The sequence below is a fragment of the Armatimonadota bacterium genome (assembly GCA_036504095.1).
Classification (GTDB): domain Bacteria; phylum Armatimonadota; class DTGP01; order JAKQQT01; family JAKQQT01; genus DASXUL01.
In genome coordinates, this window is sequence record DASXVS010000049.1 from 1 (window position 1) to 47,442 (window position 47,442).

At 62.3% G+C, this 47,442-nt stretch carries 30 protein-coding genes; 12 read left to right on the forward strand and 18 right to left on the reverse strand.

What is annotated here, in order from left to right:
* On the forward strand, positions 1-303 hold a 303-nt coding region (locus VGM51_12470; protein HEY3413848.1), incomplete at its 5' end, for a transposase.
* Positions 304-620: 317 nt separating this feature from the next.
* Positions 621-2,105 carry a hypothetical protein gene (locus VGM51_12475; GenBank protein HEY3413849.1) on the forward strand — a complete coding sequence of 495 codons (1,485 nt, stop codon included), beginning with the start codon at positions 621-623 and terminating at the stop codon, positions 2,103-2,105.
* Between the two features lie 50 nt (positions 2,106-2,155).
* On the opposite strand, the gene VGM51_12480 is transcribed toward VGM51_12475, so the two are convergent.
* The 4 genes from VGM51_12480 to VGM51_12495 all read right to left on the reverse strand — a co-directional run bounded on the left by VGM51_12480 (position 2,156) and on the right by VGM51_12495 (position 7,771).
* Positions 2,156-3,865 carry a beta-xylosidase gene (locus VGM51_12480; GenBank protein ID HEY3413850.1) on the reverse strand — a complete coding sequence of 570 codons (1,710 nt, stop codon included), beginning with the start codon at positions 3,863-3,865 and terminating at the stop codon, positions 2,156-2,158.
* Positions 3,866-4,033: 168 nt separating this feature from the next.
* Complete coding sequence (locus tag VGM51_12485) at positions 4,034-5,038, reverse strand: response regulator (protein HEY3413851.1); 1,005 nt, start codon at positions 5,036-5,038, stop codon at positions 4,034-4,036.
* The gene (locus VGM51_12490) at positions 5,035-5,412 is read right to left on the reverse strand and encodes a response regulator (GenBank protein ID HEY3413852.1); all 378 of its coding nucleotides are present in this window, start codon (positions 5,410-5,412) and stop codon (positions 5,035-5,037) included. Before VGM51_12490 ends, VGM51_12485 begins: the two co-directional genes overlap by 4 nt.
* Before the next feature lie 34 nt (positions 5,413-5,446).
* Positions 5,447-7,771 (reverse strand): response regulator, encoded by a 2,325-nt coding sequence (locus VGM51_12495; protein ID HEY3413853.1) that lies wholly within the window; start codon positions 7,769-7,771, stop codon positions 5,447-5,449.
* A 398-nt stretch (positions 7,772-8,169) separates the two neighbouring features.
* On the opposite strand from VGM51_12495, the gene VGM51_12500 reads away from it, so the two are divergent.
* Positions 8,170-10,455, forward strand: a complete 2,286-nt coding sequence (locus VGM51_12500) for a hypothetical protein (GenBank protein ID HEY3413854.1) — start codon at positions 8,170-8,172, stop codon at positions 10,453-10,455.
* Positions 10,456-10,653: 198 nt separating this feature from the next.
* Here VGM51_12500 and VGM51_12505 read toward each other — a convergent pair whose 3' ends face one another.
* The gene (locus VGM51_12505; GenBank protein HEY3413855.1) at positions 10,654-13,710 is read right to left on the reverse strand and encodes a hypothetical protein; all 3,057 of its coding nucleotides are present in this window, start codon (positions 13,708-13,710) and stop codon (positions 10,654-10,656) included.
* 457 nt (positions 13,711-14,167) lie between these two features.
* On the opposite strand from VGM51_12505, the gene VGM51_12510 reads away from it, so the two are divergent.
* Positions 14,168-16,348, forward strand: coding sequence for a hypothetical protein (locus tag VGM51_12510; protein HEY3413856.1), 2,181 nt, complete (start codon positions 14,168-14,170; stop codon positions 16,346-16,348).
* A gap of 46 nt (positions 16,349-16,394) precedes the next feature.
* Here VGM51_12510 and ispG read toward each other — a convergent pair whose 3' ends face one another.
* From ispG to VGM51_12575, 13 genes are all read right to left on the reverse strand, one after another.
* The gene (gene ispG / locus VGM51_12515) at positions 16,395-17,519 is read right to left on the reverse strand and encodes a flavodoxin-dependent (E)-4-hydroxy-3-methylbut-2-enyl-diphosphate synthase (protein ID HEY3413857.1); all 1,125 of its coding nucleotides are present in this window, start codon (positions 17,517-17,519) and stop codon (positions 16,395-16,397) included.
* A 197-nt stretch (positions 17,520-17,716) separates the two neighbouring features.
* Positions 17,717-18,715, reverse strand: a complete 999-nt coding sequence (locus VGM51_12520; protein HEY3413858.1) for an aminoglycoside phosphotransferase family protein — start codon at positions 18,713-18,715, stop codon at positions 17,717-17,719.
* 48 nt (positions 18,716-18,763) lie between these two features.
* Positions 18,764-20,215, reverse strand: coding sequence for a TldD/PmbA family protein (locus tag VGM51_12525; protein ID HEY3413859.1), 1,452 nt, complete (start codon positions 20,213-20,215; stop codon positions 18,764-18,766).
* Positions 20,216-20,270: 55 nt separating this feature from the next.
* Entirely contained in the window at positions 20,271-21,818 is a 1,548-nt protein-coding gene (locus VGM51_12530) for a HEAT repeat domain-containing protein (protein ID HEY3413860.1), read from the reverse strand.
* Positions 21,819-21,920: 102 nt separating this feature from the next.
* The gene (locus VGM51_12535; GenBank protein ID HEY3413861.1) at positions 21,921-22,937 is read right to left on the reverse strand and encodes a PEP-CTERM sorting domain-containing protein; all 1,017 of its coding nucleotides are present in this window, start codon (positions 22,935-22,937) and stop codon (positions 21,921-21,923) included.
* A 111-nt stretch (positions 22,938-23,048) separates the two neighbouring features.
* The gene (locus VGM51_12540; GenBank protein ID HEY3413862.1) at positions 23,049-23,927 is read right to left on the reverse strand and encodes a hypothetical protein; all 879 of its coding nucleotides are present in this window, start codon (positions 23,925-23,927) and stop codon (positions 23,049-23,051) included.
* A 77-nt stretch (positions 23,928-24,004) separates the two neighbouring features.
* Positions 24,005-25,840 carry a capsule assembly Wzi family protein gene (locus VGM51_12545; GenBank protein ID HEY3413863.1) on the reverse strand — a complete coding sequence of 612 codons (1,836 nt, stop codon included), beginning with the start codon at positions 25,838-25,840 and terminating at the stop codon, positions 24,005-24,007.
* Positions 25,840-26,580, reverse strand: a complete 741-nt coding sequence (locus VGM51_12550) for a sugar transferase (protein ID HEY3413864.1) — start codon at positions 26,578-26,580, stop codon at positions 25,840-25,842. Before VGM51_12550 ends, VGM51_12545 begins: the two co-directional genes overlap by 1 nt.
* Positions 26,547-27,107 (reverse strand): D-glycero-beta-D-manno-heptose 1,7-bisphosphate 7-phosphatase, encoded by a 561-nt coding sequence (gene gmhB / locus VGM51_12555; GenBank protein HEY3413865.1) that lies wholly within the window; start codon positions 27,105-27,107, stop codon positions 26,547-26,549. The genes VGM51_12550 and gmhB overlap by 34 nt, the downstream gene beginning before the upstream one ends.
* On the reverse strand, positions 27,108-28,124 hold the full coding sequence (gene rfbB, locus VGM51_12560) for a dTDP-glucose 4,6-dehydratase (GenBank protein ID HEY3413866.1): 1,017 nt from the start codon (positions 28,122-28,124) through the stop codon (positions 27,108-27,110).
* 70 nt (positions 28,125-28,194) lie between these two features.
* The gene (locus VGM51_12565) at positions 28,195-28,650 is read right to left on the reverse strand and encodes a dTDP-4-dehydrorhamnose 3,5-epimerase family protein (GenBank protein HEY3413867.1); all 456 of its coding nucleotides are present in this window, start codon (positions 28,648-28,650) and stop codon (positions 28,195-28,197) included.
* On the reverse strand, positions 28,647-29,714 hold the full coding sequence (locus VGM51_12570) for a glucose-1-phosphate thymidylyltransferase (protein ID HEY3413868.1): 1,068 nt from the start codon (positions 29,712-29,714) through the stop codon (positions 28,647-28,649). The genes VGM51_12565 and VGM51_12570 overlap by 4 nt, the downstream gene beginning before the upstream one ends.
* A 57-nt stretch (positions 29,715-29,771) precedes the next feature.
* A complete protein-coding gene (locus VGM51_12575) occupies positions 29,772-32,570 on the reverse strand; it encodes a polysaccharide biosynthesis tyrosine autokinase (GenBank protein HEY3413869.1) in 2,799 nt (932 codons plus the stop codon).
* A gap of 525 nt (positions 32,571-33,095) precedes the next feature.
* Here VGM51_12575 and rpsA point away from each other — a divergent pair.
* From rpsA to mscL, 8 genes are all read left to right on the forward strand, one after another.
* Positions 33,096-34,727, forward strand: a complete 1,632-nt coding sequence (gene rpsA, locus VGM51_12580; GenBank protein ID HEY3413870.1) for a 30S ribosomal protein S1 — start codon at positions 33,096-33,098, stop codon at positions 34,725-34,727.
* A gap of 152 nt (positions 34,728-34,879) precedes the next feature.
* The gene (coaE, locus tag VGM51_12585) at positions 34,880-35,497 is read left to right on the forward strand and encodes a dephospho-CoA kinase (protein ID HEY3413871.1); all 618 of its coding nucleotides are present in this window, start codon (positions 34,880-34,882) and stop codon (positions 35,495-35,497) included.
* Between the two features lie 266 nt (positions 35,498-35,763).
* Positions 35,764-41,700: a carboxypeptidase-like regulatory domain-containing protein gene (locus tag VGM51_12590; protein ID HEY3413872.1), complete on the forward strand. Its 5,937-nt coding sequence runs from the start codon at positions 35,764-35,766 to the stop codon at positions 41,698-41,700.
* A gap of 138 nt (positions 41,701-41,838) precedes the next feature.
* Positions 41,839-43,821: a hypothetical protein gene (locus VGM51_12595; protein ID HEY3413873.1), complete on the forward strand. Its 1,983-nt coding sequence runs from the start codon at positions 41,839-41,841 to the stop codon at positions 43,819-43,821.
* A gap of 52 nt (positions 43,822-43,873) precedes the next feature.
* Positions 43,874-44,662: a hypothetical protein gene (locus VGM51_12600; GenBank protein ID HEY3413874.1), complete on the forward strand. Its 789-nt coding sequence runs from the start codon at positions 43,874-43,876 to the stop codon at positions 44,660-44,662.
* 131 nt (positions 44,663-44,793) lie between these two features.
* Positions 44,794-46,224, forward strand: coding sequence for a cysteine--tRNA ligase (cysS, locus tag VGM51_12605; protein HEY3413875.1), 1,431 nt, complete (start codon positions 44,794-44,796; stop codon positions 46,222-46,224).
* Between the two features lie 95 nt (positions 46,225-46,319).
* Positions 46,320-46,616 carry an FmdB family zinc ribbon protein gene (locus VGM51_12610; protein HEY3413876.1) on the forward strand — a complete coding sequence of 99 codons (297 nt, stop codon included), beginning with the start codon at positions 46,320-46,322 and terminating at the stop codon, positions 46,614-46,616.
* Between the two features lie 375 nt (positions 46,617-46,991).
* Positions 46,992-47,378, forward strand: a complete 387-nt coding sequence (mscL, locus tag VGM51_12615; protein HEY3413877.1) for a large conductance mechanosensitive channel protein MscL — start codon at positions 46,992-46,994, stop codon at positions 47,376-47,378.
* The last annotated feature ends 64 nt before the right edge of the window (positions 47,379-47,442 follow it).

A 47,442-nucleotide genomic window follows, 5' to 3' on the forward strand; every position in this document is an offset into this window, starting at 1 on the left:
CAGCGCATGGACGCCCTCTACGAACAGGTGCGCCTCCTGGTCAACTTCTTCTTACCCTCCATGAAGCTTCTCGAGAAGACCCGAGAGGGCGCCAGGGTCAGGAAGACCTATGATACACCCCGGACTCCCTATCAGCGAGTGTTGGCTTCGCCGGATGTCTCCCAAGAGGATAAGGATCGGCTCACCGCTGTCTACGACACCCTCAACCCGGCCGAGATCACCAGGAACATCAAGAAACTACAGGCCGAATTGCGATCACGTAAAGTAAGATTCCTAAATGAGGCAACCAAGACCCCAAAGTAAGATTCTTAGATGATGCAATACGGCCCGGTTCGAATCCTCGCGACCTGCGCCCACTCCGACCCAGCATTCCGGCGCCCGTTTCAGAGAGCGTGCCTGAGGATGACCCACACGGCGACGGTGACGCTTGGAGCAGGCCCGCCGGGAAACGGGACCAAACCCGGCACGTGGGAAGTAGTTGGTTCGAGGGTCGGTCGGCTATCATCCTCGCTATAGCGGGCAGGAGACGTCGAAGTCTCGATGGAATGGTCCGCCGTCGACCGTTGAAAGCTGCCCGCCGTCTCGGCGCGGGTCGCCACTGTGCCGGAAAGGACACTCTGATGCGTACTCGTCCGGTCCGCGTTTTCAGCGTGTTCACGCTCCTCACCCTGGCCCTCCTCGCGTCCGTGCCGGCGTACGGGGAGATGACCACCGTGCTGGTCACCGCAAAGACGGACGGCTCGGCTCCGCCTTACGGTGGTGACTACCCGGCCGTCAGCTCGGACGGCCGATGTGTGGCCTTCATGTCCGGGTCCGACGAGCTTCCGCCCGGAGCGGGCAATGGATACGCGCAGTTCTACCGCCGCGACGTGCTCACCGGCACGACAGTCCGCGTGAGCGTGTCCAGTTCGGGCGCCATGGCGAACTACAACCCCTACAACTGGTACCAGCCGGAGATCAGCGCGGACGGCTCGCGGGTGGAATTTAGCACAATGGCCACAAACGTCGTGCCGGACGCGGCAAACTGGACCGATGTCTTCATGCGAGACGTGAATGCCGGGACGACTTCGTGGGTCAGCGTGAACAGCAGCGGGGTTCAGGGTAACCGGAACAGCGATTTTCCGGCCATCAGCGCCAACGGACGCTACGTGGCCTTCTCGTCCACGTCGTTCAACCTGGCGCCCGGCACCGAGGATAACATCGAGAACGTGTTTCTTCGCGACACGACGGGCGGCACGACCGTGAGGGCAAGCATCGCCGAGTCCGGCGCGCAGCCGAAGGCGGACTGCTCATATCCAAGCGTGAATAACAATGGCGATGTGGTGGCGTTCGTATCGCGGGCCAACAATCTCGTGGCCAACGATGCGAATACCTGTGACGACGTGTTCGTCCGCTACCTCTCCACCAACCACACCATCTGCGTGAGCGTTGACACCATCGGCACCCCCGCTAACTCCACAAGCAGTATGCCGGTCCTTACCCCCAACGGCCGATACGTAGCGTTTGTTTCCGCCGCCTCGAATATCCTGCCGGGAGCGACCGCCGGATTCTTCCAGGTCTACGTTCGCGATCTTCAGAACGGTACCGTCACACGGGCCAGCGTAGCCACGGACGGTACCATCGGCGCGCGTGGGGGTACCAGCCCCTCCATTTGCGACGATGGGCGATACGTGGCGTTCACATCGCAGTCGGCTAACCTTGTCGCTGGGGACACCGATGGCGCCAACGATTACTTCGTCCGGGATATGGTGGCGCAGACGACCACCCGGGTGAGCGTGGCATACGATGGTGCGCAGTCCAACGGCGACGTTTGGCGGGCCGCCATGAGTGGGGAGGGACAGTGCTTCGCGTTCGCGTCCGAGGCGACGAATCTCATCCCGGGCGGATCCAGCGGGCGCCAGATCTTCCTTCGGAAGGCTGCGTCGAATCCCCCGTATGTTCCATCAGATGTGGCCAGCGCCGCGAAGGCGATCGCGGGCCTCACCGTGCTGTCGGCGTCGGACAGCGCTCGCCTGAACGTGGTGGACCCGGCAACGAGCGGCGTCGATCTTCGCGACGCCGTGCGCATCATGCGCAAGGCAGCGGGACTTGACGCGAACCCGTAGCATCCTGAACCCGACGCTCAGCGGCGAGACACTGGGCAGCGCCGAGGCGATCACCAGCTTAGTTGCAGAAGGGTGACGCTCTGGCGGGGCAGCGTCACGTCCACGTCCACCTGTCCGTCCTGAACGGAGAGCCATTCCGGCGAGCCTTCCGCCGTCAGTTGGCCGGCGGCGCGGAGGGTCTCCACCTGTGCTGGAGTGGGCGTCTGGGGCGATCCCATGTCCTTCCAGACGGTGAAGGCGTTGCTGTGCTGTTCATCGATGGCGTACTTCCGGACCAGAACCCGCTTCGGGGACGACGTTATCTCGTTGACCGCCAGGCGAACACTCGCGGCAGGCCCTGCCACGTCATCGTCGTGGTAGTGCCAGAGCAGGACGGAGATATCGCGATCGGTTCCCGATGCCAGGCCGGATATGTCCGGTCTCTCTCTCGCTCCGGTTTTCAGCAGGGATTCCGCGCCAATGGCGCCGGTGCTGTCCAGTTGGAGTCGCTGACCGCGCATCAGGCCGAGCATCCGGAAGAGGTTGAGGATCGGCTTGTCGATGCCGTTCGTCGCCAGTGTACGGTATCCTTCGAAGTACGGCTGCCCTTCGAACTCGAAGGCCCAGGTCACGCTTCCCATGAGGTTCGCGTGGGTGCGCCGCGCGAGGTCGTACGTGCCGGCCAGCACGGCCGCGGTGTACGCCGGGTACTGGCTGCCGTTGCGGTAGCCGTTCTGGGGGAACCGCTTGGCCGAGTAGGCCGCCCCGCCCTCCGGATCGGACTCGCCCAAGATGATCGGCGTCTTCCGGTACTCCGGGAAGGAGGTCACAATCTCGAAACCACGGGCGATCGACTCCAGTTGGTGAGCGATGCCCATTCGCACGTGGCCGTCCACCATCGCCGTGTCGCCTTTCGGGTGGAATCCGACGTAATCCAGCGGGGAGCCGGTCTTTCCGGTGGCGTAGTTGGTACCGTGGGCGCAGTGATCGAGGAAGCGCCGGAGGAAATCGGCCGCGTGGGGGTAACGCGGCCCAGTTGAGTGCGGCCCCCCGATGCGCGCTGCGGGGAGCGCCCGCTTCACTGCGTCCGCCGAGTAATCGTAGAGCTTGAAGTATTCCTCCGGGGTGCCCTGCCAGTACGCGATGTCCGGCTCGTTCCAAACCTCCCAGAGCCACGTAGCGACGGCCTTCTCCCCGTATCGGTCCACGCAATGGCGCACCCAGTGGTAGACAAGGTCCGCCCATTTGCCGTAGTCCTTCGGCGGGTAGCCCCAGCCGGCCCATATCTCGCCGTCCGGGAAATGGTGCCGATAGGGTTCGGGCTTGACCGAGAGAGCCTCTGGCATGAAGCCGATCTCGACAAGGGGAACAACGCCGGTTTCCCGGAAGGTGTCGAAAATGCGGTCCAAAATCGTCCAGTCGTATACCGGCCGACCCGCGAGATCCTCAGTATAGGCGTTGGTGGAGCCCCACTTGAGAGAAGCGGTTCCGTCTCCCGACGTCAGAAGGTTGTGGGTCCGGATGTAAACCGGCACCGGACTGAGAGCGGACAGCTCCTTCAGCAGCGCGCGGCCGTGTTCCATCGTCGTGTAGTTCGGCTCGTCATACCCGAAATAGGCCCACGCGGGCTCCAGCGGGCCGAGCGACTTAGAGGCATCGACCTTCATCGTCACCGCGAGGTTCCCCTCCTTCACATCCGGCTCCTTCCCCCATGCCGACGCCGACATCAGCGTCACGGCCGCTGTCAGCAGTCGTGGCAGTGCGTTCGTTCGATGCTTCATGGCACTTTCGTTCCTTCGGAAACACGCGTCCGGGATTCGTTGGATATGGTGTGTCGGCAGGGCGCCAAGAGGCAAAGCCCGGGTCTTGGGCCGGGCGACAATGATGCGGGCACGGCTCTCATTAGCGCCGCGCCGGGCCCTGTATTGGATCGCCGGGGCCGCACCCGCTTACACGAGGTTGCTCACCATGGCGACAAGCTGTTCGCCGCTTGTCGCCGCCAGCTCAATGCATTCCTTCTGATCGTCGTTGAGCGGACCCATGTCCGGCACGGACCGGATGCCCGCCATGAATGCCGTCAGCGGTTGCTGGATGTCTTCCACGATCAGCTTCGTGAGGTCGTCTCGAACCTGCTGAAGTTCCTTAAGGAGGGAGTGGTTTCTCTGGAGCTCCTTATACAGGCGCAGTTCCGAATCGCGAAGGCGCTTCTTTTCCAGGGACGCGCCGACGCGGGCCTCCAGCAGGACGGTATTGAACGGCTTTGGAAGATAGTCGTCTGCGCCAAGCTGGATGCAACGGACCACGCTCTCGAGGTCATCCAGGGCGGACACCATGATGACGGGGATATGCCGGAGCGATTCCTCGGCCTTCATCCTGGACAGAACGTCAAAGCCGTTCATGTCCGGCATGATGATGTCGAGAAGCACGAGGTCAAAGGGGGTTTCGGCAAGTTCCCGCAGGGCTTCCTCGCCGCTTTCCGCAGCGACGACCAAATGGCCTTGCCGCTCCAGGCGCCGTCCCAGAATCTCGCGGTTGCTGGCTTCGTCGTCCACTACCAGCACACAGGCGGACTGTCCAATCGTTTCCGCCTCTCCCGTTCGGTCGTGTTCGGTCGTTCTGGGAAGCGCGGATCGGAGCGAAATCTCCTGCGCTGTTGGGCTTCCGGGGGTCGCGAGGTCGAGGGTCTCGCCGACAAGTTTCTGCAGGCGCTTGCCCGCCGCGTTGACCTTCCTGAGATCGCGGGCGAGATCGGCGTTGGCGGCGGCTTCGGCGTCTTCGATGAGGAGGTCCGTGAACCCGATGATCTGGTTCAGGGGCGTCCTCATCTCGTGGCGGAGCTGGGTGAAGGTGAGGCTCGGTGACGGCGAGGCAAGCGGATTAGCGCGGTGCAAGGACGAATTCCCAGCCGCTTCCGTTGTGGCGGATCCGCCGGATTCCGCATTGATCGTTTTCATTGTTTGGCTCCTGTACTCAGCAGGCACTCTATCTTCTGAAGCAGGCGGGGCAGCTCGATCGGCTTGATGTCGTAGTCATCGCATCCTGCCTCAAGCGCCCGCTCGCGATCGCCGGTCATCGCGTGTGCGGTGAGCGCGATGATGGGGAGGCGCCGCGTCTCGGTGTCCGCCTTGATTCGGCGAGTGGCCTCCAGGCCGTCGACGTCGGGCAGGCTGATATCCATCAGAACGACGTCCGGCGATGCCGTCCTCGCCATGGCAATCGCCTGTTCACCATCCTCCGCCTCGGCGACCTCATAGCCGCGCCTGGCCAGTCGACGGGACAGCATCTCACGATTGTCTTCGTTATCTTCCACTAACAGGATTTTGGGCATTTGTATCCCCTCCCGCTTCACAAGCGGCAACGCTCTAGGCGGCTGTTGCGCTCTCTGCTGCGATGGCGCCTGCGCAGGTGATCAGGCGCCGTACCTCAGCCAGCAGCTGCTCGCGGCCGTAGGCGTCCTTTCGCAGAATGCGCTCCACCGATTCGCTGAGGCGCTTCCTCTCGTCGGGCGTGATATCCCTGGCTGTCACAACGATGACAGGAATACTCCGCCACTCCGGGCTGGCATGCAGGTGCGAAGCCAGTTCGAACCCGTCCATGACCGGCATGATCAGATCGAGCAGGATCACCGACGGGCGATTTCCGGCGAGCCAATGGAGAGCGGTATTTCCGTTGTCCGCTTCCTCCACCCGGTATCCGTCGCTCACGAGCCACTGCTCCATTTGTCTTCGGGCGAGCGGATCGTCGTCGACGACCAGCACTGGCTGCTCCGTCCGGTGCAGGCCGAGCCGCCGCAGCGCCGCTGACAGGCGGTCGCGGTCGAGCGGTTTGGTGAGGAAGTCCGACGCGCCGAGGGCATATCCGAGATCGGTGTTGTCCAGCATGGTCAGCATGATGACCGGGATGTGCGCGAGATCGGGGTCGGCCTTGAGTGCGGTAAGGACGGCCCAGCCGTCCATATTGGGCATGAGGACGTCGAGCGTGATCACCGAGGGATGAAGCCGGCGGGCTGCTTCGAGCCCTCTTACGCCATCCGGCGCGGCTTCGCCGCGGTACCCTTCGCGGTCGAGGAACCGCACGAGCAGGTCGCGGATGGCGGGGTCGTCGTCAATCACCAGAGCGACAGGACGTGGTGGCCCGGAAATCGAATCCGCGGCGCTTTCGTTTCCGCGTTCCGCGGTGGGCTCCGCAACGGGCGGCGTGCTGTCGGGGGGCACATCGTGGGGGATGCTCGCCGGGAGGCGGATGGTGAATGTTGACCCTTCCCCGGGGCGGCTCTCAACCGAGATGTCGCCGCCCATCATCTCGCAGAAACTTCGTGTGATGGCCAGCCCGAGGCCGGTGCCACCGTATTTGCGTGTAGTGGAAGCGTCGGCCTGCGCAAACGGCTGAAAAAGACGCTCGATCTGATCGGGCCGGATGCCGATGCCGGTATCGGCGACCGCGAACACCAGAAGATCGCCGGTGGACGCCATCTGCCGGCTTGCCTCGAGCGTGATCTTGCCTTCCTTTGTGAACTTGGCGGCATTGCTGAGAAGGTTGAGAAGCGACTGTCGAAGCCTCGTCACATCCGCGTGCATCTGTCCCAGGTCGGCGGGTGCGACCACATCGAGGCTGTTTCCGTTGTTCTGGACCAGCGGATCGACCGTGGTGACGATCTCTTCGATAAGCGGCGCCACATCGAACGTCTCCGGGCAAAGCGTGATTTTTCGCGCTTCGATCTTTGATAGGTCGAGGACGTCGTTGATGAGCGTCATGAGGTGTCTGCCTGCGGCCGTGATCTTTTTCAGGTCCGGCAAGATGCCGTTGTCACCGGCATCGGCGGCCTCCTCCTGCAGCATCTCGCTGTAGCCGATAATTGCGTTCAGCGGTGTCCGCAGTTCGTGGCTCATGTTGGCGAGGAATTCGCTCTTGGCCTGGCTCGCGGACAAGACGGTCTGCCGCGACTCGCTCAGCTCCTCGTTCAGGCGCTTCAGCTCTGCTTCACGCGCCTGGATATGGTCCAGCATTTCATTGAAGCACACGAACAGGTCGCTGATCTCATCGCTGCCGTGGCCGCGCGCCCGGATGGTGAAATCCTGTGTGGCGGAGACCTGCTTCGCCGTCCTGGCCAGCGACAGTATACGCCGCGAGATCATCCGCTGAAGCCTCGCCGCCATAGGCATCACCGCGAAAAACGAGATGACGATGACGGCCGCGATAGCCCCGCCATACCTTGCGAGCGTGACCGACACGTCCTTCTCGTTGCGCACGATCTCTATATAACCGATTGGGGTGGGGTCAACGTTGCTGCGAGTGATTGCGAGGCGCATGTGGAAGTGCCCCGCTTTCCAGGAGCCCCCTTCCACGGGCAGGGCAGGCGGGGGAATCCGCTTCTCGCGTTTGGCGTAGAACGAAGCGAAGAGGTTGCCCTGGGTATCGTAAACCCCGATGAACTCGACGGACTCACGTCGGCGGATCGCGTACAAGTAAGACGAGACCGCTTCGCGGTCATTGCGGATGAAGGGATCCCGGCACAGCTCGGCCAGAATGGCTCCGAGCGCGTTGATGTCGCGGGTGGCATATTGGCGGACGCTGAAGTAGGTGACGACGACGAAGAGTATCGAGGCGATCAGCAAGGCGGGCGTGCTGGTCAACATGGCGATCAGTACGAGTTTCCTCTGAATCGACGTGCCCCGGAAGCCAATCACCGCTCACCACCTTCAGAACAGGGCGGACAACAGGATTGCATATCTCGCGCAACGCCGGCGCCTTCCGGAGGACTCGGCCCCGCGGATGCCGGAGCATCTGGCGATGCGACCCGACCGGAAGCAAGCCAATCTTACACCGTCCAACCAGAACGGTCAAGCGGACAGACATGCCTTGGGTCTTAACTGATATGAGGCGAGGGCTTCAGGTGATGGATACGGAATGATTAGGCTCGCGAAGGCGCGGGTAGACATAGTCCTGTCCATATCTGGCGGCGTCTGCCAACGCGATGGCGCCCCTCATCATCGCTCGCGTGCCATCAGGATCGCGGGTCGCCTGCCAGAAGGATTCATCAGGGCTGCCCCTCGTCGGGGTGGCCTATTTGGATAAGGAGAGCAGAATGGTTAGTTCGATTTGCCGGCTGGTCCGCGGACCGGCGCTCCTCCTCGCCGCATTAACGTTGGGTGCTTCATCCGGGTTCGCGGGAAACCTATCGTATCACGGCGGGCGCGTACTGCATCACCCGCGCGTGCACATGCTCTACTGGCATGATAACTGGGATGGAATACACACCGATCCGCTGTTCAAACGCGCCAACATAGACGCCTGGGTCCAGTCTTTTATGTCCGGCAATTTTTGGGACACTGCCGGTCAGTACAACGTTCATAGCGGCAGCCTTCAGACTTCCAACGGCCCCAGCATCCTCACCCTCGTGACAGACCCGGGTTCGACAACGAACTCGTTATTTATCCACCTCTGGCTGACCGCCGAAGTCGAGATTCCCGGCACCGGCGTGCCGTACCCGTGCGATGACGACGACGTCTACGTCGTGCTGATTCCAAAGGGCACCCAGATCGACAACATTTTCAACCATACCTGCGACAGCTTCGGGGCGTATCATCTCTTCGCCCCCATCGTGATTCCTCCGTTCGCCTGCGACCTGGACCCATTGCCCAAAGGACAGACCGCGCCCTATGTGGTCATCCCCGTGGACTGCGCGACCAAGGCGCCGGGCCCGAACGGCTTCTATAACGATTTCGACGGTCTGACGGCCCTGCTGAGCCACGAGATCGTTGAGGCGGCAACCGACCCCCTGGACACGTTTATCACGAGCATCCCCGTGATAGGTGATATCTTCCAGTTCATTGCCAGCATCACCGGGGGAGGCCCCGGATGGTATGACGACTCCTTGCCCATCGGTGATCTGTTTACCAAGGCCGAAGCCGCCGACAAGTGCGAGTTTTCGCCATTCAAGCCGGATGTGTGGCTCAACGATTCCATCGTTTCCGCCTATTGGTCCAATACGGACGGGACGGCGGCGGCAGGGCCGGGGATCGTGACGACGTTCGGCCTCGCGCAGACCGGCGTCCCAGGCGGGATCGCCGTGCCCGTGAGTTTCGACAACCGCGCCCCCGAGGTCGGAATCGGCGGACCGTTCAGCATTCAGGTGGCGACCAACACACAGCACTCGTACACATTCCCGACTCCGGTAAACGGAGCCACCGGGGTGCGTTACGTGACGAGTGAGCCACCGGCCACGGTGACCGTCACAGGGCCGTTTTCAAAGACGGCGACCTACACGGCGCAGTACAACCTTACGGTTTCCACCAATCCGGCGGCCGCAGCGGTGGGCAATTCCACGCTTACGCCTTCGGGATTCTACGATGCCGGTCCATTCACGATCCACGCGGACAAGGATGTCAGCGCCGGATCGGGATCCAGGTTTGACTTCAGTTCGTGGTCAGGCGGCATTTCGTCGATCACCCCTGACTATTCGTTCAACCTGAGCGCGCCAATGAACGCTGTGGCGAACTACGCGCTGCAGCGCCTGATCGACTTCCAGCAGGCGGGCATCCCGGCCGCCGTGCCCTGGCAGATCACCGTCGGCGCTACGCCTCACGCAGGCCCATACTCCGAATGGTTCAACGACGGCTCCGCGGTCAACTACTCCTACCAGACTCCTGTCCCGGACCTTGCGCCGGGAACCCGGTACGTCCTTACGGGCAGCGCGCCGCCCAGCGGGTTCGCCGCCAATGCGCCGACAACCGTGATCGGCACGTACAAGACGCAGCACCTGCTGACCATCAATACGACCGGACTTGGCGCCAACCTGACCAATCTGTTCAATAACGGAACCCATATCGGGACCGCGAGTGACGTTGCTCCGTACTCCGACTGGTACGACCATGGGACTCCGCTGGGTTTGACCGCCGACCTGCTGGTAAACGGGGCCGGCGGCATCGAGTACTTCTTCCAGAACCTGTCTCCCGTGCCGCCGGCGACGCTGCTTGCGCCATTCGCCACGACGGCCAAATACGAGACGATGGACCAACTCATCCAGGACGCCCTCAACAGCGGGGGCATTTCGGGCCCAGGTTCAAACGGCATCGGCAACGCTCTGAGCCAGAAGTGGGCGGCGGTCACACACGATCTGGCCGCGCCGAACTACAATGCGGCGCTGGGCAGCATTAAGGGGTTCATCGCGCTACTGCAGGCTCAGTCGGGCAGCAAAATCACTCCGGCCCTGGCGAAAACCCTGGAACTCGACGCTCTGATGGTGTTCCACTCCGCGCTCTGCAAAGGGGTTGCTTCCGGTGACATCAACACCACGAAGGCCGCTATGGAGTACGCGTGGTACAGCAGTCTCGTAACCAGTCTGGGAGGGGTTGTCCTTCCGGCGTGCTGATTTGCTGGCTTGAACCCGGCCTCCGGGTTCAGTTGTGAGCAGGGCCTCCGGGTGAGGTGCACATGGGCGTGCGCTGCATCTGGAGGCCCTGCCGCGAGTAAAGCGTTCTGCACGGGCCGCAAACAACACGGCGTCAAGCCCGGATTGGGCTCGACGCCGTGCAGGCGCCTTACGATGGAGCCGCTCTCCATCAGGAGGTTATTTGAGCACCGTAGTGATGGTGATGCTGTGCTGCGCGTTCGGCGCCATATCGCCAAGTGGCAGGGTAAAGTAGCCCGAACCGACCGTGATGGTGGCAGGCTTGCCGTCCAGCATAGCGCTTGCTGCGTTGAGGGTGACTTGCGCGGGGATGGCCTGCTTGAGAACCACGCCCGTCATGGGGCGGGAGGTGGGGTTAATGACGACGACCGTGTACACGATGGGCTCTCCGGGTTTGGCATTCTGCCTGGAGGGCGTCATGGAAATGGTGAGGCTGCCGCCGGGCAGTTGGGCCGGGTTCACCGGGATGTCGATCTGCGCCACGGTTGTGGCGCCCTTGTCGTCCTGGGCGATGGCCGCGACGCGCCAGGTGCCAACGGAAGGGGGTGTGAACGTGATCTTGGCGGAGCCCGCACCGTTGTTCTCCCACGTGGAGGGGAGCACACTACCGGCCGAGTCTGAAACGGCCGCTGAAATGCTGGTAACGGTGTCATCCGGATCGCTGTAGCTGATGGAAACGGGGATGGCGGTTCCGGGGCTTCCTGTCAGGTTCTGCGGAAGTGTGATGACGGGAGGCATATTGGGCACCGATGCTCCACCCGTTCCCGGGACGGCGCCCGCTGTCGGGCGTCCCGCCTCTTCATAGGCTGTCCATCCGGGGCCGCAATCCACGGTGATGTTGGCCAGCGGCACTCCCAAACCGACGGCGTCGCTGCCGTTCACCGGCTTGAAGTTGCCATTGAGTGGATCGGTGAGGGTGTGGGTGCCTTCGCTGAACTTGCTGTCCGGATCGTGTGTCCACGGCAGGAGTACGCTGTGGGTGGAATGGAGGTATGCGGCCAAGTCGGTTGGATTGGCCTGATACGCCGGCCAATTGTATCCGGACCGAACATCCTTCCCCATCTGCCAGTCATTCCAGGTGTGGCTGACACGCATGTATCCAATTTCGCCCTGTTTCGGGGAGACTCGGCCCAGAGCCACGCAGTTGGAGGTGCCGTACCCTGGGAAGACGTCGGCCATCCGTTTGGCATAGTACCGGTTGCCGTTGAAGATGTGCGGGTATCCCAGGGTGCCGTCGCCCCATTCCACGGGGTAGGCGTCACAGGCGATGTAGTTGTTGTAGATGTACGTGTTATAGCTGGCGCCGCTGGCGCTGATGCCGGTGAGAACCGTTCCTGTTGGATTGTCGTTCACGCTGAAGTCGGTGTTGTTGGCGCAGAGCTTGTAGCCGGTGTCGCCGGGATCGTCATTGCCGAACTTGGTCATGTGCTGCTTGTACCCGGAGAACTGGTACTCCCCACGGCCAACCCAGGTATTACGCAGAAAGTACTGCGGTCCGCCGGTAAGCGGTGCGACGGACCAGCCGTCATAACAAATGGACATTCTGTTTCGCGTGGCGGCCACGCACACAGCCCAGGTTTCCATTTCGAGACAATCGTCGGTGATCTGCTGGAACGCGTTGTTGTCTATTTCCCACGCCTCTGAGTGCGCGGACTGGGTTGCGTCATACACCGGAGCCTGACCGGCATTGGTCTGGGGAGTAGTGCCCGAAGTAACGCCGTTGTTCATGCCAATGAAAGTGTTGTCTAGAACGGAAATCCCGAAGCCCCGCAGCATGATGGCATAGCCTTCCTCCTGCGACGTCTTCATGTGGTTCCAGAGCGTCCCGCGCCATTCGCCGGTAGTTGTGTTCCTCTCGGGGCAGAGGCCGCGTTCCAGGAAGCGATTGCCCTTGATGACGATGTTTTGCTTGACAGAGCTAAAAGCTGTCCGGTTTCCCAGGCAGGTGCCGAGGCCCTTGAACTCGCAGCCCTCGATGATGACGTTGGTTGCGTTGTCCATATGCAGCCCGCCGAACAGCGCCCAGCCATCGCCGGGGCCCCGGAAGTACTGAATCTTCAGTCCTTCTACACGCACGTACTGGGTGGAGGAGAGGTCCAGCGGAGATTTCAGCACGGGAATCTTCATATACACGGTGTTGGGGTCAATACCGTTCTGAAGATGCACATACAGGAAGCCATCTTGGGCGCTGAACGCCCCCTCATTTGGCGTGCCTGTGGCTCGTTCGTTGAGGGTGGCGATGCCATTGGTCGGGATTGGATTGAACTGCTCGTCCGCCGATGTGCGGCCGGGCGACACGTCCGAGAGGCGAAACCCGTCCGTGCCGGGCGACTTCTCAAAGAAGACCATCATCGGCTTCGGGCGCAGGGCTGTTCCGGCGGCGAAATTCACATTAGGATTGGCGGGATCGTAGTATTGAACCACAGTGCGGTAGATGTTCTGGGATGCGGGGACGGTTGAGCTCGTATACCGGACCCATTTGCCCGCGTTGACGACATCATAATCAGCGTCCGACCCGTCGAAAACCACATCGTGACCGGCCTTGGTCTGAAGGGTCAGCCAACCGTCCGATGTGCCCTTGTAAGTGAAGGGTAAGCTACCCGTTTCATAGTACGAGGCGATCGGTTTTCGGATGACGGTGCGAACCCCCATGGCGGTACCGGCGATCTCGATGACCTTGTTGGTCTGTGGCGTCGTGTCCGAGCCAAGGGCTGCTTTGATAGCGGCAGAAATGTTCGGAGTGTCCTTCGTTATCGTCACCGTCGCAGTGGTGCCATGCGGAACCGTGGTCGTCAGCGTTGTGAACGTCCCTGTGAAGACGGTAGATGGATACCCGGCGCCCTCGAACCGGACACGGTACTCGTATGTCTTGCCTTCTTCAAGGCCGAAGAGCATCGTGGCCATTCGTGGGTCAACGACCTCCGCCGGAACGCGGAAGCGGTCTGACTGGACGCGGACGAAGTCCTGGGCGCGTTTCCACGCGGTTGTGCCGGGGACCCGCCACTCCAGGATCGCCCATCGTCCGACCTCCATCCATGGTGCGGGGGCCGTACCGGAGTAGAGATTCGGGGCGACTTCGTCCAGGCGGAACCAGAATGCCGCGGATCGCGCCAGCGGCGTCACCAGTACCTTCGACGTGTCGGCCAGTGCCGGTGCGGCGATAACCGCGATGGACAGCCATATGGCGCGCAACGCGCCTGCATTTATGCGAAACATGTTCCGGAGTCCTACCTCTCGCTGAATCACGCCGCGGCTACGGGGCGTGAAAGTCTGCACTCCGGCCTTCGCTGCATTGAAGATGTCGTTCGGGTCCCGGAGCGCTCACATAGTCCTTCCACATCCGGGATTGCCGTTTACGGTCGGAAACGTCTTGCACCTAACTGTGAGATCCGCAATGCCGTGGTGTTGCCGGGTCGGCGTACCGGCATTTCACCCAGCACGGGCCGAGCGTCCCTCTCGTGTGTGAGACTCGCCTTGGTCAGCGCGAGTTCCGCACGTGCGCGGGCCACCGGTGGGGAAAGAGCAATCGCCATGCCCGCTGGCACGAACCTTGCTAAGTCATTTGGTAAAGTCGGCGGCCGCCCGGTGATTTTACCTAAATTGTCATGGGCGACGTGCGCGATGGATATGTTCTGTTGCTGTCCGCTCTGTTTGCCCGCTAAGATCGAAGTCAATGAAGACTACCGGCTCATCCCATGTTCGTGCGTCGCTCAAAGCGTTGCTGCGGCGTTGCGCGCGGCCAATTTCGGTTATCTGTCTCACCACGCTCTGTGTTACCCCGCCTGCCCGGTGCAATATCCGCGGGCTTCGTATCCGGGCGGGCGGAGCCATTTCCACCGCTCCGGCGGCCAGTTTTCCAGTGAACGGCGATATGACGCTGCGCATTCTGGTTAAGCGCAATCCGTGGGACCTTGTGGCGCACGATATCCTGACGTTGCAGGACGCGGACGGCAGCAGGCGGTTCTCCCTGGGAGTGAATACTTCGCCGTGGATCACGGCGTACTTCTCCGATAACGGCTGGTCTTCGGGAACTCACCGGTACGGCGGGGACGGGGCTGTTCCGCACGGTTGCCCGTCGGGAACCACCTACGAAGACTGGTGGATGGTGTTCAAGGCGCCGACGGCCGTGGCTGATGGCTTTTTCCGACTCTATCGGGGCGGCGTTGTCGCGTACCTCGACAACGGTACCACACTTTACGAGTTCATCATACCCGCTGGAACGGACGTGAACTGGAAGGGGAAGCCCCTGACCCTCAGAATCGGGGATTCGAACCCGAATACGATGGCGGACTACCAGGTGCTGGACGTATGCTGGTGGAAGTCAGCGTTGACCGACGCGGACATCGCAGCCATCAACAATCGGCAGATCGCCAGCATAACGGACGACAGCGTGCGACACCTGTCGGACATCTATTGGTACGTTCGGCCGAGCAATACCTATTCCGATCATCTGACCTGCGAGCTGGGCGAATGCACCGGGAATACCGCGCGCGATGCCACGTTCTCCGGGGACGTGTCCTATACCGTCGATACGCCGCGCGTTGCGGGATGGGAGCTTCCGGACGATCTCATTCCGCCCGATCCCGGGCCGACACCCATCGACGTGAGCGCGACCGACAGCACCCTGACAGCCATGGTTCAGCCCGGCAGTGCGAAGACGGCCTCCCGCACGCTGGTTGTGAGCTCCGGCGTGCTGTGGCCATATTCCAGCGTTGCGGAACAGGCGCTTGGCGCGGGCGCAGTGGCTGACGCCAGTGTGACGGGCCTGAAGCCGGGGACCACGTATTACGTGACCGGAGAGTGGGCAGACGCTTCCGGCAACGTGGCGACGCGCCAGGTGCCGGTCAGAACGTCCGGGTCCAGTGAGCCGATTGCCGGACCGACGCATTCGCTGCATTTCACCCGGGGCGCGGAGGCCGTGACGTCTCTCGATGCCGCCGGCTTACAGCCGCTGTTTCTCCGTATGCCATACGAATCGGACGCAACGATCCGCGTGCTCCTGCGATGCGCGCCGACGATGCACGGCCCCTGCTGGTTCATCTGCCAGAGGGCGGATGCCGCGGGCGCTTTCGGCTATGCGAGGTTCGCCATCGGACTCGACCAGTACAGCGATCTGTCCGCGCGGGTGAGCGACGGGCAGCAGACATTCGAAGCGAACTCCGGCGAAACGGTGAGCAGCACGAGTTTCGACGAGGTCTGGATGGTCTATCGTGGGCCGACTCAGACGTCAGACGGCTTTGTCCAGCTCTACAAAGGGACGGTTCTGAAAGCCAATACCGCCATTCCGGCCGGAACGGACATGACGTGGAAGAAATGGGACGCCCAGTTCGTGCTGGGAGGATACGCGGACTGGAGCTACAACACGTCGATCGATTACGAAATGCTGGAACCGGCATGGTGGACAAAAGCGATTTCGCCGCAAGATATGGCGGCTATTTCCGGAAAGCCGTTGTTCTCCCTGCCCGATTCGGTACGGCAGACGGGTGACCTTTACTGGTACGCCCGGCCTCACTCCGCAAACGGCCTTGTGGAGCCGGACCTCGGCGCCTCGATTGGCACCACGCCGACCCGCCAGAAGGGCGCCCTGACCCTGAACCCCGGCACCATCGCACCCCTGTTTGCCAGCGGAACAGACGGGACCATCACCTACAGCGATGTGGTGCCCGCGGGATTCGGTGGGTCCGGGTACACTCACTCGGACGTCGTAGACGCACTGCTGGCCGCCGCCGGACTCACGCGCGCCGGCGACTCGTTCCCAAGACTGAACCTGCAATCCACCGGCGATTCCGCCACGGTGATCGACATCGCGGATGCACTGGCGGTGGCGCGATCGGCGACCGGGCTGGCTTCGTAAGGTGAGCGCGACGGGTATCCGGTTGCAGGCGTCAGCAGCCTGAGTACTACCCTGTCGCGATCTTCAGCAGCCCCGTTTCTTCGGTCCCCCCGCCGATGCCGGCCTCGAACTGGCGGGCCTTCTCCTCGATGCGCGCCATCAAGGCGTCCACCATCTCGTCTTCCTTGTACTTGCGGACGATTTCGCCGTCCTCAATGAGGAGTCCCACGCCTACGCCGCCCGCCAACCCGACGTCGGCGTGGCGCGCTTCGCCGGGGCCGTTGACCTCGCACCCCATGACGGCCACGCGCATCGGGATCTTCATCAGGTCGGGTCGCTCGCGGAGGCGTTTATCGACCTCGTTGGCCATGGCAACGATGTCCACGTCGGCGCGCCCGCAGGAGGGGCATGAGATCAGCGTGATGCCGCTGGCGCGAAGGTTCAGCGCACGAAGGATCTCGTGGCCGGCCTTGGCCTCCTCGCAGGAGTCGCCGGTGAGCGAGACGCGGATCGTGTCGCCGATGCCCTGGCTCAGCAGGGCGCCGATGCCGACAGCGCTTCGGATATTGCCCTGCCACGGCAGGCCGGCCTCAGTAACGCCAAGGTGGAGCGGGTAGTCGAACTCTTCGCTGGCCATCTGGTAGGCCTTGATCATGGTGGGCACGTCCGTGCTCTTGAGGCTGATGATGATGTCGTGGAAATCGTTGTCTTCGAGCACGTGAACGTGCTCCTTCGCGCTGTCCACCAGGGCCTCCGGAGTGGCGTCCGGGTATTTCTTGATGTTGACGCTGCCGGCGTTTACTCCAATGCGGATGGGTATCCCCCGTTCTTTCGCGGCGTTGCATACCAGCGCCACCTTTTCCGGGTCGCGGATGTTGCCCGGGTTGAGGCGTAGCTTGTCCACACCCTGCTCAATGGCCTCCAGCGCGAGTTGGTACTGGAAGTGGATGTCGGCGACGAGCGGGATATTGATCTGCCGCCTGATCTCGCCGAGGCATTTGGCTGCCGCCATGTCCGGTACGGCCACGCGGATGATCTCACACCCGGCGGGGATCAGTTCCCAGATCTGCTGAACGGTGGCGTCTATATTGGTTGTCTGCGTGGTGGTCATCGACTGTACGCTGATGGGCGCGTCTCCGCCGATTTCCACGTTTCCCACGCGGACCTTATTGGTTTTCTTGCGGTGAATCATGCATTCCTTCCCCAGTGCGGCGAATTGCCGCCGCCTCCATTATAGGGGAACGCGGCGAGAGGGAAGGAAGTTGCACTCTGAGGGCTGAGGGCTGAGGGCTGAGGGCTGAGGGCTGAGGGCTGAGGGCTGAGGGCTGAGGGCTGAGGGCTGAGGGCTGAGGGCTGAGGGCTGAGGGCTGAGGGCTGAGGCTGAGGGCGCTATGATTTGTGAACTGTCGTCGCGAGGAAGTCCAGCCGTTCCATGAACGACCGAAGCGTTTGAGGCGATGCATAGTCCATGTAGTGCGGCCATTGCAGCAGACGAACGGACCATTCGGACGCGTCCGCGGCTGACCGAACGGCCTCCATCGGGACGTCCAACCCGGAACCTCGGAGGCCGGCGTGGTAGGCTTCCACCATCGCGTTACACGGTACCGTTCCACCCGCGAATTCAGCGCGTTGGTACAGGAAAGAGACGTCTTCCGGCCCACGCCCAACCGAGGCGCAGGTCCAGTTTGTCCAGACGAGGTCGCCGCATTCGCCAATGAGGATGTTGCCAACGTGGCAGTCGCCGTGAATGAGCGTTGGTGGAAGCGCGGCCAGCGGACCGATCCGGCTCTGAACGGTCTGAATCTGTGCTTCCAGCCAACGCAGACGGTCCTGCCCCAGGATGGGCTCGAACCGGGGCACCGTGGACAGGTAGGTCCAGCATTCGCGAGCGTGGTTTGTATCCGCGTCCGACACGTCAAGGGTACGATGCCCGAGGAATCCGCATGCAGCGAGGTCATCCGCCCCGTCCCAGAATGTTGCATGCAGTCGCGCGAGATCGCCCGCGGCCTGCAAATAGAGCGCCTCCGTCCAATGCTCAACCGGAGGCGACGGACTGTACGATCCGATCAGCAGAGTAATGCCAACGCTTTCATCCGTGCAGATGCCGTGGACCTTGGGCGGGGAGATCGGAAGACGCGGTGCGAGGTGCCGATAGAAGAGCGCTTCACGCTTAAGGGCGGCGATGTGGTCCGGTGGCCCGCCGGGGAGCTGCGCTTTAAGGACGAATCGCGATTCATCCGACATTGTCAGCGCGTATGCATCGCAAGCTCCGATGCCCCCCGGCAGCACCGAGACCTCGGCGATGCTTGCGGGGTCCATGCCGATCACGGCGAGGGCTGCGCGCGCGATCTCGGTCGGGGAGCCCGGTGAACTTGTCTGTTTATCCATCCGATCACGCCGCTTCTCATACCGTCGCATATGTGCTGGACGTAGACTCTACCTTGCCGCGCCGACCTTGATCTGGCGGAAGCGGGCATACGGGGCGCCGTGGGTCATCTGGGCCACCTGGCCGGGGTCGCCCTTGCCGCAGTTCTGGATGCCGGTCATCCGCCAGAATCGTTCGTCGCTCAGGCCGTCGCAGGAGTTCCAGAAGTCGGGCGTGATGCTCTGGTAGGTCACGTTTTTCATCATGCCGGCCTTCTTGCCGTTCACAATGCGCCAGAACGCGTCGCCGCCGAACTGGAAATTGTACCGCATCTGGTCGATGCTGAATGATCCGCGCCCTTCGATGTAGATGCCATCGTCCACGCCGGCTATGAGATCGTCCGGCGTGCATGCCTGGCTTCCAGGCATCAGCGAGAGGTTCGGGATCCGGACGATCGGCGTGTGCGACCAGTGGTCGGCCCTGCTGGCGCCGGTGGAGCGATTCAGCTCGATCGCGCCGGCGACCTCGCGGCTGGTACCGTAATTAACAAACACCCCGTCCTTGATGATGTGCCAGCGCTGTGCGGCGACGCCGTCATCGTCGAAGCCCTGGGTCGCCAATCCGTGCTGAAGGGTGTTGTCCGCGACGAAGTTGATAAGCGGCGAACCGTACTGGAACGTCCCCAGCTTGTCCGGCGTGGCGAACGAACGCCCGGCGAGCGATTCCTCCATGCCCAACGCGCGGTCGAGTTCGGTTGGGTGGCCGACCGACTCGTGGATGGTGAGCGCGATGTGGCCCGGGTCCAGAACGAGGTCGAAGAAGCCCTGCGGGCACTCCGGCGCCTTCAAGTGTTCAATGGCCTGCTCGGCCACGCGTTCCGTATTGGCGAGAAGGTCCGCCCGGTCCACGTTTTCCCAACCGGCGGTGAGCGGTGTGGGGATGTACGAGCGCGAGCGAGCGTCGCCGTCCCCCACGGCGGTCGCGGTATAACCGCACGATGAGGTGGTCACATCACTGGTGAGCCACGAGCCCTCCGAAGTGGCCAGGGCGCGTTCCTCGCCTTTCAGCAGAATCCATGCGTTCGCCTTTTTGATGCCCTCGCGGGCCAGAAGCGCGCGGTTGATCTCCAGGAGCAGGCCGGTCTTCTCGGTAACGCCAATGGTGAACGGATCGACCAGGGTGGGAGTGCGGAAATCGGTAGTCCATGCCGGCTCGGGCACGAGTACAACCGGATCACCCATCACGGAGGCGCCCGCTCGCGCGATTTCAACCGCGTCGGCGGCTACCGCATCGACGCAGTCAGCCGATACGCTGCCACTGGACGCAAAACCCCACGCACCGTTAACGAGTACCCTGATTCCGAAGCCGAAGTCGTTGGTGTCCGCCAGGTTGCTGACGCGCGTGTCCTCGGTAGAGATCACCTGCCGGCGAATCCGCAAGAACCGGACGTCAGCGTATGACGCCCCGAGGCGGGTTGCCGTATCCACGCCCCGAAGGGCTAATTGCCTGATTGAGTCGTTCATATTCAGTAGTACCTGTTTTCTCAACGCGGAGGTCGCGGGGACGCAGCGCGATATGTCACCGAAGGGGTTTCTTGAGGCCTCCGGCTTCGAGCATGCCGTTGATAACGGTCATTGTGCGCGGATCGGACATCCGTTGAATGGCGGCCTGCGTCTGGTCGCGCACGTCCTTGTCCGGATCGTTGAGTGCGGCGATGAGTGGTTTGAGGGCCCGCGTGTCCACGATTTTTCCGATGGCCACGGTGACGGCGGCGCGCACGAACTGATTGCTGTCCTGAAATGCATCCAGGAGCGGTTCAACGGCGCGAAAATCGTTGCATTCTCCGAGCGCCTCGGCCGCCTGGATGCGCACCTGCGAGTGCTGGTCTTTGAGCGCCGGGAGCAGAAGGTCCACGACCGCCGGCGTCCCGATGCGCCCGAGGCTGTGCAGCGCCTTGAGGCGAACCTCCTGCTCGACGTCCTGCAAGGCGCTTGAGAGCAGGGGAACGGCGCGCTCGTCACCGGTATCGCCCAGCACGTCCATCATCCAGCCGCGATGGGCGGGGTCGGCGTTCGGCAATTCCGCTTCGATGCGCCCGAACAGCGTTTCCAGAACGGTGCGGCGGACCTTTTCATACGTGCCGACCGGCATCTCACGCGGCGGCGTGGGCCGCGTGGGATCCGCGTGCGTCACGTTGTCCAGGACCTGCAACTCCCGCCACCAGGGAACATCGCGCAGGAGGTCGTGCCAGAAGCCGATAGCCTCATCCCCAGTGAAGGACTCGGCTGCGCTGATGGCCTTCAAGCGGACGAGCCAATCGGGGTCACGTTTGACCACCTGCCCGAGGGCGTGCAGCGTCGTGATGTCCGCCTTGCGGCCGAGCGATGCGACGGCCGCGACGCGAACGGCGGGATCCGGATCTTTCAGCAGGTTCAGCAGCGCCCCCACGGCGTCCGGGTCGTCCAGTGCGCCCAGAGCCTCGGCGGCCCAGGCCCGCGGGCCGGCGTCCATGCTGCGAAGGCGACTCTGGAGATCCGCCAGCGTGAGCGGTCCAATGCGAAGCGCGTTGAACAGCCTGATTACGTTCTCGGGGCCCCACTGGCGCTGCGTCTGAACCGCCGCGAGCACCCATTCGTGGGCCCGCCCGCGGTTGATGACGAGCAGGTTGTCGAGGGCGAGGCGCTGGGCCTCCGTCACCTGGGCGAGCGCGGCAAGGTCCGGAGCGAACTCCTGCGTCGAAAGCGGGCCGGCAGTCAGAGTCGCGGAAGCGTCAGTGATGGCGCCTGTGTGTCTGGCGCACGCTATGAGCTGGGTGTCGGCATCGTGCCATATCTGAAGCGCCTCCGCAGCGCGGTCCCGCGCTGCGGGGCTCAGCTCGCCGAGGAGTTCCACGGCCTCGGCGCCGGCCCACGCGCGCACGGCGCGGAGCGACGAAGTGGGCTGCTCCGGTGCGGACCGAGCGGGATCGGCGATCGGCGGCGTCGGGCCGAGGTCTACCGGAGGCGTTGGCGGCGGCGTGGGTTGAAGGGCCTGAGCCGCCGCCGCGACGGCGAGGGTCTCGTCCTCGCCCTCATCGAACTCCTCGTCCTCTCCGTGGAATAATCTGTCCCACAAACTGCGTTTCATTGCGTGGCCTCTCCCGAAGGCGGGGCGGCGCCCCTACATCCAGATTTATGGTACGCCGTGCGCGGGAGGCAAAGCAAGGGAGAAGGGCCTGGGGGTTGGAGGTCAGGGTTTGGGGCGGCGGCGTAAAGCTGCAAGCAACGGAAGGATTGAGACGCACAAGAGCGCCAGTGAGCCCGGCTCAGGAATGGAGTTCGTGGGCGCGAGGCGGAAGGCGTGGCGCTGGCCGTTCAGGAACCCGGTGCCGCCGATCTGCCCGGCATTGTTGATGCTTCTAGCGTACGCGAGGTTCCAACCGAGAGCGGGATCGATGAGCGTATTGAGAATGACCATTCCGTTCTTCGTGCCCAACCATGCCTCGGTCGCATCTTCGTCGAGGTACTGGTTGCCTACCCAGGCTCCGGCATCGTTTATGTCCCGGCCAAAGGCAGAACCACCCAACTGGGTCACGGTTCCGTTGGCCCATCGAATCGCGGGTCCTTGGTCGGTGGTACCGATGACACCACCCAGATTGTTCAGCGCCGAAGCAGACAGGAGCGGGGTGAGCCGACGATAGTCATCTGGTGGCGCGAATGAATAGGCACCTCCGCCGCCGGATACCGGGTAGACGTAGCTGCTCAAGACGGTACCGCTGTCGTTCATATCGTAAACGGCGGGACGTATCCCCGGGAGCCATGGAGTGGCAAAGCACTGGACCCCCGTGATACCAATGTAGTACCCGCCGGTGGTGTCGGCATACGCGATATCACCCAAGTTGTTCGGGCGCGTCAGGGTGAGCAGAGCGTCTGCTTTGGCCAGCGACTCAAGACCAACGCCGTCTGAATAGCGCTGAATGTCGAGTACGCCATCGCCAGAGGTCGCCATCGACACTTGCCCCCGGTCGTTTATCCCGCCAATTAAGAGGAAGTAAGGATTCGATGCCAGGAATTCCAAGCCAACGTTGTCCGTATACCGGAATGCCTTCCCGTCAGCCGAGAAAGCGACCTGGCCGCGTTCGTTGAGGAAGACATCGCGCTGGGACGTGGATCCAAGGTCGAGGATGGTATAGGCGGACGGCGCCGCGCTGAGCGTGGCCGGCGCAAAGATCGAGACGCAGATCAAAGCGAGAGAAAGAAAGCGCATCGTGGTTCTCCAAGCGTGCACATCGGGTGCCGCGAAGTGGCTCGCGTGGCGTGATGTGCCATTACGTGAGACGGCGGAGAGTTTACGCTCGTTCCCTCAAATGGCCGGCGGCTACTCCCTTGAGATGGTGAGGCCCTGGAAGTCGAGTTTGCAGGGGATGATGCGAACGCCAGTGGCGCTGAGCGCATCGGTGAGCTCCGTGGACCGGCCCTTCTCGGCGAAGAACACCAGGCACCCGCCACCGCCCGCGCCGCCGGCCTTGCCGCCGATGGCGCCATTGCCGCGCGCAAGTTCAAAGAGCGTTTCGATACGCTCGTTCGTCACGGACGCGTCCAGGCATTTCTGGTTCTCCCAGTTTTCCTGCAGGAGGCCGCCGAAGCGCTCCCACTCGGAGTGGCGCAGCGCATCCGTCATCAGCACCGCAATCTCGCGAATCCGGTAGAGGGCCCGCACGGTCTCGTTCTTGCCGGCGCGGAAGGCTCCCCAGACGTTGTCGTGGATGTTGCCGCTAAGGCGTGACTGGCCGGTGTAACACAGGACGAGACGGGTTTCCAGTTCGGTGACCGCCTGGTCATCCAGTTCCACGGATTCGACGGTGACCTTGTCCGTGAAGCGCATCAGGTTTATCCCGCCGAGCGCCGCGGCATACTGGTCCTGCTTTCCGCCGAGGATGCCCAGCACGGATTCGAGATTGTAAGCCAGTTCTGCGATGCGCTCTTTGTCCTCACGGGATGAGATGCGCGATTGCACGAGGCTGAGCCACACGACGTTGAGGGCGGAGGATGTGCCGAGGCCGGAGCCGGCCGGGAGGTCGCTGTTGTAGGACACCCGGATGCCGTTGCCATCCTGGCCGGTTTCCATCTCGCCGTACACGTACTGGGCGACGGCCGCATTGAGAACCGCGCCTCCGGCGGATTCGGCGAAAATGGGAACGTCTGTCCAGCCGCCCGCAAAGTCGATGCGCACTGGCGCCCTGCTGGTCAGTTTCATAATGCTCCTTCGAGTTGCGCAGAAATGAACACAGCCGCCAGCCCGATACGGGCTGGCGGCTGATGAGAGCGCCGGACTCAGTAGGCGTACGTGCCCATGAGTTCGAATGCGTTGGGCCGCTGCGTGTAACCCTGACCGCGGAAGCGTTGCGGGATGATCTGAACGCTGATCGATTCGGCGGGAGTGATGTCATGGGCGAGGGTGACGGCGAATTCGAAGCGGTCACCCATGTCCGGCAAACCGTTGTGATATTGCACGGCGTCACGAAGTTGGAGCGACCCCTTGGTTTTGTCCGTGAACCGGTAGTCCAGGCGGCCGAAGAACGCCTGAGTATTAGGCCCAAACGGGTTGCCGATCAGCAGGTCCTTGTTTGTCCACCCGACTTGCGGCACGATGCCCATGTAAGTTTCGCGGTCGGCGCTGTAGATTTCGAAACGGCCGTCGCCCCGTTTGCCGAACAGTTCCGGGAAGCGCATGCCGAAAACGTATGCCAATTTGCGCGGAACATTTCCCACACCGAGCCCGGACGGAGCAGAGATGTCGTCCAGGATCAATTCGCCGTACGCATCCGCTTTGCGATTCAGGTGGGCCACCAGGTCGACCTGGGCCATGTAGTTGAACGTGTCGTTGCCGGCCGAGCTTGTGGAATGGCCGCCAAGCCTGGAGCGGTTGATGACGAGGCGCTGATATGCGTAGAACGGCATGACGAGACTCAACGGGTTCGGCGCGTGGGTGGAAATATAGGCTTCGCCGAGGCCGAGCTCCAGACGTTTGTTGATGCGGGATTCCATCCGGCGGAAGCCGAAATACTTAGGCCCGTCCAGATCGCGGAAGCCGCCGTATACCTGCGTGCCGATGAACCGCCCGAGCGGGCCCCATTTGAAGGCACCGCGCGCCTTGACCATCACCATTCCGGGGGAGTTATCGCTCAGCAGGCCATCGCCGGACGCCAGTGGGCCGGAGGACAGGTAGGTTTTGCCGACTTCCCAATCCATGCCGAGGCCGCGGAAGTTCGCGGTGGCGACATCGATGGCCGGGAACGCTTTGGGGAGCGAACTCGTGAGTTGGTGGAGGTTGTTCACGGACAGGGCCAGGAAGACGTTGTCGTTGACATCGTAGATGCCGCCGACACGGCCGGTGACGTTTACCTTGCTCTCACCGCGGAATCGCCAGTAACGAAGGCCGCCATAAGCGGAAAGGCCAGGCGCCTCCGGCACCAGCGTGGGTTTCGCCGGATGGTCGAGCGTAATCTCCAGCGCCGCTTCAACCGCCTGTTGAACGGCGGGGTCATAGCGGAATGAGCCGGCCAGGCGGCGCAGGAGCGCCGGGTCACGGTCTGTGCCCATTCCGGACGTATAAAGGAGAAGGGCTTGGGCGGTCAGGCCGCCCAGTTCGCCGCGGGTGAACTGGCGTGTGGCCTGAAAATCCCGGGCGGCATATCCGGGCAGCAACCCGTCTACCGCCAATGACGACAGCGCCATATACTCCCACCGCTCCCAGGGGATAATATCCATCAGATGCTCGTTGTACGAGCCGTGTGTGGCGGCGGGCGCGCGGGGAGCCTCACGGGGCGGGTTTGTCTTCGGGGCGGAAACGGGAAGCTGGTCCGCGGACGGAAGCTGGACGTCGTCGAGAACCTGTACCGTCGCTCCCTCCACGGTGGACACGCGTCCCGTGGCGGACTCGTTTTCCACCTTCGTCAGCACGATGCTGCCGACCTTCACACCGGAGTGGAGCACGGGGAGTTCCTGCCCCACGGTCAGGCCGGCATTGGCCCCGGCGCCGATCACGGCTGTGTCCGCGGCGGGCATGGATGTGATGGACGCGTTGCTGCCCTCAGTGTGTCCGGGCGCGGCGAAAAACGGGTACAGAATCGCGATCGCCAGGATACGCAGGATGCCATGATGGCGCATTAATATGCTCCTCTACCAAAAAGAACGGCTGGAATAGTACGGAGGAGAATGGATAGGTCCTGCTTAATGGAGCACTTGTTGATGTACTCGAGGTCCATCCTCATCCATTGCTCAAAGGATATGTTGCTGCGTCCGCTGATTTGCCAGATGCAGGTGATCCCGGGGGTGACGCTGAGGCGGGGAAGCATCCAGTCCTCGTATTTTTCAACCTCCGAGGGAATCGGCGGCCGCGGCCCCACCAGGGTCATCTCGCCTTTGAGTACGTTGATGAGTTGGGGCAGTTCGTCAATGCTGCCCTTGCGTATCCATGAGCCAACGCGGGTAACGCGTGGGTCATTCCGGATCTTGAACACCGGACCGTCCACTTCGTTCAGGTGCGCTATCTCATCACGCCTCTTTTCGGCATCGGCGGTCATCGAACGGAATTTGAGACAGTAGAACGGACGATGGTTCCTGCCCACGCGGACCTGCCTGAAGAAAATGGGGCCGCGGGAGTCGATCTTGATAGCGATAGCCACCAGAAGGAGGAGCGGGGAAAGAACGACGAGCCCGACGGAGCAGAGGACAACGTCTATGACACGCTTCGCGAGGAGATAACCGCGCGCAAGCGGGACGGGAGGGCCGGGCGGCTTCGCCCGACTGAGGTTTGGGGATTCCGGGACGGCGTCGCTCCTCGGGGCATCGTACCGTTTGCGGAACGGCATCTTCAGGAGGGGTCCGATCCGCATCTGTTTATCCATTCCGCGGCTTCCATCAATGAATTGAATATGTGGTCGGGAGGAGACGGCCAACGTTTCACCTCTTCCGCGGGCGTGAGGCCCGTGGCGACCGTGATGACGGCGCATCCGGCGGCTCTTCCGGCGCGGGCGTCGATTTCGGTGTCTCCAATGAAGAAACTATGAGCCAGGTCCAGGTCATAATCCCGGGCGGCCTGGGAGAGCATACCGGGCAAGGGTTTGCGGCATGCACAACGGTCTTCGTCGCGGTGCGGGCATACGTAGAAGGCAGTGATGTCGCCGCCCGCCTGCTGAATAACCGACCGTATGCGTTGGTGTATCTCGCTCACGTCGGTCATCGTGTAAAGGCCACGAGCGATTCCACTCTGGTTTGTGATTACCACGATGGGCCAGCCGGCATTCGAGAGGGCGGCGACTGCCTGGGGGACGCCGGGCAGCCAGCGAAGCTGTGAAACGTTTCGGATGTAGTCTCCCTTGACACCAACATTGATGACGCCGTCTCGGTCCAGAAATATGGCTGGCCTGGGCATTCAGGGTTTCACCTTGTTCAGCCGCTCCGCGTACATGGACTGATAATACGCCCGGTACTCGCCGGATTTCAAGGGTTCCCACCAGTCACGACGCTCGACATACCAGGCGATGGTGGACGCAAGGCCTTCGGTGAATTCGATGGCTGGCGACCACCCAAGTTCGCGGATTGCGTCCGAGCAGATTGAGTAGCGACGATCGTGGCCCGGCCGGTCGCTTACCCGGCGAATCAGCGTCTCATCCTTACCCAGATGAGTGAGTATCTGCTGGGTAATCTCCCGGTTCGAACGCTCGTTTCCCCCGTCGATATTGTAAACTGCTCCCGCCAGTCCCTTTCTAAGCGCCAGGTCGATACCGCGGCAATGGTCGTCCACGTGGATCCAGTCGCGGACGTTCGCTCCGTCCCCGTAAAGCGGTAGAGATTGGTCGTCCAAAGCGTTGGTTATGAAGAGGGGAATCAGTTTCTCCGGGTACTGGAAGGGGCCGTAGTTATTCGAGCCGCGCGTGATGACCGTGTCCAAGCCATAGGTCGTTCCGAAGGCCATCACCATCATCTCGCCGCCCGCCTTTCCGGCGGAGTATGGCGAAGAGGGCGCCAGGCGATCGGTTTCGCGGAACGAGCCGCTCTCGATACTGCCGTAGACCTCGTCGGTCGAGACTTGCAGGAAGCGTTGAACGCCCGCCGATCGGGCCGCTTCCAACAGGACGAACGTCCCCTTGACGTCGGTTTCGATGAAGGACGCCGGGTCCATGAGCGAGCGGTCTACATGGGTTTCCGCCGCGAAGTTCAGTACGGCGTCTATTCCGGACATCGCCCCTTCGACGGCTTCGGCGTCGCAGATGTCGGCGTGAAGAAACCGGTATCGCGGGTTGTCCGCTACCGCTTCGAGGTTGCGGAGGTTGCCCGCATAGGTGAGTTTGTCCAGCACCAGCACCGAATCATCCGGGTGGGTGGCAAGCGCCATTTTCACGTAGTGGGAACCGATAAAACCGGCCCCGCCTGTTACGAGGAGTTTCAAACAGCATCTCCAGCGGCCCCCGTTGGCGCCGCGACGGTCGATTTCAGGCCACAGTACAGCGGGAACAGCGTCAGGTGATCTTGACGTCCCAGTTGTAGGGAATGCCCGGGTCGTCCCACGGACGGCGGAACTCATCGGGTTGCTGGCGGTCGTATAGGTTGTCCGTGAAGTTCAGCAGCAGGCATGGCCCATCACCGAGGCATTTGTAACCGTGAAGGATACCGATGGGGATGACAAGGGTGACATGGTTGTCATCACCCATAAACACTTCCTGCACCTCGCCGAACGTGGGGCTGTCTTCGCGGGCGTCGTAAAGGACCGCCTTGATCATCCCGCTGATGACGCACCAGATATCGTTCTGGCGGGCGTGGTAGTGCCACGCCCGGATGATGCCGGGGTAGGACTTGCTCACGTAGACCTGTGCGAAATGCTGGAAATGGGGGTCGGATTCGCGCAGGATCTCCATGAGGAAACCGCGTTCGTCCGCGTTGGGCTTCAGTGGGGCAATTGTGACGCCGTCGATCATATGAGCTCTATCCTGGAATCGTCGCCGAGTGTGAAACGGTAGACGCGCGGCCGGCTGTCCACGCGTGTGAGGTGTACGTCCCTGGCAATCAGAGAATCCGCCATCCGGCCGTCAAGGTTCCGGACGGTTGTGTTGTCGAGGATGATGGAATGCTCCATCTCCACGTTTTCCAGCGTCACGTTGTTCGCGATGCTGCTGTACGGGCCGATGAACGCATTCGAGATGCGGCAGTTCCGGCCGATGACGACCGGTCCGCGAACGGTGGTGTTCGTCAGGACCGTTCCCTCGCCGATCTGCACCCGGCCAACGGCTTGCGACGCGGCATCCATCGTACCGCCAATCAGCCTCGGCACGGTGTCCAGCACCGTCCGGTTGGCCTCCAGGATGTCATCCTTCTTCCCGGTGTCCAGCCACCAACCAGAGAGCTCGTGGCTCAGAACCCGTTCGCCCCGGTCGATGAGGTCTTGAATTGCATCGGTGATCTCGAGTTCGCCGCGCGCGGAGGGTTTGATGCGCGCGATGGACGCGTGGATCTCGGGAGTGAAAAGGTAGACACCCACGAGGGCCAGATTGGACTTTGGCTCGGCGGGCTTCTCTTCCAGCGCCGCGATTGTACCGTCCGGGTTCAAAAGCGCAACGCCGAAGTCACGCGGGTTTGAGACTTGCTTCAGCAGTATCTCCGCCGCGGGCTTCTCTCTCTTGAACTCCTCGACGAACCCGGCGACGCCACCCTCAATCAGGTTGTCCCCGAGATACATCACAAAGGAGCTGTCACCGAGGAAATCGCCGGCGATCGCCACTGCGTGGGCGAGCCCGAGCGGGGCATCCTGGTGAATGTAAGTAATCTGAACACCCCAGCGCGATCCGTCGCCCGTGGCCGCCATCACCTCCTCGCGGGTATCACCGACGATGATCCCTATGTTGGTGATCCCGGCGTCCCGGATGGCCTCGATGCCGTAGAACAGGATGGGCTTGTTGGCTACGGGCAGGAGTTGCTTTGCAGATGTGTATGTGATGGGGCGGAGGCGCTTCGCTTTTCCGCCGGATAGAATGAGTGCTTTCACGGCAAACTCCAGCGGTTGGGGAGGCGGCGAGCCTCCCCAACCGGAACCGCAGTTACATCAGGCTCCGGACTTCCGGGTTTTTCCGGCCGGCGCGCCGGATTCGGATGAGGCGGAATAGTGGCGATAGTCGGCGGACCTTGGGGCGTCGCCGCCGACGAGCACGACACCAATCAGTTGAGCGCGGCCCGAGGTGGTCAGCTTGGCCACCGCGCTGCGCGCTTCGTCCGGCGTAATGGTTCCCGCCTCGATAACAAGGATGGTTGAGGCCGCCAGGGAGGCGATGATGGCGGCATCGGAGACAACGCCGATGGGCGCGGTATCTATCACGACCAGATCGCCGACTTCGGCGAGGTCATCCAGAGCGGCGCCGAACCGACCGTTCTCGAGCAATTCGCTCGCGCCGGAGGACACGGTTCCGGCCGGCAGGACGTAAAGGCCCGGAATCCGGGTCGCCTGCCTGGCGTCGCGGGCCGGTGCGCCGGCGGACAGGACGTCCGCGAGCCCGGACGATGCATTTGAGCCGAAATAGGATGCCAGGCGCGGGCGCCGAAGGTCGGCGTCCATGGCCGTGATAGTGAGTCCGGCCTGCGCGAGCGATGCGGCGAGGTTGGCAACGACAGCGGATTTTGCGTCGCCGGCTCGTACCGCGGTCGCGGCGATCGATCTGGGTGGTGTATCTCCGCCGGCGAATCGAACCGATGAACGCAGAGACCGGAATCCCTCGGTGATCTCGGACGCCGGCTCGGACTCTACAATCAATACATTGCCGGCCGGGATTGCCGGGAGGTGGGCCAGAACCGGGAGTTTGAGTTCGCGCTGAACGTCCTCTGCGGTGCGCAGGTGTACGTCAATCGCGGAAAGGGCAAAGGCGCACAGGCAGCCAAGGAAGGCGCCAAGAAGGAACAGGGCAATTACATTGCGCATCCTGGGCGCGGATTTTTCGCCAGGCGCGGTGGCAACGGCGATGACGCGGGCATTTCCCTGACGGATAACGCGGTTGCTCTTGGCGTCGATGAGACGCTCATTAAGGTATTGGTATTCTCTTTCCGCGAGACTCTCCGCGCGCATCAGCCGGAGCATTCGCGCTTCTTTCCCGGGCAGTGCGGAAAAACGGTTGTCCATCTCGCCGATCAGCCGTCCCAACGCGGTCTGGCGAGCCTCCAGGCCGACAATTGTGGCCGCGAGATCAGCGGCTTTGCCCGCAAGCGCGAAATGGACCGGCTCGGGAGTGAACTGCTGCTCGATGGAATCCTTGAATTGAGCGTTCAGCCTGCGCTGAAGATTGGCTAACTGCGCTTTCGCGCTCATCACGGCGGGCCATTCGTCGGTAAAGCCCTGAGCGCGGAGGCCGGCCAATTCCGTTTCCGCTTTGATCAAGTCGGATCGGAGGCCCTCCTTAACGGCGTTCAGTTTGATGTTTGGCGCGATGACAAATCTCTGTTTCTGCGGGCCTCCAAGTTGCTGGAGCACGTTGCCTAGGCTGGCCCGAGCATCGGCGATCTCAACCCGCGCTTTGCCACGATCTGCATCAAGAGAGGCGGCTTCTTCGGCGGCGGATTTCAACTGGGTGGCAGAGTCCACCAGGCGGTTGGTCCGCTGGTACTCGGCCAACTGGTCTTCCCTGATGCGCAGTGTTCTTGAGGCGCCGGAGTTATCGTCGCCGATCTGGGCCTTGAGGAAACGCACGCTGCGTTCGTCATTGGCGACCTTGGTCATGCGGTCTTGCCAGACCATCACGGCAGCCATGGCGTTGGCGGCGAGGCGCGCCTGGTCCGCGGTCGGAGCGGTCTGCGTAATTGTAACGATGTCAGTGCCGGTCTCACCCTCTTTTGCGCTGACGTCCCACACGAGTTCCGACTTGCTCATGTGCTTGCCGTGCCACACATTCAGTCCGTCGCCGGCTTTCAGGATCGCATCCTGCTTTTCTTTTGGAGAGAGATTCAGCCAATCCACGTGGCCAGGACCGAATTCGAGGCCCTCCACGAACTTGGACGTCATGATGGTGCCGGCGTTTGTCAGTACTTCTGATGATGATTTCGACTGAGTGATGTTGCTGCCGCGCTTCTTGGCTGTGCCCGAAACCTCGTCCAGGTCACTCAGGATGCCGATGAGCTTGGCGGCGAGGGCGACCTTCGCATACTCGGAGAGTTTCGTCGAAGCCGGCGCGTCTGTTGCGCTGACCATAGAGGCGCCTGCTTCACCGGTGACGCCCAAAGACCCCAGCGCCTTCAACATCGCAGAATCAGCGAGTTGGCGCATATTCTCACGGACTGCGTGGTCGCTACGGCCAGGCCGCCCGTGAGACCAGCCGGAACTGAGGGCTGATGTATTCGCAATCCGCGCCAAAGTGTCCAGGTTCTTCCGAAGGGCGGGCGCCATCTTGATGACCTTGGTCTGCTGGAACGACTCGAGGCTGGCTGAGGGCTGATCATAGAGCGCGATACGAACCGGAGTTACATACTCCGAATCGAGAACGTCCGTCTGAATCACCGTGCTGATGTCGTCCAGGGTGGCGGAATCCGTCAGGTCGAGCGGAATACGAGGCGCGAGGTCGGTAAGCGCCCTGGCGATTTGCTGATAGCTGTTGGTTTCCACGAAGTGCGACGCCTGCTTGGTGGAAAGGGCAGACCCTGTGTTGAGGCCGCTGCCGAGGATACCGGCACCCATCCCGCTGATCGAATATCCAGACGGGCGTTCAACGAGGACTTCGCTGGTCGCCTTGAACGCTTTGGCCGATGTGTAGTAAGTGAAAGCTCCGGCGGCGAGACCCAGGATGGCGAAGGCGGCGACGACCTTCCAGCGCTTTGATATGACGCGTCCGTAGTCTCGAAGGGACAGATGCTGTTGTGGTTCCAAGGTTCCGCGGACCTCCTGAATGGGCTCTCGGGCGTCTGATGCCGGTTTCCAGTCGACACGACACGTCCACATCTTTATCGGGATGTAAACGTTGATTAGCGAGGACTGGGAGATGCTCCTATTCTACCATTCTTCCCGCAGGTGTTTCAAAGCGCTGAAGGGTGACGGTTGTGTGCGTGGAAGGCATCGTACGGATGGCACGGGCACGGGGCGAAAAACGGGCAGGCGCATCTGGCACGGGCAGGCGGCGCGATCGACGACGTATGGCGCTCATTGATGGCGCCGGCAGGGGCTTCGAGGCCGGTCGCGGATATATAAACGCGGATAGATAAACCTTGACTCGAAACCGCATTGGGTGGTAAGATTAGTTCGCTTATACTGCGTCGGCGCGGCTTGGGGCAGTGGTCTTCAAGCGGTGGCGGCGCTAAATCTTTGTTTAAGGGAGGCACGTCCTTTCCACGCCCCTCTGCGCCGGTTGCAGGATCATAGCCGGTTGCCCAGACTGTGTGAAAGACGGGAAAACGAATGGTAGACGAAACCCAAACGAACGAACCGATCGAATTCGCCGCTGCTGAAGCGGTTGAGGTGGAGGCCGCGGCGGCCCCGGAACCGATCGAGGAACCCAAGGCTGAGGCAGCCCCCGAGGAGCGAAGACCGCTTCCTGTGGTGGGCGAGCCGACCCCGTCTTCACTGGATAACATGTCTGACGCGGAGTTGTTCGGCGCGCACCTGTCGCCGGGTTCGGAATACACAGGAACCTTCCGCACGCTGAGCGAGGGTGATGTGGTGAAGGGCGAAATCGTGCGCATCGACCGGGAAGGCGTCCTGGTTGACGTGGGCCAGAAATCCGAAGGCTTGATCAAGCCGCAGGAGATGGGCCGCGAGAACGCGGACGAAGCCCCTCTGGCCGTGGGAGATACGGTTGACGTGATGGTGATGCAGGGCGAAACCCCCGAGGGCCAGCTTCTGCTTTCCAAGAAGCGCGCCGATTTCGAAAAAGCGTGGGACCACGTAATTGAGGCCCAGCAGAACGACGAGATCATCCAGGCGATGGTCACGGATCGCGTGAAGGGCGGCCTGGTGGTTGACCTCGGCATCCGCGGGTTTATCCCGGCGAGCCATGTGGGCAACGGCAAGGTTCGCAACCTTGAGAAGTACATCGGCGAGGCGCTGCCGTTGAAGGTCATCGAAGTGGACAAGGAGCGCCGCAAGGTCGTTCTTTCCCACCGGTTGGCCACCGAAGGCGAGCGTGAGAAGCAGCGCGAAGAGACGCTTGAGACCCTGCGCGAGGGTCAGGTTCGGGCCGGTGTGGTTCGCCGCATCACCGATTACGGCGCTTTCGTGGACTTGGGCGGCGTGGACGGCCTGCTGCACATCTCCGAGATGTCCTGGAGCCGCATCAAGCACCCGAACGAGGTTGTGAAGCAGGGCCAGGAAATCCAGGTGATGGTGCTGAAGGTCAACCTGGAGCAGGGCCGCATCAGTCTCGGCATGCGCCAGATCCTTCCGGATCCGTGGACCGAAGCCAGCAAGAAGTACCACTCCGGTGACATCATTGAGGGCAAGATCAGCCGGCTGGTTCAGAGCGGGGCATTCATGGCGCTTGACGGCGGCATCGAAGGCTTCATCAAGAACAGCGAGCTGGCCCAGCGCCGCGTTGCCCGCCCTGAGGACGTGGTGAAGGTTGGCGACGCCGTACAGGTGAAAGTTCTGGACGTGCGCCCGGACGAGCGCCGCATCGAACTGAGCCGCAAGAGCCAGGAGAAGCGTGAAGAGCGCGAACAGGGCGAACGCGGCGAACGCGGTGACCGTGGTGACCGACAGGCTCGCGAGTACCGCCAGAAGCAACCGGATGACCGCTTCACCCTCGGCGACAGCCAGGGTGATGCGCTGGCCGCCTATAAGGCCGAACTGGAAGCCGCGGAAGCCGAAGCGGCTGCGGCCACCCCGGAAGAGGCTGTGGAAGCTGCCCCCGAGGTTGCGGAAGCTGCTCCCGAGGTTGTCGAGGCGGCCCCTGAGGTTGCGGAAACCGCCCCCGAGGTTGTGGAAGCTGCCCCCGAGGTTGTCGAACCGACCCCTGAGGTTGTGGAAGCGGCCCCCGAGGCAACTGAAGCCACCGAGGAGACCGCCGAGGTCGAGCCGAAGGCGGCAGAGTGACAGGCCGTCCTTGAGGCGTTTCGTGGGAGAGCCCGGCCATGCGCCGGGCTTTTCTGCGACTGAAGGATTCGGCGGCCGGGTGGATCAAATAAGGTGGCGCGGACGAATGCGCGGCGGCCGGAATTGAAGGTTTCAAATTCGGACTGAAACAAATGAGCAAGATGACGCGTCAAAAGGGTTTGGTGCTCGGAGTGACAGGAGCGGCCGGCAGCGGGAAATCCACCGTAACGCAGATGCTGTCCTCATTGGGGGCGCAGACGATCGACGCGGATGCGCTCGTCCGCTGGGCGTACAATGATAGCGCCTTCCGGGGCAGGGTTGTTGCCCGTTTCGGGGACGGTATACTGGATTGCCGGGGCGGGGTAGACCGTGGGAAGCTGGCCGATATCGTGTTCCAGAATCCCGAAGCGCTGGCGGATCTTGAGGGGCTGGTACACCCGGCCGTTCTGGACCAGATGGCGGAGTCCATCGAGATGTACCGCGCGGAACCGGAGCGCGCGCCCGTGCTGGCCGTGGAGGTACCGCTGTTGTTTGAAGCCGGCGCGGACACAATGGTGGATCGGGTATTGACCGTGACCGTTGGCCCGGAGACCCGGGCGCGCCGGCTAGCCGAGCGCGGTTGGGACGCCGAACGCATCGCGGCGGTTGACAGGAGTCAGATGCCGCTTTCCGAGAAGGCGGCGCGCGCAGATTACGTTGTTGAAACGGATGGCACGCTTGAGGACACCGCGGCGCGCGTGGAAGCCCTCTGGCGTCGCATGGTTGAATAAATGGCGTCTCATTTGTATGTCGTTTCGCGCACGCCGCCGTCATGGAGGGCATGCTTCTTGCCTTGGTATCGGGCGACTGATATAATCTGTACTGTGCCTCCTGACGTGTCATGCCAGCATCAGCCCCGCGCCCTTCACAGTGCGCGCCGGGAGCCGCCATTTCCTCAAAACAATCCTCGCCGAGCGGAGTCTGTCCGCTCGTCGGGCCGCATAGCAGACTTTTCCCACACGTCGGCCGTTTTCACATTGAGGGGGAGATAAGGGACATGTTTTTACGAATCGCCGCAAAGGGTACGGCTGTCTGGTTGGGCCTGGTAACGGCCGTTCTTCCGGTGTCAGCCGGCGGCGCCAGGATGACCGTGCTCAGGACCATGCGCCCGGCGCCGGTCGCCGTGGCCGCACGCAAGCCGGCGCCCAAGCCGAAGAAGCCCGCAATGCGCGGCCCGAACTACCTTGGGATCAGGGCTTTGCCCGTCTTCCCGTTGCGCGTTGCCGCGCCGGGCGAGAGGACAGCGTCGGCTTCGCAGGCGCGCGCCAGGTCCTCGCAAAAGACTCACGGCGGAACGCCGGACATCGACACCAATACCACCAACGGATCGTATAACAGTGTTGAGCCAAAGTTCCTCTCCAGCGGAGGCGTCGCGTATACGGCGAACGGCCCGAACGGCAGTGACAACTACCCGCCGCCCGCTCCCGACATCACCAAGGACCCCAATGCCGATCCGCCCCTTGGTATCCAGATGCCCCCCTTCCTGGTTGGGGCAAACGACTACCACATCAGGTACCGGACGCCTGCCGGGACGGTCCTCGTGCGGGTCGCGGTGGGTGACAACGAGGTTGGGGAACAGTTCGAGCCGACTGCCAACAAAACAAACACACTGGGCTTCACGGCGTTTCTGGGTATCCACCACGACATCTATAAGCCCAATGTGACTGTCACGCTTGCGGACGGTACCCAGGTGACCCTGGATTACCATGGATTTCCTGTTCGGACGATCTGTCTGAGTGACGACGCCCTGGCGACATCCCTGACCGGCGACAATGGCACCATTTCCAAAATCCTGCAGCCCGACCTTTACGGCGTTGGCCAGGTTCCGATCACGGGGACAGACGGAACGGTTACGAATAAGTACATGCCGTTGTTCACGCCGGACGCCACCCCGATCTTCTACCCGAATAACAGCCGTTACGTGTTCTTTGTGAGCCTGCGCGGTTACGACCCGAAGAACCCCGCCACGCAGGTCACCAGCCTCTGGATGTGGGACACCGCCAAAGCCATTACCGACGCCGGCTACGTTCAGAAGATTTATTCGTCCCCGACCGGCAAGTCCGTGCTATACCCGCGGTTTTCCGTTGACGGCACTTACCTGACATGGACGGAAGCGGACATCAAATATCCGATGGACGAGAAAACCGGCGCCATCCAGGATCCGGTGTTCGACATTGATGTGTCTCGCTCGATACTGCAGACGCCGTTTGCCTCGCGCGTGTTCCTCGGTAAGATCGCCGTTAGGAACCCCCCTGCCGACAACAAGCCCGCTTCCGCTTCGATCGGCGGCGCCACCCAATTGACGTTGTACGTTGACGAGAAGAATGACGCGCCGCGCGACATGATGTCGTTCTTCAACGGCCTGAACCAGGTGGGTTTCTCCTCCGATCGGCTTGACAAGGATGGCGACGGCCTCGCCGACGGTGTTGAAACCGATCCGACGAAGGCGCTGTTCGACATTTACGTCTATCCGTTCCCGTACGATCCGAACTGCTCCGATGAAAGCGTTCCGGACTCGATGGCACATCGCCAGACACTGGGCGACAAGATGGTCCCCACGATCCCCACTGACCCGACGAGCCCGCTGATTCACTTCGACGATTCGAACGAGCTCTACGGGGACGCGGCGCCGGTCAACTACGGGTCCGACTTGCTGAGCCTGATGACACCGAACATCATGTACCAGGCGGACGACCGCATTCCGACCATACCGCCTCCGACGACCGTCGATCCGAATGACCTCGGGTGGGACATCTGGACGACCAATCGTGCCGGCGCCATCACGTCGCAGGGTGACATCCTTAACGGCCTGCCGGTTGTGACGCCTGATCAGGACCTTCCGGCCGTTCAGCAGAGCGACCTCGTGCTGACGCATCGCAAGGGCTTCCCAAGCGATTACGTCAACATCACCGTCAACGTCAACCCGAAATACTACCACTTTGACGATACGACCAAGGCTCCCACAACCGAGGTGTACGCCCTCGTCAAGGACCCCGACAACCGGATCTACCGCAGCGTGGAGAGCGAAGTTGCTCCGAGCGTGACCTTCACGGCGGACCAGGAAGTCGACGCGTTTCCGGTGAAATTCTGCAAGCCGGACTTCGACGCCTATACGGCCGCCTGGGGCGGTAAAGCAGGCGCTCCGCAGATTGGCGCGCTCATCAAGCTGAAGGCGGTCAATGACACGCCGAATCCGTTGTTCCCCGTGGCCTATACCGGCAAGTGGTACACTCCGGCCGAAGTTTCCGACTTCATGATTGATATCATCGTGAAGGTGCCGCCGATTCCGGCCACACAGACCACCCCGGCGATTCCAGCGCATAGCTATATCACGGATAACATCGGCGGATTCTCTACCGCGCCCTTCATCCCGACCAGCCGAGTCCTGGTTGTCAGCGACTTCGCCGCGGGCCAGAAGTCGATGGACGATACCACAGGCGGTTCAGCCGCTCGTTACGGTACGAACGGTGTCCGGACCGAGAGCTATTTCCTGGACCATCCCGGCCCAAGCGTCACCTCCGACGGTATCCCGATTTTCTCCCAGAAGTATGGCGGCGATCCCTGGGCTGTCTTCGGGCCCCGCCGCGAATGGCAGACCGAGCCGACTCTCACGGAGGACCCGATTTCCCATCGCCTCGTCGCGGGGAACGACGGGCTCCTGAATGCGGGCGATCCGCTCTTCGTTGATTCCGCCGGGCACACGGAATACGATCTGTGGCGCACGCAGTGCCGCGAGCCGATTACGCTCGATGACGTAAAGGAATCGACCGGCAGAACCGTCTCCCGCGGCGTATTGCACAACTACCTCCCGTATACCCACTCCCAGCCGGGCTACCCGATTCCTTCCGTCCTGAGAACGCAGCGTGTCGCGGATCGGTGCGTCGTCTGGGTCTCCCCGCACACGGGCAACCTGAACGGCAACGCCGGACAAAACTCCGCGGAGGTCGGCACCATTGCCAATCTCTCCACGCAGGGCGAACTGGTGAATTACATGAACCGCGGCGGGCGTTTGATGCTTGCCGGCGCGGACGTGGCGTACGTGCTGTCCGGGGACAACCCCAATTCGTCCAACGCCTTGCTGGCGCGGATGAAGGTGGCGTTCCAGAGCGACGCGGACGTTGACGAGGTCTCTCCGTTCCAGTTCCATCGCACAAACGCAGTGAACGCCAAAGACGGCAGTATGTTCGGGCTGAACCCCATACCGTACGTGATGGTTGAAGCCCCTCTCGCCCCGCACTGGCCGGGCGGCGAGCCCACCAATCTTCCGCTGCACAGCCCTCGCGGGAACCCGGATCACGAAAGCCGCGCGGACGGTTCGCTGTCCAACTACCATCAGGACGGAATCACCGGCGTGGACATCGGCACGGTCGGCGGCGCGGAGCCCGTTTACTACTACGCCACATCGGACGTCGGCGACAAGACGCTTCTGTGCGCCGTTCAAACTCATATTCCGGTTACCTCGGACAACGCGAGCGCGTCCAAGACGTTCTTCATGTCCTTCAACCCGGACGCGATTTCACGAGGCTATGCCGCCCCGACCGGGACGCCTCCGTACGTCATCAGCCCCAACAACCCGGCAACGATGTTCCACAACGTCGTTGACTACTTCTGCACCGGCGGGTTCCTGGGGAACGTGTTCATCACCACGAACGTCTCGAGCCTGAAGAACGTCCTCGTGTACGCGGTCGATGACTACAACGCTGAAGCCGCCGGCAACATCCGCGGCACTGCGCTGACGGACGACACGGGCTTCTTCACGATGGATGGCCTGGAGCCGAGCATCTACCGGATGTACGCTTACAAGGTCGGCTTTGCGATAGGGTCTCACGAAGTCCGCGACGCCGTTGACACCATGCGGAGCGGTTATACCCGGGACAACATCACTCTGGTGCCTACCCAGCCGGGCTCCCTCGCCGGTACCGTTTACCAGAAGGGCACGTCCCCGCGCCTCGTGCTGGCGGGTGTGCCGGTGACCCTCACGGACATCACGGGCGCCGCGAACATGATGGCTATCACGGACGCCAACGGGCAGTTCGCGTTCATTAACATCCCGACCGGTTTCTACACCATCACCACGCCATACGGGCAATGGAAAGCCGGAGTATATTACGCCGCATACACGAATCCGGTTGGCTCATTGACCATCACCACGGGCGTGAACAAGACGTTCGACATCGCCCTGACGACCACGACGCCGATCACTATCTCCGGAAACGTGACGGATGCCGACACGGGCAATCCAGTCAGCGGCGTTACTGTAACGGTGACTGACGCGACCGGAGCCAATACCGCGACCGCCGTGTCCGACACAGCCGGTTACTACGCCTTTGGCGACCTGCCGAATGGCGCGTACACTGTGACGACGCCCGAAGGCCAGTACACCATGGTCATCAGCGCTACGAAGAGCGAGCAGCACTACTACGCAGCGACTTCGAACGCAGGCAAACCGCTGGCCGTAACGCAGTTCGGCAACGTCTCGTTCCCGATCGTGCTGACGCGGACTGCTCCGAAACCGGCGACGATCGTGGTCTCCGTGAAGGACGCGTTCACGCTGCCGGCCAAACCGGCGCAAGGCGCGGTCATCACCGTCATTGACGTAGCGACAGGCGCTCCCGCCGTCCCGCTTGACAGCGGGCTGAACCCGATCACGACGACCGTGACGGGCGATCCGACGGACGGCACCGGCACGTTCAAGGTCAACTCCGGCACGTACACGATCACCGTGACGTACCAGAGCCTGGCGCCGCAGAGCAAGACGATCATCGCCGCCCCGGATGACCCGGCTGACCCGACCAAGGTCAATCAGGTGAACTTCGAATTCGGCGTTATCCATACCTTCACTGCCGGCAGTGTGCTGATGGCTTCCCTGCCGTACGACTACAGCGGGACCACCTCGGTTCCGATCACGTTCAGCAAAGTGCTGACGCTGACCAACGCTCAGCTGGCGAACGCCGTGGTCGGCTACAACGCCGGCACGCAGGCCTTCGTGTTCTACCCGAACAACCCCGCCGATACAGCCCGCCTGGGCCGCGGCTACGGGTTCAAGCTGCCGGCTGACGGCAAGGTGGTGGACCAGGGTACGTCAATGTCCGGCACAACGGGAATCATCAGAACCGACATCGGTTGGAACCTGATTGGCGACCCGTGGCCGGGGACAGTGGTCTGGAACGGCACGGGAACGGACTCCGTTCGGGTGACGCTGCGCGACGATGCGACTCAGACCAAGATGACCATCGACGACGCGAAGACGAAGGGCTACATCCTCAGCGACCTGTGGGGTGGCTCCAGCGTAGACGCGAACGGCAACTCCGTGTACTCAGGAACATACCAGGTGGCCTCGCCAACTATGTCTCTGGTGCCGTGGCGTGGTTACTGGGTGAAGGTTGCCCAGCCGCTGCTCTTCTACGTACCCAAACCCGCCGTCCCGGCCGGAGCGAACATCAAGGCTGTTGCCGAGATTGAAGCGATGAAGGGCGCGCTGATGCCCGCGGCCGATAAGTGGGGCATGAACATCACCGCTTCCGCGGACGGCATGACCGATAACGGCCTGGCGCTGGGCATCAGCAGCCGTGCCACCGCCGGAATCGATCCAGGCCTTGACCTGGCGAAGCCGCTTCCGATGAGCGGCGGCAAATACCTGTACACCGCCTTCCCGATGGGGTCCGCCGGAGCCTACGCTACCGACGTCCGCAGTCCGGGAGCGCTGAATATCTGGACGATCAACGTCAGCACCTCGTTGAACGCGCGGATGGTTACCCTTACGTGGACGCCGGTGGGCAGTTTGCCTGCCGGATACACGGCCTGGCTGGTGGACTCTGCAACAGGCCAACGAACCAACATGAGCGCGGTGAATCAGTACGCGTTCCGATCCGCCCGCGACGGTGGTGTCCGCACATTCCGTGTGGAAACGCGCCGTGCCGGCGTTTCTAGATAACAAATGGGGAGAGCAGGCAGCAGCCTGTAGACGGTAGGCGTCAGGCGGCCCTCGGCAGAACCGAGGCGCCGGCCTGACGATACCGGCTAACGACTACTGCCCGCCGAATGCTCCACAATTTCAGGAGGAACAGAGACTGTGAATAGGTTTCTTCGCCGCGCCGCGCTGCTGACAGCCGCCATTGCGCTCGCGGTTACCGCCATCGGCACCGCCATGGCGCAGGTTGGCAAACCGCTTACCGTGGCTGTGCTCACGTTTACAAACTCCAGCGGAGTGGGGGGAGCGTTGTTAGGCAACAGCGCATCCGCCGCCGCGGAAACTCAATTCATCGGCTCCCCAAAGTATGACGTCGTGAAGAAGGACACGGTCGTTAAGACCATGTCCGACCTTTCACTCACGTATCCGTTGGGCCGAGTCGGCATACAACAACTTGCTACCGCGCTGGAAGCGGATGCCGTCATCACGGGCGACGTGGCGAAGGTTGTCAAGGACCCGAAGACCGGGCAGGTGAGACTGACGCTTCGCGTGGAGATGACGGATCGTTCATCCGGTGAACTGGTGAACGGCGCCATCGTGACAGGCGAGAGCGGCGTTCGGCCGGGCTTGACGGGGTCCGAGGACGCGCTTCTCGACGAAGCGTTGAACAAGGCCGCATTTGCGGCGGTTCGCTCGATGAACGAGCGCATCCTGCCGGAAGGCACAGTTTACGCGACGTCCAGCCGTGAAGGCCAGATTGAAGCGCTTCTGAATATCGGCAGCAACAGCGGCGTTCGCCAGGGGATGGAATTCATCATCCTGCGCAATCGCGAGCAGGTTGGCCGGCTACAAATCACCTCCGTTTCACCGACGGACTCGACGGCGGCCGTTATCGCCACCACGCGCGGCGTGCAGCCGGAAGACAAGGTCCGCGCGGTATTCCGTTTGGAGAACATCCCCGTTGACCTCGGCGGCACCGGCGCGTCCAAAGCGACGATTCGCCGCCCGAAATTGAGCCTCGGCAACCTGGCCATCGGCGCGGGTATGCTGTTGGGGTTGACGAAGCTTGCCCACGGCAGTTTCAGCCAGGGTAGATCCGTGCGGAACGCCACCGCTGTCGCCACGGGCCCGTTCAATGGCGCTCCATTCCCGAACGATCTACCGGACGTGCCGGTCGTTCATATCAAGTGGAGCCCGCCGAGTGGTGTCCTTCAGTCGGACATCATTGGGTACTCCGTTCGCCGCCTGGACCGCCCCGATGGCAACCCCGTCGACATCGTAAACGCGGGACAGACGAGCGTCTATGATACAGGCCGTGCCCGCGACATCCAGGCCCTGACGCCGTTCGTTGAATCCAAAGTTGACGGACTGGACGCCGGCGCGCCGACGCGCTACCTGATCAGCTGTGCTTATAACTTTACGAGCACAACCGGCACCGGCACAGGCACCGGTACGGGCACCGGCACAGGCACGACCACGACGACCGTGAAATACGCGACAGACGTTATCACGGGCGCCGCGACGGGCCTGATCCCGCCGCCTACGGTCTCCGGCTCGCTTTCACTCGACCCCGCGGCGATGGGCGCCAGGGTGTTCACGTTCCAGCAGGTGCCGGGCGGCGACAGATACGTTGTCCAGATCGCGAACAATCCCCAGTTCACCGGCGCCGAGACGTATCCGAAGGGTGGCGAGGGTTTGGCGCTCGCGCCGACGCCATCCCTTCTGTTGATGTGGTACGGCGCGATGGACACGTCTACGCCCCCTGTCTGCGTTCCCGGATTGGATACAACCTGTGTGAACGGAATCAACACCGATCCCCGGACCAATACCACCCTCAAGCCGATCTACTGCCCCGATGCGTCGATGACGCTGAACCTGCTGACCAGCCAGTTCGACTTCACGACAGGTACGTACTACTGGCGCGTTGGCACGCGGAACACCCGCGACGATAACGTGCCGGAGAACGGCGGCTGGGTGTGGGGCGCGATGAGCCCGCTCGTTTACGAAGGCTCGACGCCGACGATGAAGTCCGTTGCCGGGCGCCACCCGGGCGCCGGTCCGGTTCGCCCGCGCCAGCCAGGCGCCGGAACCACTTCGACGGAGCTGCCCACCGCGCCATTGGGGCGCTCGGGCCGCGGTCGATAGGATAGAGACGGGGGAGGGGTCTTCCCTCCCCCTGCTTTGTGGAGAAACCCGTATGATTAGAGTTCCGATATCGACGCTGGTTCGATCACTGGGGGTGGCGGCATTATGCGCGGCGGTGATTGCCCCCGTGTTCGCCGCAAACCAAACCCTGCTGGTGTTTCCAGTGGATAAGCCGGAAGCCGTGGACCAAGGCGTTGCGGATGCCGTGCTGTCCGGCTTGCGGTCGCGCGTAGCCGGCCCCGTGAAGTACGACGCGATGGCGTTCTCCCCAACTTCGGCGCTTGCGAAGATGGCCGTAACCGGCGGAACGCTTACCGCGGCGCAGGTGGCCGGCCCGTATACGCCGGAGACAGCTTCCGCGATCGCGCGAGCCGTTGGCGCGGACATGGCCCTGGTAGCCAGCGTTGAGGACGCTTCTGTGGATACCGCAGCCAACAAGGCCACGGTGACCATTTCGGCGCAGCTGCTGGGCGCGTTGGACGGCAAGGCCGTCAAGACGGCCGGAGCTTCCGGCGAAGCCGTGAACGCATCTTCGCCGCAACTGAGCCTGCTGCGACAGGCAGCGGACGCGGCGGCTGGCAAGGCCGCGGCGCAATTGTTCGGCGCCTCCGCTAATGCTCCGGGACCCGTTGTACGGCCTCAACCTGGCAAGACCCCCGGCGCAACGTCCGAGGGCGCGGTTCCCACACCGCCGGCAGCCAAGAAGTCGAAGAAGGGCGGCAAGACCGGCCTTCTCATCGGCGGGCTTATCCTGGTCGGCGTAATCATCGCCAGCAGCCACGGCAGCAGTGGCGGCGGCACGAATACGGGCGGCGGCGGACCGCCACCGTTCCCGTTCTAAAACAGCCCCCGGGATGATGTGGAAATGGGGAAACGAGGGGATAGGATTCCGTCGTTTCCCCATTTCCGCATTGGCATGGTGCCCCAACTCCGTTTCGTCGCGCATCCCCGACGTGCTATCCTGAACCCGATATGCCATTACACATAACCAACTCCCTCACACGGACGAAGCAGTTGTTCGAGCCGATCGAGCCCGGGTTCGTCCGAATGTATGTCTGCGGGCCGACCGTTTATGACAGCCCGCACCTCGGACATGCGAAGTCGTACATCGGTTTCGATGTCATCGTCCGCTACCTCAGGCACGCGGGCTACAACGTACGGTACGTGCAGAACATCACCGACGTAGGGCACCTGACAAACGAGGCTGACGATTCGGGCGAAGACAAGATCGAGCGCCGTGCCCGGTCTGAACGTCTCGAGCCTATGCAGATCGTGGAGACCTATACGCGCGAGTTCTTCAGCGCCATGGACCGGCTGAACGTCCTCCGGCCGGATATCAGCCCGCGCGCGAGCGGCCACGTCCCGGAGATCATCGGCCTCTGCGAGATTCTGATCGAGCGTGGGTGGGCGTATGAGTCGGACGGCAACGTGTACTTCGACGTTGCCAAATGGGCGGCGGCCGGGCACTACGGCAAACTGAGCGGGCGTGACCTGGAAGACCAGGAAAGCAACACCCGCGGCACCGTTGCGGAAGGGAAGCGCCACCCGTCCGACTTCGCGCTCTGGAAGAAGGGCACGCCCGAACACATCATGCGCTGGCCGAGTCCGTGGGGCGACGGCTATCCGGGCTGGCACGTGGAGTGCAGCGCGATGAGCATGAAATACCTCGGCGAGACCATCGATATCCACGGCGGCGGCGTTGAAAACATGTTCCCGCACCACGAGGACGAAATCGCTCAAAGCGAGGCCGCAACAGGGCATCCCTTCGTTCATTACTGGGTGCATAACGGCTCTCTGAAGATTGACGGCGTCAAGATGAGCAAGAGCCTGGGGAACTTTATCACCGTGACCCAGGCGTTGGAGAAGTGGCCGGCGGAAGTGCTTCGCCTGTTCTTCCTGAGCAGCCACTACCGCAGCATGACGGACTTCAGTGACGAAGCCATCGAGGCCGCGCGCAAAGGGTACGACCGGCTGACGACCGCCCTCGCGCACGCGACGCGGCTGGCCGGCGACGCGGAACCGGCCCCGAGCGCGGTTTCGGAGGCAGCCTGGGAGCGCTTCCGGACCGCGATGGACGATGACTTCAACACACCCGTGGCGGTCTCCGTACTGTTCGAGCTGGCCTCTGAGATTAACAAGACGGCGCCGGGGGACAATCGCGGGCTGGCGGCCCTCCGCGCCGCGCTCCTGCAGATCGGCGCGGTGCTGGGCCTGACGTTTGAGACAGTGTCCGCCGTCGGCGACGCCGGCATCGAGCGTCTGATGGCCCTGATTCTCGATATGCGGCAGAAGGCGCGCGCGGAGAAGGACTGGGGCGCGGCGGACCAGATCCGCGATGCCCTGAAGGAAGCGGGCATTGTTGTGGAGGATGGCCCGGACGGATCGATCTGGCGCAGGAGTTAGGCACTCCGTGGCGGAGCGACAGGTGTGCGGCGCCATCCTTCAACACGCATCCCCTGCTATAATGGGAATAGAACATTAGCACTCAGAGGGGTAGAATGCCAACTTACGAATATCAGTGCGTCGCCTGCAACGACAGGTTTGAACGCTTTCAGAGGATGTCCGATCCTGCGGTAACGAATTGTCCCAAATGTGACGGGGCGGTTCGAAAAGTGATGCACGCGCCCGCTATCGCCTTCAAAGGGCCCGGCTTTTACGTGAACGACTACAAGAAGCCGAACCCCGCGTCAACGCCTCAGGTTGAATCAGCGGGGACTCCCACTCCTAAGTCCGGCGAGGCTTCCACGCCCGTTGAAGCTCCGAAAGCGGCCGTTCCGGCCACCGCTTCGGCTTGAGACGGGACCAATTGTGCCTCTACGGCACGTTTGCAGAACACAAAGAAAAATGCCAATATACGAGTACGAATGCACGGAATGCCGCGACCGCTTCGAGCGCCGGCAGCACATGACCGATCCGCCGGTCAGCGAATGTCCGGTGTGCGGCGGAGGTGTGCGGAAGGTGCTGCAGTCGTTTGCGGTATCGGTGAAAGCCGGGGGCAGGCCGGCGTCATCTCCGTGCGCGGACGGCGGTTGCCCATTCGCAGGGCAATGCGGCGTCAACTGAATAGCGCGGGGCTCCGGGAAATGGCGGACGCTCGGCGCGTAGTCGGTGTACGAACTGGGTTTCGGTGGCGGATATCTGTTAGAAGGTAATCTTTCAAGGAGAGTATCATGTTCAAGGAATTCAAGGAATTCATCGCGAAGGGCAACGTTCTGGACCTGGCGGTCGCCGTGCTGATTGGCGCCGCGTTCGGCAAGATCATCACTTCGTTCACCAGCGACATCCTGACCCCCATCATTGGCGCTTTCGGCAAGGCAGATTTCAGTGCACTCGCCATTCAGGTTGGCGCCGCGCAGATCAAGTACGGAATGTTCATCAACGCGGTGATTGACTTCCTCATCGTCGCGTGGGTCCTCTTCATGATCGTGAAGGCGGCGAACAAGATGAAGAAGCCGACTGAAGGCCCAACCCCGCCCGAGACAAAAGATTGCCCGTTCTGTCTGTCGACAATCCCCGCGGCGGCCACACGCTGCTCCGCGTGCACGTCGCAACTGTAATCCGAAGCACACAAAGGGGCGAGGCTCAAACGGGATCCCGTTTGAGCCTCGCCCCTTTGTGTGC

What these genes read in the sequence shown, in the direction of transcription:
- VGM51_12475 (HEY3413849.1), top strand. Translation starts at nt 621, where the DNA reads ATGCGTACTCGTCCGGTCCGCGTTTTCAGCGTGTTCACGCTCCTCACC.
- VGM51_12480 (HEY3413850.1), bottom strand. Translation starts at nt 3,865, where the DNA reads ATGAAGCATCGAACGAACGCACTGCCACGACTGCTGACAGCGGCCGTG.
- VGM51_12485 (HEY3413851.1), bottom strand. Translation starts at nt 5,038, where the DNA reads ATGAAAACGATCAATGCGGAATCCGGCGGATCCGCCACAACGGAAGCG.
- VGM51_12490 (HEY3413852.1), bottom strand. Translation starts at nt 5,412, where the DNA reads ATGCCCAAAATCCTGTTAGTGGAAGATAACGAAGACAATCGTGAGATG.
- VGM51_12500 (HEY3413854.1), top strand. Translation starts at nt 8,170, where the DNA reads ATGGTTAGTTCGATTTGCCGGCTGGTCCGCGGACCGGCGCTCCTCCTC.
- VGM51_12505 (HEY3413855.1), bottom strand. Translation starts at nt 13,710, where the DNA reads ATGTTTCGCATAAATGCAGGCGCGTTGCGCGCCATATGGCTGTCCATC.
- VGM51_12510 (HEY3413856.1), top strand. Translation starts at nt 14,168, where the DNA reads ATGAAGACTACCGGCTCATCCCATGTTCGTGCGTCGCTCAAAGCGTTG.
- ispG (HEY3413857.1), bottom strand. Translation starts at nt 17,519, where the DNA reads ATGATTCACCGCAAGAAAACCAATAAGGTCCGCGTGGGAAACGTGGAA.
- VGM51_12520 (HEY3413858.1), bottom strand. Translation starts at nt 18,715, where the DNA reads ATGGATAAACAGACAAGTTCACCGGGCTCCCCGACCGAGATCGCGCGC.
- VGM51_12525 (HEY3413859.1), bottom strand. Translation starts at nt 20,215, where the DNA reads ATGAACGACTCAATCAGGCAATTAGCCCTTCGGGGCGTGGATACGGCA.
- VGM51_12530 (HEY3413860.1), bottom strand. Translation starts at nt 21,818, where the DNA reads ATGAAACGCAGTTTGTGGGACAGATTATTCCACGGAGAGGACGAGGAG.
- VGM51_12535 (HEY3413861.1), bottom strand. Translation starts at nt 22,937, where the DNA reads ATGCGCTTTCTTTCTCTCGCTTTGATCTGCGTCTCGATCTTTGCGCCG.
- VGM51_12540 (HEY3413862.1), bottom strand. Translation starts at nt 23,927, where the DNA reads ATGAAACTGACCAGCAGGGCGCCAGTGCGCATCGACTTTGCGGGCGGC.
- VGM51_12545 (HEY3413863.1), bottom strand. Translation starts at nt 25,840, where the DNA reads ATGCGCCATCATGGCATCCTGCGTATCCTGGCGATCGCGATTCTGTAC.
- VGM51_12550 (HEY3413864.1), bottom strand. Translation starts at nt 26,580, where the DNA reads ATGGATAAACAGATGCGGATCGGACCCCTCCTGAAGATGCCGTTCCGC.
- gmhB (HEY3413865.1), bottom strand. Translation starts at nt 27,107, where the DNA reads ATGCCCAGGCCAGCCATATTTCTGGACCGAGACGGCGTCATCAATGTT.
- VGM51_12565 (HEY3413867.1), bottom strand. Translation starts at nt 28,650, where the DNA reads ATGATCGACGGCGTCACAATTGCCCCACTGAAGCCCAACGCGGACGAA.
- rpsA (HEY3413870.1), top strand. Translation starts at nt 33,096, where the DNA reads ATGGTAGACGAAACCCAAACGAACGAACCGATCGAATTCGCCGCTGCT.
- coaE (HEY3413871.1), top strand. Translation starts at nt 34,880, where the DNA reads ATGAGCAAGATGACGCGTCAAAAGGGTTTGGTGCTCGGAGTGACAGGA.
- VGM51_12590 (HEY3413872.1), top strand. Translation starts at nt 35,764, where the DNA reads ATGTTTTTACGAATCGCCGCAAAGGGTACGGCTGTCTGGTTGGGCCTG.
- VGM51_12600 (HEY3413874.1), top strand. Translation starts at nt 43,874, where the DNA reads ATGATTAGAGTTCCGATATCGACGCTGGTTCGATCACTGGGGGTGGCG.
- cysS (HEY3413875.1), top strand. Translation starts at nt 44,794, where the DNA reads ATGCCATTACACATAACCAACTCCCTCACACGGACGAAGCAGTTGTTC.
- VGM51_12610 (HEY3413876.1), top strand. Translation starts at nt 46,320, where the DNA reads ATGCCAACTTACGAATATCAGTGCGTCGCCTGCAACGACAGGTTTGAA.
- mscL (HEY3413877.1), top strand. Translation starts at nt 46,992, where the DNA reads ATGTTCAAGGAATTCAAGGAATTCATCGCGAAGGGCAACGTTCTGGAC.